This window comes from Streptomyces sp. NPDC059695, assembly GCF_042733785.1.
GTDB lineage: Bacteria > Actinomycetota > Actinomycetes > Streptomycetales > Streptomycetaceae > Streptomyces.
The window spans coordinates 1-43,789 of record NZ_JBHWFF010000013.1; the positions used below are offsets into that span (position 1 = coordinate 1).

General features: G+C 72.5%; 43 protein-coding genes. 21 read left to right on the forward strand and 22 right to left on the reverse strand.

Annotation, left to right across the window (positions count from 1 at the left end):
- Positions 1-125: 125 nt before the first annotated feature.
- The 4 genes from ACFV2S_RS17785 to ACFV2S_RS17800 form a co-directional block, all read right to left on the reverse strand.
- A complete protein-coding gene (locus tag ACFV2S_RS17785; protein ID WP_385559505.1) occupies positions 126-1,427 on the reverse strand; it encodes a hypothetical protein in 1,302 nt (433 codons plus the stop codon).
- Positions 1,417-1,986, reverse strand: a complete 570-nt coding sequence (locus ACFV2S_RS17790; protein ID WP_385559508.1) for a DUF6114 domain-containing protein — start codon at positions 1,984-1,986, stop codon at positions 1,417-1,419. The genes ACFV2S_RS17785 and ACFV2S_RS17790 overlap by 11 nt, the downstream gene beginning before the upstream one ends.
- 117 nt (positions 1,987-2,103) lie before the next feature.
- Positions 2,104-2,787, reverse strand: a complete 684-nt coding sequence (locus ACFV2S_RS17795; protein ID WP_385559511.1) for a DUF6230 family protein — start codon at positions 2,785-2,787, stop codon at positions 2,104-2,106.
- A 594-nt stretch (positions 2,788-3,381) separates the two neighbouring features.
- Positions 3,382-4,347 carry a tetratricopeptide repeat protein gene (locus ACFV2S_RS17800; protein ID WP_385559514.1) on the reverse strand — a complete coding sequence of 322 codons (966 nt, stop codon included), beginning with the start codon at positions 4,345-4,347 and terminating at the stop codon, positions 3,382-3,384.
- Between the two features lie 338 nt (positions 4,348-4,685).
- Here ACFV2S_RS17800 and ACFV2S_RS17805 point away from each other — a divergent pair, with 338 nt between their 5' ends.
- On the forward strand, positions 4,686-5,321 hold the full coding sequence (locus ACFV2S_RS17805; RefSeq protein ID WP_385559956.1) for a TetR/AcrR family transcriptional regulator: 636 nt from the start codon (positions 4,686-4,688) through the stop codon (positions 5,319-5,321).
- A gap of 57 nt (positions 5,322-5,378) precedes the next feature.
- Here the strand turns inward: ACFV2S_RS17805 and ACFV2S_RS17810 are convergent, their stop codons facing one another.
- The 4 genes from ACFV2S_RS17810 to ACFV2S_RS17825 form a co-directional block, all read right to left on the reverse strand.
- Positions 5,379-7,079 carry a methylmalonyl-CoA mutase gene (locus ACFV2S_RS17810; protein ID WP_385559517.1) on the reverse strand — a complete coding sequence of 567 codons (1,701 nt, stop codon included), beginning with the start codon at positions 7,077-7,079 and terminating at the stop codon, positions 5,379-5,381.
- A 72-nt stretch (positions 7,080-7,151) separates the two neighbouring features.
- Entirely contained in the window at positions 7,152-7,484 is a 333-nt protein-coding gene (locus tag ACFV2S_RS17815) for a DUF3817 domain-containing protein (protein WP_385559520.1), read from the reverse strand.
- Positions 7,485-7,539: 55 nt separating this feature from the next.
- Positions 7,540-8,049: a MarR family winged helix-turn-helix transcriptional regulator gene (locus ACFV2S_RS17820; RefSeq protein ID WP_383801548.1), complete on the reverse strand. Its 510-nt coding sequence runs from the start codon at positions 8,047-8,049 to the stop codon at positions 7,540-7,542.
- Between the two features lie 31 nt (positions 8,050-8,080).
- Positions 8,081-9,553 (reverse strand): MFS transporter, encoded by a 1,473-nt coding sequence (locus tag ACFV2S_RS17825; protein ID WP_385559523.1) that lies wholly within the window; start codon positions 9,551-9,553, stop codon positions 8,081-8,083.
- An 81-nt stretch (positions 9,554-9,634) separates the two neighbouring features.
- Between ACFV2S_RS17825 and ACFV2S_RS17830 the strand changes: the two genes are divergently transcribed.
- Positions 9,635-10,627, forward strand: coding sequence for a DUF5937 family protein (locus ACFV2S_RS17830; protein WP_385559526.1), 993 nt, complete (start codon positions 9,635-9,637; stop codon positions 10,625-10,627).
- A 3-nt stretch (positions 10,628-10,630) separates the two neighbouring features.
- Here the strand turns inward: ACFV2S_RS17830 and ACFV2S_RS17835 are convergent, their stop codons facing one another.
- The 5 genes from ACFV2S_RS17835 to ACFV2S_RS17855 all read right to left on the reverse strand — a co-directional run bounded on the left by ACFV2S_RS17835 (position 10,631) and on the right by ACFV2S_RS17855 (position 13,505).
- A complete protein-coding gene (locus ACFV2S_RS17835; protein WP_385559529.1) occupies positions 10,631-11,305 on the reverse strand; it encodes a TetR/AcrR family transcriptional regulator in 675 nt (224 codons plus the stop codon).
- Positions 11,302-11,985: a DUF4166 domain-containing protein gene (locus tag ACFV2S_RS17840; protein ID WP_385559532.1), complete on the reverse strand. Its 684-nt coding sequence runs from the start codon at positions 11,983-11,985 to the stop codon at positions 11,302-11,304. The genes ACFV2S_RS17835 and ACFV2S_RS17840 overlap by 4 nt, the downstream gene beginning before the upstream one ends.
- Positions 11,982-12,704 (reverse strand): hypothetical protein, encoded by a 723-nt coding sequence (locus tag ACFV2S_RS17845; protein ID WP_385559535.1) that lies wholly within the window; start codon positions 12,702-12,704, stop codon positions 11,982-11,984. The genes ACFV2S_RS17840 and ACFV2S_RS17845 overlap by 4 nt, the downstream gene beginning before the upstream one ends.
- A 157-nt stretch (positions 12,705-12,861) precedes the next feature.
- Positions 12,862-13,155, reverse strand: a complete 294-nt coding sequence (locus ACFV2S_RS17850; RefSeq protein WP_073808485.1) for an MTH1187 family thiamine-binding protein — start codon at positions 13,153-13,155, stop codon at positions 12,862-12,864.
- Complete coding sequence (locus tag ACFV2S_RS17855) at positions 13,152-13,505, reverse strand: DUF3817 domain-containing protein (RefSeq protein ID WP_383800392.1); 354 nt, start codon at positions 13,503-13,505, stop codon at positions 13,152-13,154. Before ACFV2S_RS17855 ends, ACFV2S_RS17850 begins: the two co-directional genes overlap by 4 nt.
- Positions 13,506-13,612: 107 nt before the next feature.
- Between ACFV2S_RS17855 and ACFV2S_RS17860 the strand changes: the two genes are divergently transcribed.
- The 4 genes from ACFV2S_RS17860 (at position 13,613) to ACFV2S_RS17875 (ending at position 16,288) form a co-directional block, all read left to right on the forward strand.
- Positions 13,613-14,251, forward strand: coding sequence for an AIM24 family protein (locus ACFV2S_RS17860; protein ID WP_041662875.1), 639 nt, complete (start codon positions 13,613-13,615; stop codon positions 14,249-14,251).
- Entirely contained in the window at positions 14,251-14,901 is a 651-nt protein-coding gene (locus ACFV2S_RS17865) for an AIM24 family protein (RefSeq protein ID WP_385559540.1), read from the forward strand. Before ACFV2S_RS17860 ends, ACFV2S_RS17865 begins: the two co-directional genes overlap by 1 nt.
- Positions 14,898-15,683, forward strand: a complete 786-nt coding sequence (locus ACFV2S_RS17870) for an AIM24 family protein (protein WP_385559543.1) — start codon at positions 14,898-14,900, stop codon at positions 15,681-15,683. The genes ACFV2S_RS17865 and ACFV2S_RS17870 overlap by 4 nt, the downstream gene beginning before the upstream one ends.
- A 128-nt stretch (positions 15,684-15,811) precedes the next feature.
- On the forward strand, positions 15,812-16,288 hold the full coding sequence (locus ACFV2S_RS17875) for a MarR family winged helix-turn-helix transcriptional regulator (protein ID WP_385559546.1): 477 nt from the start codon (positions 15,812-15,814) through the stop codon (positions 16,286-16,288).
- A 62-nt stretch (positions 16,289-16,350) separates the two neighbouring features.
- Here ACFV2S_RS17875 and meaB read toward each other — a convergent pair whose 3' ends face one another.
- Together meaB and ACFV2S_RS17885 are read right to left on the reverse strand one after the other, a co-directional pair.
- On the reverse strand, positions 16,351-17,307 hold the full coding sequence (gene meaB / locus ACFV2S_RS17880) for a methylmalonyl Co-A mutase-associated GTPase MeaB (RefSeq protein WP_385559549.1): 957 nt from the start codon (positions 17,305-17,307) through the stop codon (positions 16,351-16,353).
- 29 nt (positions 17,308-17,336) lie between these two features.
- Positions 17,337-18,545, reverse strand: a complete 1,209-nt coding sequence (locus ACFV2S_RS17885) for an acetyl-CoA C-acetyltransferase (RefSeq protein ID WP_385559552.1) — start codon at positions 18,543-18,545, stop codon at positions 17,337-17,339.
- Positions 18,546-18,682: 137 nt separating this feature from the next.
- Between ACFV2S_RS17885 and mce the strand changes: the two genes are divergently transcribed.
- From mce to ACFV2S_RS17920, 7 genes are all read left to right on the forward strand, one after another.
- Positions 18,683-19,135: a methylmalonyl-CoA epimerase gene (gene mce, locus ACFV2S_RS17890; protein ID WP_383796470.1), complete on the forward strand. Its 453-nt coding sequence runs from the start codon at positions 18,683-18,685 to the stop codon at positions 19,133-19,135.
- 212 nt (positions 19,136-19,347) lie between these two features.
- Positions 19,348-23,745, forward strand: coding sequence for a polarized growth protein Scy (scy, locus tag ACFV2S_RS17895; protein WP_385559555.1), 4,398 nt, complete (start codon positions 19,348-19,350; stop codon positions 23,743-23,745).
- A 114-nt stretch (positions 23,746-23,859) separates the two neighbouring features.
- A complete protein-coding gene (locus ACFV2S_RS17900; protein ID WP_383796465.1) occupies positions 23,860-24,795 on the forward strand; it encodes a cellulose-binding protein in 936 nt (311 codons plus the stop codon).
- Between the two features lie 95 nt (positions 24,796-24,890).
- Positions 24,891-25,919 carry an ABC transporter ATP-binding protein gene (locus ACFV2S_RS17905; protein ID WP_385559559.1) on the forward strand — a complete coding sequence of 343 codons (1,029 nt, stop codon included), beginning with the start codon at positions 24,891-24,893 and terminating at the stop codon, positions 25,917-25,919.
- A gap of 3 nt (positions 25,920-25,922) precedes the next feature.
- Positions 25,923-26,702, forward strand: coding sequence for an ABC transporter permease (locus ACFV2S_RS17910; protein WP_385559562.1), 780 nt, complete (start codon positions 25,923-25,925; stop codon positions 26,700-26,702).
- 144 nt (positions 26,703-26,846) lie between these two features.
- The gene (locus ACFV2S_RS17915; protein ID WP_385559565.1) at positions 26,847-28,034 is read left to right on the forward strand and encodes an ABC transporter ATP-binding protein; all 1,188 of its coding nucleotides are present in this window, start codon (positions 26,847-26,849) and stop codon (positions 28,032-28,034) included.
- Complete coding sequence (locus ACFV2S_RS17920; RefSeq protein WP_383796453.1) at positions 28,031-28,870, forward strand: ABC transporter permease; 840 nt, start codon at positions 28,031-28,033, stop codon at positions 28,868-28,870. Before ACFV2S_RS17915 ends, ACFV2S_RS17920 begins: the two co-directional genes overlap by 4 nt.
- 3 nt (positions 28,871-28,873) lie before the next feature.
- On the opposite strand, the gene ACFV2S_RS17925 is transcribed toward ACFV2S_RS17920, so the two are convergent.
- The gene (locus tag ACFV2S_RS17925) at positions 28,874-29,200 is read right to left on the reverse strand and encodes an ATP/GTP-binding protein (protein WP_385559569.1); all 327 of its coding nucleotides are present in this window, start codon (positions 29,198-29,200) and stop codon (positions 28,874-28,876) included.
- 198 nt (positions 29,201-29,398) lie between these two features.
- Here ACFV2S_RS17925 and ACFV2S_RS17930 point away from each other — a divergent pair, with 198 nt between their 5' ends.
- Positions 29,399-30,433 carry an LLM class flavin-dependent oxidoreductase gene (locus ACFV2S_RS17930; RefSeq protein ID WP_385559572.1) on the forward strand — a complete coding sequence of 345 codons (1,035 nt, stop codon included), beginning with the start codon at positions 29,399-29,401 and terminating at the stop codon, positions 30,431-30,433.
- 109 nt (positions 30,434-30,542) lie between these two features.
- On the opposite strand, the gene ACFV2S_RS17935 is transcribed toward ACFV2S_RS17930, so the two are convergent.
- A complete protein-coding gene (locus ACFV2S_RS17935) occupies positions 30,543-30,935 on the reverse strand; it encodes an SCO5389 family protein (protein WP_015036224.1) in 393 nt (130 codons plus the stop codon).
- A 249-nt stretch (positions 30,936-31,184) separates the two neighbouring features.
- Here ACFV2S_RS17935 and nucS point away from each other — a divergent pair, with 249 nt between their 5' ends.
- On the forward strand, positions 31,185-31,856 hold the full coding sequence (gene nucS, locus ACFV2S_RS17940; protein ID WP_385559576.1) for an endonuclease NucS: 672 nt from the start codon (positions 31,185-31,187) through the stop codon (positions 31,854-31,856).
- A gap of 225 nt (positions 31,857-32,081) precedes the next feature.
- On the opposite strand, the gene ACFV2S_RS17945 is transcribed toward nucS, so the two are convergent.
- The 4 genes from ACFV2S_RS17945 to ACFV2S_RS17960 form a co-directional block, all read right to left on the reverse strand.
- A complete protein-coding gene (locus ACFV2S_RS17945; protein ID WP_385559579.1) occupies positions 32,082-34,658 on the reverse strand; it encodes an ATP-binding protein in 2,577 nt (858 codons plus the stop codon).
- Between the two features lie 227 nt (positions 34,659-34,885).
- Positions 34,886-35,209 carry an STAS domain-containing protein gene (locus ACFV2S_RS17950; RefSeq protein WP_030210572.1) on the reverse strand — a complete coding sequence of 108 codons (324 nt, stop codon included), beginning with the start codon at positions 35,207-35,209 and terminating at the stop codon, positions 34,886-34,888.
- Positions 35,210-35,336: 127 nt separating this feature from the next.
- On the reverse strand, positions 35,337-36,185 hold the full coding sequence (locus ACFV2S_RS17955) for a 3-hydroxyacyl-CoA dehydrogenase family protein (RefSeq protein WP_383796320.1): 849 nt from the start codon (positions 36,183-36,185) through the stop codon (positions 35,337-35,339).
- 129 nt (positions 36,186-36,314) lie between these two features.
- The gene (locus ACFV2S_RS17960; protein ID WP_385559584.1) at positions 36,315-36,953 is read right to left on the reverse strand and encodes a TetR/AcrR family transcriptional regulator; all 639 of its coding nucleotides are present in this window, start codon (positions 36,951-36,953) and stop codon (positions 36,315-36,317) included.
- A gap of 98 nt (positions 36,954-37,051) precedes the next feature.
- On the opposite strand from ACFV2S_RS17960, the gene ACFV2S_RS17965 reads away from it, so the two are divergent.
- The 3 genes from ACFV2S_RS17965 to ACFV2S_RS17975 are packed head-to-tail and all read left to right on the forward strand — an operon-like array spanning position 37,052 to position 39,172.
- The gene (locus ACFV2S_RS17965) at positions 37,052-37,825 is read left to right on the forward strand and encodes an ABC transporter ATP-binding protein (RefSeq protein ID WP_385559587.1); all 774 of its coding nucleotides are present in this window, start codon (positions 37,052-37,054) and stop codon (positions 37,823-37,825) included.
- An 11-nt stretch (positions 37,826-37,836) separates the two neighbouring features.
- Complete coding sequence (locus ACFV2S_RS17970) at positions 37,837-38,586, forward strand: ABC transporter permease (RefSeq protein ID WP_385559590.1); 750 nt, start codon at positions 37,837-37,839, stop codon at positions 38,584-38,586.
- Between the two features lie 13 nt (positions 38,587-38,599).
- Entirely contained in the window at positions 38,600-39,172 is a 573-nt protein-coding gene (locus ACFV2S_RS17975) for a cob(I)yrinic acid a,c-diamide adenosyltransferase (protein ID WP_385559593.1), read from the forward strand.
- On the opposite strand, the gene ACFV2S_RS17980 is transcribed toward ACFV2S_RS17975, so the two are convergent.
- The gene (locus tag ACFV2S_RS17980; protein ID WP_385559596.1) at positions 39,089-39,712 is read right to left on the reverse strand and encodes a hypothetical protein; all 624 of its coding nucleotides are present in this window, start codon (positions 39,710-39,712) and stop codon (positions 39,089-39,091) included. The two genes, ACFV2S_RS17975 and ACFV2S_RS17980, sit on opposite strands and share 84 nt — an antisense overlap.
- Before the next feature lie 161 nt (positions 39,713-39,873).
- Here ACFV2S_RS17980 and ACFV2S_RS17985 point away from each other — a divergent pair, with 161 nt between their 5' ends.
- The 3 genes from ACFV2S_RS17985 to ACFV2S_RS17995 all read left to right on the forward strand — a co-directional run bounded on the left by ACFV2S_RS17985 (position 39,874) and on the right by ACFV2S_RS17995 (position 43,661).
- Positions 39,874-41,055: a sensor histidine kinase gene (locus tag ACFV2S_RS17985; RefSeq protein ID WP_385559599.1), complete on the forward strand. Its 1,182-nt coding sequence runs from the start codon at positions 39,874-39,876 to the stop codon at positions 41,053-41,055.
- On the forward strand, positions 41,052-41,690 hold the full coding sequence (locus tag ACFV2S_RS17990; RefSeq protein WP_385559603.1) for a response regulator: 639 nt from the start codon (positions 41,052-41,054) through the stop codon (positions 41,688-41,690). The genes ACFV2S_RS17985 and ACFV2S_RS17990 overlap by 4 nt, the downstream gene beginning before the upstream one ends.
- Before the next feature lie 123 nt (positions 41,691-41,813).
- A complete protein-coding gene (locus tag ACFV2S_RS17995) occupies positions 41,814-43,661 on the forward strand; it encodes a glycosyl hydrolase family 18 protein (protein WP_385559606.1) in 1,848 nt (615 codons plus the stop codon).
- Positions 43,662-43,789: the final 128 nt, after the last annotated feature.

The window sequence follows — 43,789 nt, forward strand, 5'->3', positions numbered from 1 at the left end:
GCGCCGCCGCGCCGCCCCCCGGCTCCTCTCACGCCGCGCCTCCCGCCCCCTCCCGCGCGGCCCCGCCCCCCCCCCCCCGGGCGCCCCCCCCACGGCGGTGTGCGGCTCCCGGAGTGGTTCGGGGGTCAGCTGGGCTCGATCGTGTTGCGCAGGTCCTTGACCTTGAGGGTGCCGCCGAACTGGCCCGCCTGCTTCAGCTTCACGCTGGTGAAGAAGGCGAACGGGACGTCCAGGGGCGGCGGGGACTCGGGGGCGAAGGTGATCGGGATGAGGCCGAAGAGGTTGCCCTTCAGCTCCTCCGTGTACATCGTCACCGTGCCGTTGCGGATGGTCGAGGTCGAGCCCTTCGCCGAGCGGATGTGGGCGGTGCGCCCCTCGGAGTGGTCCGTCATCTGGTGCAGGTCCTTGATGTCCACCGAGGACGCGGTGAACTTCAGCACCTTCTTGGTCTTGCCGCTGCCGGTCCTCACCTCGACGATGCCGTGGTACTTCAGACCGCTCAGCGTGAGCAGCGAGCTCTCCAGGCGCCACGGCTCGTCCGGGAGCAGCGGGATGCCCGGCTCCAGCTGGGCGTCGGCGAGCGCCTTCTCGTCGAGTTCGGGGCACGGGAACCGGGGCTTGGCCCCGTCGGGTATGTCCGTGTCCTGCTTGGCGTCGAGGCCCTTGGCGCTCTCGGGGAGCTCATCGACCTTGGCGCCCGCCTCCGCGGCGGCCTTCTCGATCGCCTTCTTCGTCCGCTCCGCGTCCGGGTCCTCCGCCGGCTTCGCCTTCGGCTTGGAGGTCGCGGTGGCGGTCGGGGCCGGGGCCTCGGTCGCCGGCGCCTTGTCGGCGGGGGCCTGCGTCGGGGCGGCCGTCGTCGGCGCCGCCGTCGTCGGCGTGGCCGTCGGCGTCTTGTCCGGGCCGTCGAAGAGGTCCTTCAGCGCGTCGCCCAGGCCCAGCGGGTCCAGCGGGTTCTTGGACTGCGTCGGGGAGGGGGTGGACGTGGGGGTGGCCGCGGGCGCGGGTGCGGTCGTCGCCTGCCCCTGCGTCTGGGGCACCGCCGTCTGTCCGCCCGCCGTCGCGGTGGGCGTCGGGGTCGCGGACGGCGTCACGGTGGCGGACGGCGTCGCGGTCGCCGACGGGGTGTCCGTCGGGCTCGCCGTGGCGGTGGGCTTGGTGCTCTCCTCCGGCTTCGGCGTCTCCGAGGCCTCCGGTGTCGGCTCGTCCGAGCGCGTCACGCAGGGCCCGGGGGCGAAGGGGATGTCCTTGTCGTCCGCGAGGGCGAGTCTGGGCGTCAGGCCCATGCCCACGAACACCGCGGTCGGCATGGCGGCCAGCGCCATCGCCTTCCCGGCCGGGCCCTGGATCCTGTTCAGCAGCGACTTGCGCGGGGCCGCGTGCCGCGGGCCCTCCTTCGCGAGTGCCGACTGATTCTCGTCACCCCGCACTGTTCCTCCCGCCGTTGGCGTCGGTCGTCGTTTCGGTCGCCTGGTGCTCCGCCTCGCGCTGCTCCGGGACCAGGGCCGCCGGCACGACCTCCGTCTCGGGCTCCGCACCGGCCTCGTAGGAGGCCTCCGGCCGACCGTCGTGCTGTGCGTCCTCGGTCTCCTCGACCGGGGGCGCGGGCGCCCAGGAGGCGGACATGGCACCTCCGATGAGGGCGAAGAGGAATCCGATGACCAGGCCACCGAAGTTCGACACCGGGATGGAGACAAGTGCCAGGACGATCGCCGCGACGCCCGCGAAGACCCGGACGACGGGCTGGAACCACATCGTCAGTCCGAGCGTGATGAGCAGGACGCCGATGATCAGCGCTCCGGCTCCGGCGGTCGTCTGCATGGCGAGGGTCACGTTGCCGAGCCGCATGTCCCCGTAGGGGAGGTAGGCGATCGGTACGCCGCCGATCATGGTGAACAGGCCTGCCCAGAAGGGCCGGGACTGTCGCCAGACCTTGAACCGGTTCGCCTTCTTGGGGACTTCGCGGGAGGCGGGGTACTCGGCGCTCATGGAACAGCTCCCTGGAAGCGGTGTTGCTGAGAAAGAAGAAGAGAAGGAACCTGGTGGGTGGGACCGCACGCGACGGCCCCACCCTCAGGACGATCGGTCCTCAGGGACCGGCCGGTCCTAGTAGCACTCGTCCGCCGTGCCCCTGGACAGGGACAGGTGCAGGTCGGGGAGCTTGAAGGTGCCGGCCGTGGTCGCCCAGGCCTTCTGCTGCACGTTGTTCAGCGTGGCCTTCTGGGCGCGCTGACCGAAGCCGTACGGGTTGGCCTTGGTGTTGGGCTGGATGCCCGGCTTGCCCGGAACCGGCTTGCCGTCGGGGCCCACGTTGAGCTGGCCGGCCGCGACGCCGATGTCGATGTTGTCGAACACGGCGTCGGCCTTGAGCTCGGAGACATCGAGGTAGATGCCCTTCGCGTAGACCTTGTCCTCGTCCTTGCCGGACGTGGCGGCGTCGGTGCCGGCCGTCAGGCGGAGGGTGACGTCACCGACGAACGGCACCTTCGGCGTCACGACCGACTGGCACATCTTGGTGATCCAGGCCTCGGAGAAGCCGGACACGGCCACCGGGGCGGCGAAGTCCTTGCCCTCGAGGTCCTTGCCCGCGTCCACGCTGCCGTACTGGACGAAGTCAGTGCCCACGAGACTCTGGGCCGAGACCTTGAACTCCTGGCCGGAAATGCTGAAGGACGCGGCCAGCGCGCCCTGGGCCAGACCGACGCCGATCGCGGCCGTCGCGGCCACGCTCGGGACCATGACGACGGCGAACCGCTTCCATCTGGTCCCGCCACGAACCTGGGACTTCATGAGAATTCCTCCTTCTCGGACGTACATCTCCGAAGGGACCCCCGGGGGGCCACCCTGGGATGGGAGAAGAGCTACGTCCTCGGGAAGGAGAGCGCCGAGGCATCAGGCGGCGCGTTGCGCGTCCGAATCACCGGCGATCACCCCCGAGCGACAACCATGGGCCGCGCCATCGGACACGGCCTGATGTGGACAGGCCCCGTTCGATGAGAGCGGGAACCCCCCTGTCCGCGACCGGTGCCGGAACACCGGTCCACTCGGTGGGGACCCTCGCCGCGGACCCGGTTGGTTGCCGGGGTGGTGCGGTTCGGACCGAGCGTGGCCGATCGTGGTCCATTCCGGGCCCCCGCACAAGGGGGTTCGTTACTGGCTAGTAACGGGTGGATAACCACGTCATGGCGGGACGGGACCGAACGGGCACGCTGGGTGCGTTCGAGCGACAGGGAATGTCAGGAGATCATCTGATGAATCAGGACAGAACGACGGGTTCGATTTACTGCAAGTAACAGCGGCCGCGATTACCAAGTTTTGGTAAAGCGCGGCCGCGTTTTGTCACCCTGCTGCCAAATCGTCGGACGATCCGGCACACCCGGGGAGCTAGAACAGCACCCGGGCCAGGGCCTGCCGGGCCGCCGTCACGCGCGGGTCGTCGGAGCCGATCACCTCGAACAGCTCCAGGAGCCGCAGCCGCGCCGCGTTCCGGTCCTCGCCCGCCGTGCGGCGCACGGTCTCCACGAGACGGCCGAAGGCGTCCTGCACGTGGCCGCCCACGAGGTCGAGGTCGGCGGCCGCGATCTGCGCGGTGACATCGGCCGGGTTGTCCGCCGCGCTCCTGCGCACGGCGCCGGGGTCCAGATCCTGCACCCGGGTGAGCAGTTCGGCCTGGGCCAGGCCGAGCTTGGCCTCCGGGTGGGCCGGGTCGTCGGCGAGCACGTTCTTGTACGCCTGGACGGCGCCCGCAAGATCACCCGCGTCGAGCGCGGACATGGCCGCTTCGAGGAGGGCGTCGTACGGGCCGGCCGGCCGCTCGGCGGGAGCCGAGGCGTCGGCGTCCGCGTCCACGGCGATGCCGGTGAGACCGAAGCGCTCCTCGCCGACCTGGATGAGCTGGTCGAGGGTCTCCCGGATCTGCGCCTCGGGCACCGCGCCCTGGAAGAGCGGCAGGGCCTGACCGGCGACCACCGCGAAAACGGCCGGAATTCCCTGGATGCCGAACTGCTGCATCAGCATCTGGTTGGCGTCGACGTCGATCTTCGCGAGCAGGAAGCGGCCGTTGTACTCGACGGCGAGACGCTCCAGGAGGGGGCCGAGCTGCTTGCAGGGCTCGCACCACTCGGCCCAGAAGTCGAGGACGACCGGAACCTCGGCGGAGCGCTGGAGCACATCGCGCTCGAAGCCGGCCTCGTCGACGTCGATCACCAGGGCCGACGGGGGCACGGCGGCGGAACCACCCTGCCGCACGGCTTCGGCGCGCACCTGCTCCGCCTTCGCCTTGGCCTCTCCGGCCGCCTTCACCGCGGCTAGGTCGACGACGCCGCTCATGGACATGTTTCGGGGCTGCATGGCTACATCCTCCCCCTTCCGCGCGCGTAACCGGTAAGTCCATGGCTGAACCGTGCCGTCCGGGCGCCTCCCGCCGGTGTGCGAGGCGTGCGGACGACACGGTTCTTCGTCTGCGTCGGCACCGGGTCCCCACCCGATACCTTCTGTCGTGCCGGGTCCCCACCCGGCACTGCGGTTGTCGCTCAGGCCGCTCAATGCCTTTCGCTACGGGTCGTAGCGTAACTCCAGGTGAGGATCCGGCGGGAGGGCGCGAGCGCGATCGGGGCGGTGAACTGCCTCACATCACCGACCTCTGGCGGTGTACCTACCGGCGGGTATGGTCGCTTTCCATGTCGTCGATGTGCCGCCGTTCCACCCCCCGCAGCAGCCGTACCGGGCGCCCCCGCTCCACCGAGGCCGACACGGCCATCCTGGAGGCGACCCGCGCGGCCCTGGTCGAGCTGGGCTGGTCCAAGCTGACGATGGGGGACGTGGCCGGCCGCGCCGGGGTGGCGAAGACGACGCTGTACCGCCGCTGGGCCAACAAGAACGAGCTCGTCGTGGACGCGGTCGCCGTCCTCTTCGACGAACTCGAACTGCCCGACCTGGGTTCCCTGCAGGCCGACATCGAACACGTCGTGCTCCAGTTCGCGGCCCTCCTCGAACGGCCCGAGACGAAGACCGCCCTGATGGCGGTGGTGGCCGAGTCCACCCGGGACGAGCCGCTGCGCGAGCGCATCCGCGCCTCCATAGTCGACCGCCAGAAGCGGCTGGTCCTGGCGGGCCGTGAGCGCGCGCAGCTGCGCGGCGAACTCCCGCCGGGCCGTGACCCGTCGACCGCGGACGCCACCGACGACCTGATCTTCGACGTCATCGCGGGCGCGGTCGTGCACCGGGCGCTGGTCAGCGCCGAGCCGGTCGACGCGCCGTGGGTGGCCCGGCTCTCCGCGCTCCTGGTGGGCGGCCTGGGGGCGGTGGCGACGGCGGGGGCCTGAGACGAGGACGGGGGCGGTACGGGAAGTCCCGTACCGCCCCCGTCGTCGTACGGGTGCCTAGAAGCCCGGGGGCTCCGTGTAGACGCCCCACTCGTCGCGCAGGGCGTTGCAGATCTCGCCGAGCGTGGCCTCGGCCCGTACGGCCTCCAGCATCGGGGCGATCATGTTGGAGCCGTCGCGGGCGGCGGCCAGCATCGCGTCGATCGAGGCGCGGACCTTGGCGTCGTCACGGCGGCCCTTGCGCTCGCCGAGGACGCGGACCTGCTCCCACTCGACCTCGTGGCTGACCCGCAGGATCTCCAGGTCGCCGGTGACGGAGCCGTGGTGCACGTTGACGCCGACGACCCGCTTGTCGCCCTTCTCCAGGGAGCGCTGGTACTGGAAGGCGGACTCGGCGATCTCGCCGGTGAACCAGCCGTCCTCGATGCCGCGCAGGATGCCGGACGTGATCGGTCCGATCGGGTGCCGGCCGTCCGGGTGGGCGCGGCGGCCGCGCTCCTTGATCTGGTCGAAGATCTTCTCGGCGTCGGCCTCGATGCGGTCGGTGAGCTGCTCGACGTACCAGGAGCCGCCCAGCGGGTCGGCGACGTTGGCGACGCCGGTCTCCTCCATGAGGACCTGCTGGGTGCGGAGCGCGATCTCGGCGGCCTGCTCGCTGGGGAGCGCGAGGGTCTCGTCGAGGGCGTTGGTGTGGAGCGAGTTGGTGCCGCCGAGGACGGCGGAGAGGGCCTCGACCGCGGTCCGTACGACGTTGTTGTACGGCTGCTGGGCGGTGAGGGAGACGCCGGCGGTCTGGGTGTGGAAGCGGAGCCACTGCGCCTTGTCGGTCTTCGCGCCGTACACCTCCTTCATCCAGCGGGCCCAGATGCGGCGGGCGGCGCGGAACTTGGCGATCTCCTCGAAGAAGTCGAGGTGGGCGTCGAAGAAGAAGGAGAGGCCGGGGGCGAAGACGTCGACGTCGAGGCCGCGGGAGAGACCGAGCTCCACGTAGCCGAAGCCGTCGGCGAGGGTGTACGCGAGCTCCTGCGCGGCCGTCGCGCCGGCCTCGCGGATGTGGTAGCCGGAGACGGAGAGCGGCTTGTACGCGGGGATGTTCGCCGCGCAGTGCTCCATCAGGTCGCCGATGAGGCGCAGGTGGGGCTCGGGCTCGAAGAGCCACTCCTTCTGCGCGATGTACTCCTTGAAGATGTCGGTCTGGAGCGTGCCGTTGAGGACGCCCGGGTCGACGCCCTGGCGCTCGGCGGCGACCAGGTACATGCAGAAGGCCGGGACGGCGGGGCCGGAGATCGTCATGGACGTGGTGACGTCGCCGAGGGGGATGTCCTTGAAGAGGACCTCCATGTCGGCGGCGGAGTCGATGGCGACGCCGCAGTGGCCGACCTCGCCGAGGGCGCGGGGGTCGTCGGAGTCGCGGCCCATGAGGGTCGGCATGTCGAAGGCGACGGAGAGGCCGCCGCCGCCGGCGGCCAGGATCATCTTGTACCGCTCGTTGGTCTGCTCGGCGTTGCCGAAGCCGGCGAACTGGCGGATGGTCCAGGTCCGGCCGCGGTAGCCGGTCGGGTGCAGGCCCCGGGTGAAGGGGTACTCACCGGGCCAGCCGATGCGCTCGAACCCCTCGTAGGTGTCGCCGGGCCGGGGCCCGTAGACCGGCTCGACGGCGTCGCCGGAGAGCGTGGTGAAGTCGGCGTCCCGCTTGCGGGCCTTGTCGTAACGGGCCTGCCAGCGACGGCGGCCTTCCTCGATGGCGTCAGCGTCCATGCTTCGAATTTACTAGGACGTCCTAGTAAATGTCGATGGGAAACCCCCGCACATCAGTGCGGGGGTGAGTCCTCAGACCTTGACCGGCTCCGGGCGCACGCCGCTGACCAGCGGCAGCGTGTCGCGGACGACCTTGCGCTCGACGAAGAAGGCGGCGAAGGGGATGGTCCCGGAGAGCAGCACCCACAGGAGCCTGCCGAACGGCCACTTGGCCTTGGAGCCCAGGTCGAAGGCGAAGACCAGGTAGATGATGTAGAGGACGCCGTGGGCCTGGGAGACCGCGAAGGTCACGTCCTCGCCCATCTCGAACCCGTACTTGAAGACCATGCAGGTGCACAGCACGAGCAGCATGACGGCGGTCACGTACGCCATGACGCGGTAGCGGGTCAGCACGCTGGATTTCATGGCTCCGAGCGTAACGGCACGTTCCGGGCGATCTTCGCGGGGGTTCGGTTCCGGTTCAGCCCTCGTCGAAGTCGTGCGCGGAGACCCGCAGCGGGCGCAGCATCGCGAAGATCTCCCCGCACTCCTCGGCGTCGTACGCGCCGAGGCCGAAGTCCATCTCCATCAGGTCGCGGGTCGCGGCCTCGACCACCTCGCGGCCCTTGTCCGTGATCGAGGCGAGGGTGCCGCGCCCGTCGTTGGGGTTGGGGCGCTTGTCCACGAGACCCGACCTCACCAGGCGGTCCACCGTGTTCGTCACCGAGGTGGGGTGGACCATCAGCCGCTCGCCGATCTTGGACATCGGCAGCTCGCCCGCCTTCGAGAAGGTGAGCAGGACCAGGGCCTCGTACCGCGCGAAGGTCAGCCCGTACGGCTTGACGACCGCGTCGACCTCCGCGAGGAGGATCTGGTGGGCGCGCATGATCGAGGTGATCGCGGCCATCGAGGGGACCGGGCCCCAGCGCTTCTGCCAGAGTTCGTCGGCTCGGGCGATGGGGTCGAAGGGGAGACTGAGCGGCTTCGGCACCCGTCGACCATACCGACTGGTCATATGCCGGTCAGCCCCGTCTCGCCTTTCGGTCGCGGCGCCCGGCCGCCTGCGGCTCCGCCGCCCGCAGCTCGGCGGCGGCGGCGAGGAGGCAGAGGGTGCCGAGGACGCCGGTGCCCGCGACGACCGTGTGGACGGGGGCGAACTCGGCGGCGATCCCGGCCCCGGCCATGCCGGCGCCCTGGACGGTCATCATGCCCGCGGTCATCAGGGTCATGGCCCTCCCCCGCTGCTCCTCGGGGACGGCGGTGACGAACCAGGCGTCGAGACCGAGGGTGTACGCGCCGGTGGCGCCGGCCAGGAAGAGGGCCACGGCCGCGAGGGCGACGCCGGGCCGGGGGGCGTACAGGAGGTACGGCAGGACGCCGGTGACGGCGAGCGGCAGGACGATCCGGGAGCGGGTCGCGGCGGACAGGAACGACCCGGCGAAGAGCTCGCCCGCGATGGTGCCGACGGGCAGGGCGCACATGAGGAGGCCGAGGGCGGCGGTGGAGACGCCGATCTCGTCGGCGTAGGGGGCGGCGAGCGCCTCGGGGACGACGGCGAAGAGCGGCGGCACCCAGAACATCACCATCAGGGCCCGCACGCGGCGGTTCCGCAGCACGGCCCAGGTCCCGGAGAGCCCGCTCGCCCCGGCTCCCGCCCGGGCGGGACGGCGGGCGGTCCCGAGGCGCAGCAGCAGCGCCGAGACGAGGAAGGTGGTGGCCGTGACGACGAGGGCGCCGCGGGGCGGGACGACGGTGAGGAGGACGCCGCCGGCGGCGAAGCCGGTGAGCAGCGCGCTCTGCGACACGATCCGCAGCAGCGAGCGCCCGAGGACGAAGAGGTCGCCCTCGCCGAGGATGTCGGCGAGGGTCGCCATGCGGGTGCCGTTGAAGACGGGCGAGACGACGGCGATGGCGCAGCGCAGGACGAGCAGGACCGCGACGGGGGTGGCGGGCGCGGCCATGACGGCGACGCAGCCGGCGCAGACGAGGTCGCAGACGACGAGGATCCGCCGGGGCGGGAACCGGTCGGTGAGCCCGGCGAGGAGGGTGCCGCCGAGGAGGTAGGGGAGGAACCCGAGCGCGAAGGTGAGGGAGGAGAGGAGCGGGGACCGCGTCAGGTCGTAGACGAGAACGGTGAGCGCGAGCTCGCTGACGACGACCCCGAGCAGCGAGAACAGATGCGCCACGAAGACGATCCGGAACTCCCGCACGGCGAAGACGGCGCGGTAGCCGGGGGCGGGGGACGCGGGCGCGGGTGGCGGGGACGCGGACGGTGCGGGGGCGGCCGGGGCGGGGGCGGCCCCGGAAGCGGTGGTGGTGGCGGGCGGGGCGGGCGCGGCATCGGCGCCGACGGCGGGTGCGGCCCCAGGAGCGGAGGCAGCGGGCGCGGCCCCGCGAGCGGTGGTGGCGGGCGCGGACCCCGGCGGGGCGCCCGGCCCCTGGGCAGGGGTGGGCGCGGGCGCCGGGGACGGCGCCCGGGTGTCGTTCTCGGGCATGGCGGCAGCGTGCCCGGAGCGCACGCACCGCCCTAGACTTTCGGCTTCAGCCGAATGTTCCGTCGCAGCCCCGGAGGGCCCGTGCCGTACCACCTGCGCTTCGGCGAGGCCGACCCGCTGCGGATCCGGTTCGCGATCTCGCCGCTCTGGGAGACGCACTCCGCCGTGCGGGTCCTCGCGCGGCCCTCCAAGCAGGGCTACCACCTGCCGTGGATGCGGCGGATCGCGGACGCCGCGCGCGAGGTCGACCTCGCGCCGCTCCAGCTGCTGATGCCGCTGCGCGGGCACAACCCGGACTTCCTCTATCCGCCGCCGCTCGGCCCCGCCGCCTCCTTCGAGGAGGAGATCGCCGCCGTACGGGAGATCGATCCTGGGCTCGCCAGGGACGACTTCGAGCGGGCGCTCGCCGAGACGCCGGGGGCCGCGGACACGGCGGAGGGGCGCCGGATGCTCGCCGATCCCGCCGGGGCCGTGGAGCGCCTGTGCGATCTGCTCCACGCCGCCTGGGGGGCCCTGATCGCACCTGACTGGCCCCGGCTGCGCGCGCTCCTGGAGGCGGACGTGGCGTACCACTCGCGGCGGCTCGCGGAGGGCGGGCTCGAACGGGTCCTGGGCGAGCTGCATCCGGCCTTCGACTGGGCGGCGGAGACGGCCACGCTCCGGGTGGACTACCCCGGGGAGCACGACCGGCCGCTGGACGGGCAGGGCCTCGTGCTGATGCCGTCGGTGTTCACCTGGCCCGACGTGGTGAGCGGCTTCGATCCGCCCTGGCAGCCGACGGTGGTCTACCCGGTGCGCGGGATCGGCGGCCTGTGGTCGGAGGCCGGGGACCGCACCCCGGAGGCGCTGGCCCGGCTGCTCGGCCCGGTGCGGGCAGGCGTGCTGTGCGCCCTGGCCGAGCCCCTGGGGACCACGGCGCTCGCGCATCTCCTCGGCCGGGCCCCCTCGTCCGTCTCCTCGCACCTGTCGGTGCTGCGGGACGCGGGGCTCCTGACCTCGCGGCGCTACGGCCACCAGGTGCTGTACGAGCGGACGCCGCTGGGCATCGCGCTGTCGCAGCCGGACCCGGGATGACCCTCAGGCGTCCAGCCGGCGTCGCAGGGTGTACGTGACGGCCTTCCGCGCCACCGGGTTCAGCTCCTCGACCGCGGCCATCAGCGCGCCGAGCTGTTCGAGCGCGGTGAGCGCGGCCTCCGCGCCCGCCGGGTCGACCCCTTCGTAGAGTTCGAGCCCGACGAAGGAGGCGGCGACCGCGCGGGCGAGCCCGGCGGGGTCGGTGAAGCCGGCGAGCGGGGTCCCGGCGAGGACGCGGACGAGCACCCGCTCGATCTCGGCGATCCACAGGTCGAGCCCGGCGGCGGTGGCCGGGGCGAGCCCCGGGTGGGTCTGGGCACCGGCGAGCAGCTGCCCCAGGACGGCGACGTGCCCGGCGTCCCGCTCCTCGGCGTGCATCGCGCGCCCGAAGGCGAGGAGTTCGGAGAGGCTGGTGACGGAGCCCAGCCGCTCCCGGTGGCGGGCCACCCGCCGCTCGGCGCCGTGCCGGCAGGCGGCGGAGAGCAGTTCGTCGACGGAGCCGAAGTGGTAGAAGACGAGGGCCTGGTTGACCCCGGCGGTGGTCGCGATCGCGCGCGCGGAGGTCTTGGCGATGCCCTGTTCGGCGAGGGTGCGCAGCGCTCCGTCGAGGAGCTTCTCGCGGGTCTCCCGGCTCCTGGCGTCCCGCGCCTTCTCGTCCTCCGCGGCCCGCCCGCTCATGCCCGTACCTCCTCGCGCACGGGGCGCAGCCCGGCGCGCACCCCGTGGGAGCGTACGTCGGCGTAGGTGGCGGTGAAGGACCCCCGGTAGCCGAAGAGCGGCCCGACGTACCGGTTGACCACCCTGACGTCGATACGGAAGCGGCCGGCGCGCTCGTCGAAGGACTCGCGCACCTCGGCCCGGGCGCCGACGAGTTCGGGGACGCGCACGTCGAGGGGGCCCTCGCGGAAGCGGTGTTCCCCGGAGGTGATGAGGAGCGAGCCGTCGGGTTCGGCGGTCGGGTGCAGGTCGCTCGCGAGGTGCTGGTGGGTGCCCAGGTAGTCGAGGACGCAGGCGCGCTCGGGGCTGTGGACCATGGTGGCGTCGAAGCGCCGGGGGCCGCCGGGCAGGGCGAAGGTGCGGACGAAGGTGACGGTCTCCCGCCCGTACGAGTCGAGGTACGGGACGTTCTCGATGGTGAAGGGGACGTCGCGGCCGGTGCGGGGCAGCAGGACGTTCCGCAGGCCGCCGAGCGCGAGGAAGGGCTTCACGAAGGCCGGGCCGTGCCAGATGCGGTCCATGACGCCGCGTCCGACGGACAGCTCCCCGCTCGCGAGCCCGACCGAGAAGCGCCGCTGGAGCTCGGGGTGCAGCCGTTCGAACGCGGCGTCCCCCATCGCGGTGCGGAAGATCGAGGTCACGTCCGCTCCAGGGTGGCGAGGAGCCGGGGCTCGCGGTGGCGGGCGGGCGAGGTGCGCAGACAGCGCCGGGCCGCGGGGGCGCGGGAGGACGGCGGTACGAGGACGGCGGCGGCGAGCCCGAGGACCGTGAGCGGGAGGGCGGCGAACGACGCGGGTCCGAGCGGCAGGAGGGTGGCGAGCCAGGGCAGGGCCACGAGCAGGATCCGGGCGGCGGCTTCGAGGAGCCAGCGGTCGCGGGAGCGCTCGGGGGTGATGCCCCGCTCGCACCAGAGCCGGAGCCGGTCGAAGGACCAGGCGGTGGCCCAGCCCATGAGGGGACGGAGGAGGAGCCGGTCGGCGGTCCGGCCGGCGCGGCCCCAGCGGGGCCGGTAGTCGTAGCCGGTGAGGAAGCGGACGCCGTCGGGGGCCGGGACGTAGCGCCAGTAGCCGCTGCCCTCGGCGAGGAGCGAGAGCGGGTGCGGCGAGGCGAACCGGAGGGCGGAGACCCGGTCGCCGCCGGCCCGGTGGCGCTCCCCCGCGGAGACACCGGTGCCGGCGACGGTCAGGAAGGGCAGGACGCGGGTCGCGTAGCGGAAGTGCCGGGGGCCGCCCTCGGTGCGCGGAAGGTACGAGATCTCCGTGAACCGCAGGTCCCACCGCTGGTGGCGGTCGGGTTCCTGGGTGCGTTCCCAGAGGGTCTCCAGGTCCGCGCGTATCCGTGTCTCGATGTAGAGACCCATGGCCGCTCCCCCAGCTCATCCGGCTTTTTGAGCGACTGCTCAAAACTGCCTCGGGAGGGAACCTAGCCGATGTTGAGCAGTCGCTCAACCACCGGGCGCGAAGAAACCCCCGGTCCTGGATCCAGGACCGGGGGCTTCGTGGTGCGCGGGCGGGGCCTCAGGCCCCGAGGTGGCGCTCCACCGTCTCGACCTTCGAGGTCAGGCCGTCCGTCACACCCGGGCGGATGTCGGCCTTCATGACCACCGAGACGCGCGGCGCGCGGGCCTCGACGGCGGCGACGGCGCGCTTCACGACGTCCATGACCTCGTCCCACTCGCCCTCGACGGAGGTGAACATGGCGTCGGTGCGGTTCGGGAGCCCGGACTCGCGGACGACCCGGACGGCGTCGGCCACGTACTCGCCGACCTCCTCCCCCACGCCCAGGGGGGTCACGGAGAACGCGACGATCATGCCTTCACCGCGCCCTGGGCCTGCTCGGCGCGGAGGCGGGAGGCGGTCACCGCGTCCTGGGCCTCGCGCTTCAGCTTCCGCTCGGCGTAGAAGCCGCCGAAGGGCAGCACCGAGAGGACGAAGTAGAGGGCGGCGGTCGTGAAGCTCCACTTGGTGCGGTTCCAGGCGTCCAGCCAGAAGAGGACGTACAGGACGAAGAGGATGCCGTGGATCGCGCCCATCACCGGCACCGCGTTGAAGTCCGTCGTCCGCTTGAGCACCGAGCAGACCAGCAGGAGCAGGAACGAGACGGCCTCCGGCGCGGAGACGAGCCGGAGCCGATGGAGGGAGGAAGCGGTCTTGATGTCCACGGAGGGGGTCACCTTCGTTCGATCTTGTGAACGGATGCACAAGGGCCCGTCCATTGTGCACGGCGACTTTGCTGTCTCTTTAGCCGGGGGCCCAGTACCTTCCTCGGGTGGCAACGTTCCGACTCCAGGGCAGCAAGGTGCTCGCCGTCTCCATGACCGGCGACGCCGTCAAGGCGAAGAACGGCTCGATGGTCGCCTACGACGGCCAGATGGCGTTCAAGAAGATGAGCGGCGGCGGTGAGGGCCTGCGCGGCATGGTCACCCGCCGGCTCACGGGTGAGCAGATGGAGGTGATGGAGGTACGCGGCCAGGGGACCTGCTGGTTCGCCGACCGGGCCTCCGAGATCAACCTCGTGTCGCTGCACGGCGACAAGCTCTGGGTCGAGGCGAGCAATCTGCTCTGCACCGACGCGGGGCTGCGCACCGGCACGACCTTCACGGGGCTGCGCGGCGGCGCCACCGGCAACGGTCTCTTCACCACGACCGTCGAGGGCACGGGCCAGGCGGCGATCATGTCGGACGGCCCGGCGGTGGTGCTGCGGGTGACCCCGCAGTACCCGCTCCAGGTCGACCCGGGCGCGTACATCGCCCACCAGGGCAACCTCCAGCAGCACTTCCAGTCCGGGGTGACCTTCCGCACCCTCATGGGCGAGGGCGGCGGCGAGGCCTTCCAGATCCGCTTCGAGGGCGACGGCCTCGTGTACGTCCAGCCGAGCGAGCGGAACACGATCGGAGGCGATGTCTGATGCCGTTCCGCGAGGTCAACTCGAAGATGGTCGAGGCGACCGTCGTCCCCGGGCAGCGGATGTTCAGCCAGCGCGGCGCGATGCTCGCGTACCGCGGCGACGTCGCTTTCACGCCGAACGTGGCGGGCGGCCAGGGCGGCCTGATGTCGATGATCGGCCGCCGGGTGGCCGGCGAGGCGACGCCGCTGATGACCGTCGAGGGCAACGGCACGGTGATGTTCGGGCACGGCGGACACCACATCCAGGTGATCGCGCTGACGGGCGACACGCTCTACGTCGAGGCCGACCGGCTGCTCGCCTTCGACGGGACCCTGGAGCAGGGCACGATGTTCATGGGCTCGCAGGGCGGGGTCATGGGCATGGTCCGCGGCCAGGTGACCGGCCAGGGCCTCTTCACCACGACGCTGAAGGGCCACGGCTCGGTGGCCGTGATGGCGCACGGCGGTGTCATCGAGCTGCCGATCACCCCGGGGCGCCCGGTCCACGTCGACCCGCAGGCGTACGTGGCGCACCACGGCGACGTGCGGAACAAGCTCTCCACGGCGCTCGGCTGGCGCGACATGGTGGGGCGCGGCTCGGGCGAGGCCTTCCAGCTGGAGCTGAGCGGCAGCGGCGCGGTGTACGTCCAGGCCTCGGAGGAGAAGCTGTGAGCACCCCTGTCATCCACGACCCGCACTCCCTGCCGTCGGACGACAACGTCAATCCGTACACCTTCTGCGTGGAGCTCAAGGGCTCCCAGTGGTTCCTGCAGAAGGGGAAGATGATCGCCTACTACGGGCGGATCGAGTTCAACGGCATCGGGCACGGCCGGCTCGACCGGCTGGTGCGGACGTCCTTCCACTCGCCTCTGCACGCGAGCGACTGGGTGGTGGCCGAGGGCAGCGGAAAGATGCTGCTCGCGGACCGGGCCTTCGACGTGAACTCGTACGACCTGGACGAGGGCAACCTGACGATCCGCTCGGGGAACCTGCTGGCCTACCAGCCGACGCTGGCGCTGAAGCAGTCGATCGTGCCGGGCTTCGTGACGCTGATCGGCACGGGCAAGTTCGTGGCGGCGTCGAACGGCCCGGTGGTCTTCATGGAGCCGCCGATGCGGGTGGACCCGCAGGCGCTGGTCGGCTGGGCGGACTGCCCCTCGCCCTGCCACCACTACGACCACGGCTACATGACGGGCGTGATGGGCGGCGTCCGCGCGCTGACGGGCATCGGCGGCACCTCGGGCGAGGAGCACCAGTTCGAGTTCGTCGGCGCGGGTACGGTACTGCTGCAGTCGACGGAGCTGCTGATGGCGGAGCGGGCGGCCGGCGCGCCGCCCGCGCAGGCGGGTGTCCCGGGCGCGCACGGGGCGCCTGGTTCCGGCCAGGGGCCGCTGGGCGCGGTACCGCGCCTTCCCGGCCAGCTCGGTGACCTCCAGCGTCGCTTCGGCCTGTAGCCGGTAGTCTGCGGAGTGTGACGGCCTCGAACGTCTGAGCCGGTTGCGCACGGGGGCGCCCGGCGCGGTGCGCGGCGTCACACTCCCCTACTTCGTCAAGTATTCAACTTCTTAGGTAGAATCCATACATGGACACCGAGACGGCCACCCCCTGGCTCACCGACGGCGAGCAGTGCGCCTGGCGCACGTTCCTGGACGTCCAGAGAATGCTGACGTACCAGCTGGAGCGGGACCTCCAGCCCTTCGGCCTGACGATGAACGACTACGAGATCCTGGTGAACCTCTCGGAGTCGCCGGAACGGCGGCTGCGCATGAGCGACCTCGCCGCCGCCACCCTCCAGTCGAAGAGCCGGCTCTCCCACCAGATCACCCGCATGGAGAACGCCGGTCTCGTACGCCGCGAGAACTGCGAGTCCGACCGGCGCGGGCTGTACGCCGTGCTGACGGACGACGGCATGGAGACCATGCGCAAGGTCGCCCCGCACCACGTCGACTCGGTGCGCAGGCACTTCATCGACCAGCTCAGCGGCGAGGCCCTCGGCGACCTCCACGAGTCCCTGAAGCCGATCGCCGAGCAGCTCCGCGGCCGCCGCGGCAAGCCCTGACCTGACAGAGAACGCGAAGGGCCCCTCCGGTCACCGGAGGGGCCCTTCGTCCGTACCGGGGATCAGTTTCCGGTCAGGCTCGCGACCAACTCGTCCGCGGCCGCGTACGGGTCGAGGGCGCCCGCCGTGATCCGCTCGGCGAGCGCGTCGAGACGCCGGTCGCCGTGCAGGTCGCCGATGCGCTCGCGCAGGGCCGTCACCGCGATGGTCTCCACCTCGCGCGCGGCACGGGCCCGGCGGCGCTCCGCCAGGACCCCGTGCTCCTCCATCCACGCCCGGTGCTTCTCCAGGGCCTCCACGACCTCGTCGATGCCCTCGCCGCGCGCCGCGACCGTCTTGACGATCGGCGGCCGCCAGTCGCCGGGGCCCCGCGCCTCGCCCAGGCCCAGCATGTGGTTGAGCTCCCGGGCGGTGGCGTCCGCGCCGTCCCGGTCGGCCTTGTTCACCACGTACAGGTCGCCGATCTCCAGGATGCCCGCCTTGGCGGCCTGGATCCCGTCACCCATGCCCGGCGCGAGGAGCACCACCGAGGTGTCGGCCTGGGAGGCGATCTCGACCTCCGACTGCCCGACGCCCACGGTCTCCACCAGGATCACCTCGCAGCCGGCCGCGTCCAGGACGCGGATGGCCTGCGGGGCGGACCAGGCGAGCCCGCCCAGGTGGCCGCGGGTGGCCATGGAGCGGATGTAGACCCCCGGGTCGGAGGCGTGCTCCGACATCCGGACCCGGTCACCGAGGAGCGCTCCCCCGCTGAACGGCGAGGACGGGTCGACGGCCAGGACGCCGACCCGCCTGCCCGCCCTGCGGTACGCGGAGACCAGCGCGGACGTCGACGTGGACTTGCCCACGCCCGGCGAGCCCGTCAGGCCCACCACGTACGCGCCGCCGGTGAGCGGCGCGAGCGCCGCCATGACCTCGCGCAGCTGCGGGGACGCCCCCTCCACCAGCGAGATCAGCCGGGCCACGGCCCGCGGCCTGCCCTCCCGTGCCTGGGCGACGAGTTCGGGGACGTCCACCATCTGCGCTGCTCCTTGCCTGGGGCGGGTGCTTACTTGCCGTTGCCGGGGACGCGCACGATCAGCGCGTCGCCCTGGCCGCCGCCGCCGCACAGCGCGGCCGCGCCGATGCCGCCGCCGCGCCGCTTGAGCTCCAGGGCGAGGTGGAGCACGACACGGGCGCCGGACATGCCGATGGGGTGGCCGAGGGCGATCGCGCCGCCGTTGACGTTCACCTTCTCGGGGGTAACGCCGAGGTCCTTCATTGACTGGACGGCGACCGCGGCGAAGGCCTCGTTGATCTCGATCAGGTCGAGGTCGCCGACGCCCAGGCCCTCCTTCCCGAGGGCGTGCAGGATCGCGTTGGACGGCTGCGACTGGAGCGAGTTGTCCGGGCCCGCGACGTTGCCGTGGGCGCCGATCTCGGCGATCCACTCCAGGCCGAGCTCCTCCGCCTTGGCCTTGCTCATCACGACCACGGCGGCGGCGCCGTCGGAGATCTGCGAGGAGGTGCCGGCGGTGATGGTGCCGTCCTTGGCGAAGGCCGGGCGGAGCTTGCCGAGGGACTCGGCGGTGGTCTCCGCGCGGATGCCCTCGTCCTTCGAGAAGATCACCGGGTCGCCCTTGCGCTGCGGGATCTCGACCGGGGTGATCTCGGCCTCGAAGATGCCGTTCTTCTGGGCGGCGGCGGCGCGCTGGTGCGAGAGCGCGGCGATCTCGTCCTGCTCGGGGCGCCGGATGCCCAGGCGGGTGTTGTGCTTCTCCGTGGACTCGCCCATGGCGATGCCCTCGAAGGCGTCGGTGAGGCCGTCGTACGCCATCGCGTCGAGCATCTCGATGGCGCCGTACTTGAAGCCCTCGCGGGACTTCGGCAGCAGGTGCGGGGCGTTCGTCATGGACTCCTGGCCGCCGGCGACGACCACGTCGAACTCGCCGGCGCGGATCAGCTGGTCGGCGAGCGCGATGGCGTCGAGACCCGAGAGGCACACCTTGTTGATGGTGAGCGCGGGGACGTTCATCGGGATGCCGGCCTTGACGGCGGCCTGGCGGGCGGGGATCTGCCCGGCGCCCGCCTGGAGCACCTGGCCCATGATCACGTACTGCACCTGGTCGCCGCCGATGCCGGCCCGGTCCAGGGCGGCCTTGATGGCGAAGCCGCCGAGGTCGGCGCCCGAGAAGGACTTGAGCGAGCCGAGCAGGCGACCCATGGGCGTGCGGGCGCCCGCGACGATCACTGAGGTGGTACCGGTCGTTCCAGACATGAGGCACGGCCCCTTGGGATGAGGAGTGAACGAGGGTTTACCGCCAATGTACTGAGCGGCGCCGCGCGCGGTCACCGGCCCGATGGTGTGATCGCGCGCACGTTGCGTAACCACCCTTCCAGCGGTGCACTGGAGGCATGCTGACGCGTATCGACCACATCGGGATCGCCTGTTTCGACCTGGACAGGACCGTCGAGTTCTACCGTGCCACGTACGGCTTCGAGGTCTACCACTCCGAGGTCAACGAGGAGCAGGGCGTCCGCGAGGCCATGCTCAGGATCAACGCCACCGACGACGGCGGGGCCTCGTACCTCCAGCTCCTGGAGCCGACCCGGGAGGATTCGGCGGTGGGCAAGTGGCTCGCCAAGAACGGCGAGGGCGTGCACCACATCGCCTTCGGCACCGCGGACGTCGACGGGGACGCCGAGGCCATCCGCGGCAAGGGCGTCCGGGTCCTCTACGACGAGCCGCGGACCGGCTCCATGGGCTCCCGGATCACCTTCCTCCACCCCAAGGACTGCCACGGCGTCCTCACCGAACTGGTCACCTCGGCCGAGCCGTCCGCTGACCACTCCTCAGCGGAGCACTGACCTCCGGATTCCTGGCCCGGTAGAGTGGGCGACTCCGGGCCGGGGCCGGTCGGGGCCGCCCCGTGCGGCATCGAAGTCGGGATGTCGGGGTCGTCCGATCTGCCACGATTCCCCGGGGGCCGTCCTCGGCCTTGAGGGCGTGCTCGTTGGAGTTGCGACCAGGGTTGGGGTCTCCCCTGCTCGAAGAGCTCGGGGAAGGATGGGACCGCGCAGTGCGGGGCTACGAACGCCAGGAGAGCCACCGAGCTGAAGACGACCATCTCGCCAGGTTCGAAGCCGAGATGGACCGGCTGAAGACCGAACGCGAGAAGGCCGTCCAGCACGCCGAGGACCTCGGGTACCAGGTCGAGGTCTTGCGCGCCAAGCTCCACGAGGCGCGCCGCACCATCGCGTCCCGGCCCGCGTACGACAGCGCGGACATCGGCTACCAGGCCGAGCAGATGCTGCGGAACGCGCAGGCGCAGGCCGAGCAGCTCCGCCAGGACGCCGAGCGCGAGCTGCGCGAGGCCCGCGCCCAGACCCAGCGCATCCTCCAGGAGCACGCCGAGCACCAGGCCAGGCTCCAGGCCGAACTGCACAACGAGGCCGTCCAGCGCCGCCAGCAGCTCGACCAGGAGCTCAACGAGCGCCGCCAGACCGTCGAGGCGCACGTCAACGAGAACGTGGCCTGGGCCGAACAGCTGCGCGCGCGCACGGAGTCCCAGGCCCGCCGCCTGATGGAGGAGTCCCGCGCGGAGACCGAGCAGTCGCTCGCCGCCGCCCGCGCCGAGGCCACCCGGCTCGCCGAGGAGACCAGCCGCCGGGCCGGCGCCGAGGCGGAGTCCGCCCGGGCCGAGGCCGAAGCGATTCTGCTGCGCGCCCGCAAGGACGCCGAGCGGCTCATCGGCACCGCCTCCAGCCAGGCGCAGGAGGCCGCCACCCACGCCGAGCAGCTCCGCTCCAGCACCGCCGCCGAGACCGACCAGGCCCGCCGCCAGGCCACCGAGCTCTCCCGCGCCGCCGAACAGCGCCTGCAGGAGGCCGAGGAGAAGCTCCGGGTCGCCCGCGCCGAGGCCGAGAAGACCCTCGGCGAGGCCAAGGAGACCGCGGCCAGGCAGCTCGCCAACGCCGAGTCGGTCAACGAGCAGCGCACCCGCACCGCCAAGGCGGAGATCGCCCGCCTCGTCGGCGAGGCCACCAAGGAGGCCGAGGCGCTCAAGGCCGAGGCCGAGGAGAAGCTCCGCGAGGCCACCGCCGAGGCCGAGAAGCTCGTCACCGAGGCCTCCGAGAAGGCCGTCACGGCCGCAGCCGAGGACTCCGCCGCCGCGCTCGCCAAGGCCGCCCGCAACGCCGAGGAGATCCTCACCAAGGCGTCCGAGGACGCCCGGGAGACCACCCGCAAGGCCTCCGAGGAGGCCGAGCGGGTCCGCCGCGAGGCCGAGACCGAGGCCGACCGGCTGCGCGCCGAGGCCGGCGAGCAGGCCGACGAACTGCTCGGCTCCGCGAAGGACGACACCAAGGAGTACCGCGCCAAGACGGTCGAGCTCCAGGAGGAGGCCCGCCGGCTCCGCGGCGAGGCCGAGGCGCTGCGCGCCGAGGCCGTCGACGAGGGCGAGCGGATCCGCGGCGAGGCCCGCCGCGAGGCCCTCCAGCAGATCGAGGAGGCGGCCAGGACCGCCGAGGAGCTCCTCACCAAGGCCCGTACCGACGCCGAGGAGCAGCGCACCAAGGCCGGTGCCGAGAGCGAGCGGGTCAAGTCGGAGGCGATGGAGCGCGCCCAGACGCTCCGGACCCAGGCCGAGGAGACCCTGGAGCGTACCCGCGCCGAGGCCGAGCGGCTGCGCGCCGAGGCCGAGGAGCAGGCCGAGTCGGTGAAGCGCGCGGCCGAGGAGGCCGCCGCCGGGCTGCGCGCGGACGCCGAGCGGGCCGCCGAGGCCCGCCGCGAGGAGGCCGCCGGGGAGCTGACCCGGCTGCACACCGACGCCGAGGCGAAGGTCGCCGCGGCCGGCGAGGAGCTCAGCGACGCCCGCGCCGAGGGCGAGCGGATCCGGCGCGAGGCCGCCGACGAGGCGGAGCGGCAGCGGACCGATGCCGCCGAGCGGATCCGTACGCTCCGGGAACAGGCCGAGCAGGAGGCCGAGCGGCTGCGCGCCGAGGCCGCTTCGGACGCGTCCAGCACGCGCACCGAGGCCGAGTCCGCGGCCGTACGGCTGCGCACCGAGGCCTCCGAGGAGGCCGAGCGCCTGAGGTCGGAGGCCCAGGAGACCGCCGACCGGGTGCGGGCCGAGGCCGCGGCGGCCGCCGAGCGGGTGGCCGCCGAGGCCGCCGAGGCGCTGGCCGCCGCGCAAGAGGAGGCCGTCCGGCGCCGCCGGGAGGCCGAGGAGACCCTCGACGCGGCCCGCTCCCAGGCGGGCCGGGAGCGCGAGCACGCCCGCGAGCAGTCCGAGGAGCTCCTCGCCGCGGCGCGCAAGCGCGTCGAGGAGGCGCAGGCCGAGGCGCAGCGCCTGGTCGAGGAGGCGGACACGCGGGCGACCGAGATGGTCACCGCGGCCTCGCGAGCCGCCCAGGAGCTGCGGGACTCGGTGGCCGGGCTGCGCGAGCAGGCCGAGGAGGAGATCGCCGGGCTGCGCAGTGCCGCCGAGCACGCGGCCGAGCGGACGCGGACCGAGGCGCAGGAGGAGGCGGACCGGGTCCGCGCCGACGCGTACGAGGAGCGGGAGCGGGCGTCCGAGGACGCCGTACGCACGCGGGAGCGTGCCCAGGAGGAGTCGGAGGCCGCGAAGGCGCTGGCGGAGCGGACGGTCACGGACGCGCTCGCCGAGGCCGAGAAGCTGCGGTCGGACACCGCCGAGTACGCGCAGCGGGTACGGACCGAGGTGACGGACTCGCTCGCCTCGGCGGAGCAGGACGCGTCCCGCACGCGTGCCGACGCCCGGGACGACGCCAACCGGATCCGTTCGGAGGCCGCCGAGCGCGCCGAGTCGACGGTCGGCGAGGCGCGTGCCGAGGCCGACCGGATCGGCGCCGAGGCGGAGCAGGTCCTGGACGAGGCCCGCAAGGCCGCGGACAAGCGCCGCTCCGACGCCGCCGAACAGGCCGACACCCTCGTCGGCGAGGCGACGGCGGAGGCCGAGCGGCTCACCGCCGAGGCCACCGCGCTGCGCGCCGAGGCCGAGCAGGTCAGGGCCGACGGCGAGGCGCAGGCGGAGGCGCTGCGCGCGGAGGCCCGCGCCGAGGGCGAGCAGATCCTCGACGAGGCCCGCAAGGCCGCCGACAAGCGCCGCACCGACGCCGCCGAACAGGCCGACACCCTCATCGGCGAGGCCACCTCCGAAGCCGAGCGGCTCACCGCCGAGGCGGTCGAGCTCATGGAGACGACCGAGCAGGACGCCCAGCGCCTGCGCGCCGAGGCCGAACAGGTCAAGGCCGACGGCGAGGCGCACGCGCAGGCCCTGCGCAACGCCGCGCTGGCCGATGCCGACCAGATCCTGGACGAGGCGCGCAAGGCCGCCGACAAGCGCCGCACGGACGCGGCCGAACAGGCCGACGCCCTCGTCGGCGAGGCGAACGCCGAGGCCGAGCGGATCGTGAACGAGGCGGCCGAGCTGGCCGATTCGGTCGGCGCGGACGCCCGTGCCGAGGCGGGCCGGACCGTCGGCGCGGCCTCGGAGGAGGCCGAGCGGCTGCGTGCCGAGGGCGCCGAGGCGATCGCCGAGGCCCTGCGGGACGCCGAGCGGATCCGTACCGAGTCGGAGCGGGTCAAGGCCGACGCCGCGGCCGCGGCCGAGCAGATGCGCGCGGAGGCCCGCCAGGAGGCCGACCGGACCCTCGACGACGCCCGGGAGGCCGGGGCGCGGAAGCGTTCCGACGCGGCCGAGCAGGCCGACCAGCTGGTCGCCAAGGCCCAGGAGGAGGCGCTGCGCGCCACCACGGAGGCCGAGTCGCAGGCGGACACGATGGTCGGCGCGGCCCGCAAGGAGGCCGAGCGGATCGTCGCCGAGGCGACCGTCGAGGGCAACTCGCTGGTGGAGAAGGCCCGCACGGACGCGGACGAGCTCCTGGTGGGGGCGCGCAGCGACGCGACCGCCATAAGGGAGCGGGCCGAGGAGCTGCGGGGCCGGATCGAGGGCGAGATCGAGGAGCTGCACGAGCGGGCGCGGCGCGAGACGTCGGAGCAGATGAAGACGGCCGGCGAGCGCGTCGACAAGCTGGTGAAGGCCGCGACCGAGCAGCGCGCCGAAGCGGAGGAGAAGGCGAAGGAGCTGGTCTCCGAAGCGAGTTCGGAGGCGAGCAAGGTCCGGATCGCCGCGGTCCGCAAGGCGGACGGGCTCCTGAAGGAAGCCGGGCTGAAGAAGGCCTCGCTGATCGCCGAGGCCGAGGCCATCAAGGCCGAGGCCGAGCGGATCCGCGCGGAGGCCGCCGCCGAGGCCGAGAAGACGGTCGCGGAAGGACAGCGCGAGCTGGAGACGCTGACGCGGCGTCGCAAGGACATCAATGCGGAGATCTCCCGTGTCCAGGACGTCCTGGAGGCGTTGGAGTCTTTCGAGACGCCGTCCTCCGGAAAGGACGGGGTCAAGGCGGGTGCGTCGGCGGGGTCCACTCGTACGGGTGGCAAGGCTCAGGACGGCTAGCCACTCAAAAGGCTGGACATTCTCCAGATCAAACGGGCATACGCTCGATGACACGCCGCTTCGGCCCCTAGGATTCCCTCTAACACCTCACCGGTCTCATTCGACAGGAACCCCATGAGCGACACTTCCTCCCCCTTCGGCTTCGAGCTCGTGCGGCGCGGTTACGACCGCGGTCAGGTGGACGACCGCATTACCAAGCTCGTGGCCGACCGCGACAGCGCCCTGTCCCGCATCACCTCCCTGGAGAAGCGGATCGAGGAGCTCCACCTCGAGACGCAGAACGCCCAGGCACAGGTCTCCGACGCCGAGCCGTCGTACGCGGGGCTCGGCGCCCGGGTCGAGAAGATCCTCCGGCTCGCCGAGGAGGAGGCCAAGGACCTGCGTGAGGAGGCCCGTCGCGCCGCCGAGCAGCACCGCGAGCTGGCCGAGTCGGCCGCCCAGCAGGTGCGCAACGACGCGGAGTCGTTCGCGGCCGAGCGCAAGTCGAAGGCCGAGGACGAGGGCGTCCGCATCGTCGAGAAGGCGCAGGGCGAGGCCAACTCGCTGCGCGCCGAGGCGCAGAAGGACGCGCAGTCGAAGCGCGAGGAGGCGGACGCCCTCTTCGAGGAGACCCGCGCCAAGGCCGCCCAGGCCGCCGCCGACTTCGAGACGAACCTGGCGAAGCGCCGCGAGCAGTCGGAGCGCGACCTGGCCTCGCGTCAGGCCAAGGCCGAGAAGCGCCTCGCGGAGATCGAGCACCGCGCCGAGCAGCTCCGCCTGGAGGCCGAGAAGCTGCGGACGGACGCGGAGCGCCGGGCCCGCCAGACGGTGGAGACCGCGCAGCGCCAGGCCGAGGACATCGTGGCCGACGCGAACGCCAAGGCCGACCGGATCCGTTCGGAATCGGAGCGCGAGCTCGCGGCGCTGACGAACCGCCGCGACTCGATCAACGCGCAGCTGACCAACGTCCGCGAGATGCTGGCGACGCTGACCGGTGCCGCGGTGGCGGCGGCCGGCTCCCCGATCGACGACGAGCGCACGGCCGGGGTCCCGGCGCAGCAGTCGCGATGACCCGCGCGGCCGTCGCGTAACGAACAGGCGGCATCTGCCAGAACCCTCCGTCATTCCGGTGGCGGAGGGTTTTGCGCGCCCGTAGGTTGGGACGCATGATCGAGCTTGAGGGCCTGACCAAGCGCTACGGAGCGAAGACCGCGGTCGACCACCTCTCCTTCCAGGTGCGCCCTGGCGTGGTCACCGGCTTCCTCGGGCCGAACGGGGCGGGCAAGTCGACGACGATGCGGATGATGCTCGACCTGGACAACCCGACGAGCGGAACGGTCCGGATCGACGGCAAGCACTACCGGGAGCTCGCCGAGCCCCTGAAGTACATCGGGGCGCTGCTCGACGCCAAGGCGATGCACGGCGGCCGCTCCGCGTACAACAACCTGCTGTGTCTGGCGCAGTCCAACCGCATCCCGGCGAGCCGGGTGGGCGAGGTGCTCGACCTGGTGGGTCTGACGCCGGTCGCGAAGAAGAAGTCGAAGGGGTTCTCCCTCGGCATGGGGCAGCGGCTGGGGATCGCGTCGGCGCTCCTCGGGGATCCCGAGATCCTGATGTTCGACGAGCCCGTCAATGGTCTGGACCCCGAGGGAATTCACTGGATCCGCAATCTGATGAAGGCGTTGGCGGCCGAGGGCCGGACGATCTTCGTTTCCAGTCATCTGATGAGTGAAATGGCGCTGACGGCCGATCACCTCATCGTGATCGGACAGGGAAGGCTCCTGGCCGACACCTCGATGGCGGATTTCATCCAGCAGAATTCCCGGAGTTATGTGCGGATGCGCTCCCCGCAGCAGGAAAGGCTGCGGGACGTGCTCCACGCCAACGGATTCATCGCGGTCGAGGCGGGCAACGGCACCCTCGAGGTGGACGGCGCGACGACCGAGAAGCTGGGCGAACTGGCGGCGGAGAACGGGCTCGTGCTGCACGAGCTGAGCGCGCAGCGCGCCTCCCTCGAAGAAGCGTTCATGCAGATGACGGCCGGCGCGGTGGAGTACCACGCGCACGGGACCGACGTGCACAGCGGCGCCGTGCCGCCCGGCCCCCGCTGGGGCGCGGACGCGGGCCGGGACCCGGATCCGGTCCATGACTCCGCCCCGCACCCCACCCACGACTCGTCCTCCGAGGGAGCCTGAACGATGGCAGCGGCAACCGCGGTCCTGCAGTCCGAGTGGACCAAGATCCGGACGGTGTCGTCGACCGTCTGGACGCTGGCGAGCGCCCTGCTCGTCACGGTGGCGATGAGCGCGGCGCTGTGCGCCCTGTTCAAGGGGACCTTCGACGACCTCAGCGAGACGGAGCGGGCCACCTTCGACCCCACGTTCGCCAGCTTCTCCGGGATGGTCCTCGGCCAGCTGGCGATGGTGGTCTTCGGCGTCCTGGTGGTCGGCACCGAGTACTCCTCGGGCATGATCCGCACCTCGCTCGCGGCGGTCCCGCAGCGCGCGAACTTCCTCTTCTCGAAGATCGCCGTGGCCGGCGGGCTCGCCCTGGTCGTGGGCCTGGTGACCAGCTTCCTCTCCTTCTTCCTCGGACAGGCGCTGCTCGGCGAGCACCGCACCACGCTCGGCGCGGACAACGTGCTGCGCGCGGTGGTCGGCGGCGGCCTCTACATGGGCCTCATCGCGATCTTCTCGATGGGCGTGGCGACGATGCTCCGCTCCTCGATGCTGTCGCTCGGCATCCTGGTGCCGTTCTTCTTCCTCATCTCGCAGATCCTCTCCGCGGTCCCGAAGGCCAAGGAGGTCGCCAAGTACTTCCCCGACCAGGCCGGCTCCAAGATCATGCAGGTGGTGCCGGACGCGATGGGCTCGGACCCCGCTCCGTACGGCCCCTGGGGCGGGCTCGGGATCATGCTGCTCTGGGTCGCGGCGGCGCTGCTCGGCGGCTATCTGGTGCTGAAGCACCGGGACGCGTAGCCCCCTGTTCACGGGAGGATCACGGTTCCGCTTCGGCGGAACCGTCAACGGCTGGATAAGCTCCTAGCTCATACGGGGGGCTCCGGCCTACGGCCGCCAACGCCCCGACAAGGATGCGACCGACCTGTCGATGGGGCTGGAGTAATGATCGAGGCAGTCGGCCTGACGAAGCGCTACGGCGCCAAGACGGCCGTGTACAACCTTTCCTTCCAGGTGAGGCCGGGTGTCGTCACCGGGTTCCTGGGGCCCAACGGATCCGGCAAGTCGACGACGATGCGCATGATCCTCGGGCTCGACCGGCCCTCCGCGGGCCACGTCACGATCGGCGGCCACCCCTTCCGGCAGCTGCCGAACGCGCCCCGGCAGGTCGGCGCGCTGCTCGACGCCAAGGCCGTGCACGGCGGCCGGAGCGCGCGCAGCCACCTGCTGTCGCTGGCGCAGCTGGCCGGCATCCCGGCGCAGCGCGTCGACGAGGTCCTCGGGGTCGTCGGCCTCCAGGACGTCGCCAAGCGCCGCTCGAAGGGCTTCTCGCTCGGCATGGGGCAGCGGCTCGGCATCGCCGCGGCCCTGCTCGGCGACCCGCAGGTGCTGCTCTTCGACGAGCCCGTGAACGGCCTGGACCCCGAGGGCATCCTCTGGGTCCGCAACCTGATGAAGAAGCTGGCCGCCGAGGGCCGCACGGTCTTCGTCTCCAGCCACCTCATGAGCGAGATGGCGCTGACGGCCGACCACCTGATCGTGATCGGCCGCGGGCAGCTGCTCGCGGACATGAGCGTCACGGACTTCATCTCGGCGAACTCCGCCGACTTCGCCCGGGTGCGGACCCCGGGGACCGAGCCGGCCCAGCGGGAGAAGCTGACGTCGGTGCTCACGGAGGCCGGCGGGCAGGTGCTGTCCGAGCCGGACGGCGCGCTGCGCGTCACGGGCCTGCCGCTGCCGCGGATCAGCGACCTGGCGCACGGCGCGGACGTACGGCTCTGGGAGCTGTCCCCGCACCAGGCCTCGCTGGAGGAGGCGTACATGCGGCTGACGCAGGGCGCCGTGGACTACCGCTCCACCGACGACCGCCTGGCCCACCTCCAGCCGCCCGTGCACCCGGGGCAGCCGGGATACGGGATGCCGCCGCAGCCGCCGGTCCACGAGGTGCCGCAGCAGGGCTGGTACGCCCCGCCGCCGCCCGGACAGAACCCGTACGGCGGTGCTCCGCAGGCCGCCCCGTACGGCGGCGCTCCGCAGGCCCCCTACGCCCCCGCGCCGGGTCCGTACGCCCCTCCGGCCGCTCCGCAGCCGGGCCCCCCGCAGCCGAGCGACACCCCGAAGGACGCCCGATGACCGCCCCCGCCCACCCGCAGCACGCCCCGGCGCCGCACGCCTACGTCTCCCCCATCCCGGTCCGCGCCGCGCACCTCGGTGACGCGCTCGCCTCCGAGTGGACGAAGATCCGCTCGGTGCGTTCGACGATGTGGACGCTCGGGGTCATGATCCTTCTGATGTTCGCCATCGGTCTGGGCGTCGCCGCGATCGCGTCGTCGTCGGAGGCCCCGATGGGCGAGGAGTCCGCGCTCGGCTTCGGCTTCTTCGGCATGCTGCCGGCGTCGATCTGCGTGATCACGCTCGGCGTCCTGACGATCGCCTCGGAGTACGGCACGGGGATGATCCGTACGACCCTGACGGCCTGCCCGAGCCGGTCCCGGGTGCTCCTGGCGAAGGCGATCGTCTTCTTCCTGCTCGTCTTCACGGTCACCACCGTGGTCGCGACGCTCGTGGCGCTGGCGCAGGTCGCCCTCGTGGACACCGCGGCGGAGCCGACGGGCGGCGAGTGGCTGCGGGCGACGGTCGGCGCGGGCGCCTACCTGGCCGTGCTCGGGCTGATGTCGCTCGGCCTGGGGACGCTGATCCGGCACTCGGCCGGCGCGATCACGGTGATGATCGGCCTGCTGCTGCTCCCGCTGGTGGCGGCGCTGTTCATGTTCTCCGCGGCGCTGAAGTCGGTGCAGGAGTTCCTGTTCACCTACGCGATCCCCTCGCAGATGATCGCGCTCTACAGCGAGCGGCCGCCGTTCGGCGACTCGGGCCCGGCGGGCTGGGAGCCGCTCCTGATCATGGCGGCGATCGCGGCCGCGGTCCTGGGCGGCGCCTTCGCCCTGGTCAACAGCCGGGACGTGTGAGTCTCAGTACCTCGGCGCGTTACGGGACCGCTGCACCCTGCTGGTGCGGCGGTCCTTCGCGTTCCAGCAGGCCTTGTGCCAGTGGCGGCGGTCGTCGACCCCGCCCCACTCCGGCCAGGCGACCACGTGCGGGGCGCCGGACGGGATCTCCTGGTCGCAGCCCGGGCAGCGGTAGCGCTTGCCCGGCGCGCTCGCCCCGGCGACGAGCCGGACGTACCACTCCTCGCCCTGCCAGCTCTCGGTGCGCTGGACACCGCCGTACCGGTCGCCGTGGTCGCCCTGCTGCTCGGGCTTGTCGCCGCCTTTGGAGCGGTTGTGACGCGGGGACACGGGCACACCTCACGGGGTCTGGGAACACGGACCGTTCCCTCCAGCCTACGGGCCGCCACCCGGTGCCCCGGGCCCCGTCCGGGACGGCTTAGCCGAAAATCGCAAGAACTTCATGAACGGCCGTTGCCTTTGGCACGTGTCAGACGTTGGTGCCAGTGCGAGGGGAGATACGCGTCGGCCGCAAGGAGGCAGAAGGCGATGCGCGTGGGTACGTTCGTTCTGGCAGCCCAGTTCCCGGGCCAGGGACAGGGGGAGGCACTGCACCGGGCGGTGCGGACCGCCGAGGTGGCCGAGAAGGCGGGGCTCGACTCCGTCTGGCTCGCCGAGCACCACTTCGTGCCGTACGGGGTCTGCCCCTCGGCCGTGACACTGGCCGCGCTGCTGCTCGGCCGCACCCGGCGGCTCCGGGTGGGCACGGCGGTGAGCGTGCTGCCCACCGTCCACCCGGTCGCCCTCGGCGAGCAGGCGGCGCTGCTGCACCTCACCTCGGGCGGCAGGTTCACCCTCGGGGTGGGCCGGGGCGGGCCCTGGGTCGACCTGGAGGTGTTCGGCGCGGGCCTCGACGCGTACGAGAAGGGGTTCCCCGACTCCCTCGACCTGCTGCTGCGCTGGCTGACCGAGCCGCGCGTGGGCGCCGAGGGGGAACGATTCGCTTTCCGTGAGGTGGCCGTGGTGCCCCGGCCCGACGAGCTCATCGGCGGGGAGTCCTCCCCCGAGGTGGTGGTGGCCTGCACCTCGCCGAGGAGCGTGGGGCTGGCGGCCGAGCGGGGGCTGCCGATGCTGCTCGGCATGCACTGCGGCGACGAGGAGAAGGCCGAGATGGTCGCGGCCTGGGCCCGGGCCGCGCGGGAGGCCGGGCGGGACCCGGACGAGATCGCGCGGATCGGCGCCGGCCATGTCTCGGCCGGGGTCGCCCAGCTCGCGGACCGGGGGGCCGACGCGGCCGAGGCCCTGGTGAAGGCGATGCCGGGCTGGCTGAAGCAGGGGCTCGACGCGCACGTGACGGTGGACGGCCGGCACCGGGCCATGCGGGACCCCGTCGCGTACACGGAGCTGCTGTGCGCACTGCACCCGGTGGGCACGCCCCGGAGCGCGGCGGACAGGCTCGCGGCGACCGCGGAGCGTACGGGCATCACGCGCTTCGCGCTGCTCGCCGAGGGCTCGGGCGACCTCGCGGCGACCGAGGAGAACGTCCGGCGGCTGGGCGCGGAGGTGCTGCCGCTGCTGGTGTGAGCGCGGTCCGCTCCGGGACCGCGCTGCCGCTCCGGCACCTGACGGCGGCGATGCGGGTCGGCTCGCATCGAGCACCTCCTCCCGCGGTGCGGAGCGGCAGCACCATGTCTCAGCAGTCGCGCAGTTCCGGCGACTGGTTCAGCAGCTGTCCCCGTACGGACGTGAAGCGGGCGAGCCGCTCGTCCACCGACGGGTCCAGCGGGAAGACCGCCACGCGGTGGCAGTTCTGGAAGGCGAGACGCACCCCGAAGTGCCGCTGCAGCGCACCACGAATGGCATCGCTCGCGAGCGCGCGCAGCAGCTGACCACGTGCCTGCTCATTCGGCGGCGGCGTCTGGTTGTCGGCGAACTCTCCGCCGTCGACCTTCAGCTGTGCCACCAGAGAACTGATCATCTCCCATGCGTAGGGCAGGGAGGTCCGGACGCAGTCGACGAAGTCGGCTTCGTCGACCTCGCCTCGCTCGGCCTGTTCCAACAGTGCCGGTGAGACGTCGAGCGACATGGGTTCTCCTCTCGCGACCCCGCGGACGGGGTCTTGCGGGCAGGGACGAAGGCCGGCCGTACGCCACGCAGCGTGCACGGACGACGACCTCCAGCTTCCACGGTAAGCGCGCAGTCCGGGCCGCACCAGAAGAATGGGCACACAACCGGCTGATAACCGACGGGTGTTCGGCTCACGAGGACCCCCACCCGGCGCGCGGCCGATGCCCGAATCGCGCGGAAGAGCGCCCGTCTTGTAGCGTTGCCGACCATGCGTCTCGTCATCGCCCGTTGCTCCGTGGACTACGCGGGCCGGCTCACGGCCCACCTGCCCTCCGCGCCCCGTCTGATCCTCGTCAAGGCAGACGGCAGCGTCTCCATCCACGCGGACGACCGGGCGTACAAACCGCTCAACTGGATGTCCCCGCCGTGCACGCTGAAGGAGGGTGCCGACGGTGAGGCGGGCGTCTGGACCGTGATCAACAAAGCGGGCGAGAAACTGATCATCACGATGGAGGAGATCCTCCACGACTCCTCGCACGAACTGGGCGTGGACCCGGGCCTCATCAAGGACGGCGTCGAGGCGCACCTCCAGGAGCTCCTCGCCGACCGGATCGAGACCCTCGGCGAGGGCTACACCCTGATCCGCCGCGAGTACCCGACCGCCATCGGTCCCGTGGACATCCTGTGCCGGGACGCCGACGGCGCGACCGTCGCCGTGGAGATCAAGCGGCGCGGCGAGATCGACGGCGTCGAGCAGCTGACCCGCTACCTGGAGCTGCTCAACCGCGACCCGCACCTGGCGCCGGTGAAGGGCGTCTTCGCGGCCCAGGAGATCAAGCCGCAGGCGCGGGTCCTCGCGACGGACCGCGGGATCGGCTGCGTGGTCCTCGACTACGACGCGATGCGCGGGATCGAGGACGACAAGCTGCGGCTGTTCTAGCCGCGGCGGGAGTACGAGTACGGGGAGGGGGCCCCCGGGGGGGGGGGGCGCCCCCGCGCGCGCCCCGGCGCCGGGGGGGGGGGGCGGGGGCCCCCCCACCCCCCGGTGCGGGGGGATCCCGCCCCACCCTGGGGGGGTGTTTCGGGGGGGGGGGGGCGGCGGGGGGGGGGGCGGGGGCGGGGGGGGGGGCGCGCCCGGGGGCCCCGTCCCCGTGTCCGTACGGGATCAGGCGGGCGGCTCCGAGCCGGCGGGGGTGCCGGAGGAGGCGCCGAGGGTGGTGGCCTCGCCGCCCTCCGAAGGGGCGGTCGTCGTCGGCGGGGGCGTGGTCGGGGGTTCCGTCGTCGGCGGGGGCGTGGTGGGCGGCTGGGTCGTCGTCGGCGGGGGCGTGGTCGGCTTCGGCGACGAGGTGGCCGTCGTCGGCGGCCGGGTCGTCGTGGGCCGGGTGGGCGGGGCCGTGGTCGTCGTCGGCGCTCCGGTCGTCTCCGGCGGGCTGTCCGAGGGCGACGGGGAGCCCGAGGTCGACGGGTCCGTCGAGGCGGACGGCGAGGCGCTGCCGGAGCCGGAGGGGCTCGGGGAGCCCGAGCGGGTCGCCTTCCCGGTCTCGCCCGGGTCGGCCTCGCCCTCGGCGGGCGGCTCCTCGCCGGCGGGGCCGTCGACGGTGCCGCTCTCGTCCGCGGTGCTGTCGGAGGTGACGCGGTCGGTGGCGGGGTTCTCGCCGTTGCCGGAGGTGGCGCCGAGGGTCACGACGGTGCCGAGGACGGCGACGAGGAGGGCTCCCGCGCCGACGGCGACGAGGTTGCGGCGGGCGCCGCCGAGGATGCCGCCCCTGAGGCCGGGACGGCGGGCGTCCTTCTCCGCGGTGTCGGGGCGGGCGACGAGCGTGGGTCCCTCGTCGGCGAAGCCCGGGAACGCGGGCACCGGGGCCGCGGCCCGGACGGGTCCGCCCGGCAGCGGTGCCGTGACGGGCTCCGGCCGCGGGAGGGCGGGTCGGGCGGCCGGGCCGCGCAGGGCGGGGGTGCCGCGCGGCGGGGAGACGGGCTCCTCGGCGCGCGGTGCGGCGTGGGCTCCGGAGAGGTCGGCGACGAGGGCGAGCGCCCGGCGGCCGGCGACGGTGCCGCGCTTGTCGGCGAGCACCCCCCGCAGGCCGATGGAGGCCTCCAGCTCGGCGCGGGCGCGCTCCAGGTTCCCGGCGCAGATCGCGAGGACGCCGAGCTCGTGGTGGAAGTAGGCCTCCTCGGCGACCTCGCCGGCGAGCCGGGCGGCTTCCTGTCCGGCGCGCAGGGCGCGCTCCCAGGCGCCCCAGTGCAGTCCGGCGGCGAAGGCGGGCGCGGCGGCGCGGGCGAGGAGGACGGCGGTGGCCCGGTGCTCGGCGGCGGTGTCACCGGTGCCGGGGATCAGCGCGGTGAGGGCGGCGAGGAGCGCGTCGGACTCGGCGGCGGCCCGTTCGGGGGTGACGGAGGGGTGGGCGGTCCACCAGGCGTAGTGCTGGGCGACGGTGTGGGCGCGGTCGGCGGCCTCGTGCTCGTACCCGTGGGCGAGGAGCTGGGTGAGGACTCCGGCGGCGAGCCGGTAGCGGGGGCCGACCGGGGAGAGCAGTCCGCAGGCCATGAGTTCGCCGAGGGCCGCGTCGGCGTGGGTGTCGCCGACGAGGGCCGGCAGGTGGGCCTGGTGCGGGAGCTCGCCGCCGAGGGCGACGGCGAAGCGCAGCGCGGCCTGGGCGGAGCGGCTGAGGCGGGAGGCGAGGAGCGCGGCGGGGGCGGCGCCTTCGCCGAGGCTGGGCAGCGGTATCTCGCGCAGCTCGACGTCGGGGTCCTCGATGCCGTCGAAGGCGGCGGCCGCCGCGGCCGCGGCGGCGGCGGGGTCGGTCGGTCCGAAGGCCTCTTCGAGGGCGCCGAAGGCGTCGAACTCGGCGGGGGTGACGCGCAGCCGGTCGCGCTGGCGGAGCAGGGCGCCGGCCTGGACGAAGCGGAGCGGGAGCCCTTCGGACTCGAACCAGAGGTCGCCGGCCCAGTTGGCCTCCTCGTCGGTGAGGGTGCGGCCGACGGCGCCCTCCAGGAGTTCGAGCGCGGCGCCGCGGCCGAGGCCGGCGAGGAGGACCTCCTCGACGGGGGCGTCGGCGGAGGGCGCGGGCGTCTCGGGGGCGGCGGCGAGAAGGAAGGCGCACTCGGGGGCGGCGGCGAGGAGTTCGTCGAGGGCGGCGCCGCCGAATTCGAGGTCGTCGACGACGACCACGGCGCCGATGTCGCGGAGCCGGTCGAGGAGGCCGGTGCGGTCGGGGCGCTGGTCGGGGGCGTACCGGACGGCGGTGAACAGCTCGTGGAGCAGTTCGGTGGGGGTGCGGTGGTGCCCTGAGAGGCGGACGACGCCGTCGGGGGCGAGGTCGGCGCAGTCGGCGGCGACGGCGTCGAGGAGGGCGGTGCGGCCGGAGCCGGGGGAGCCGATGAGACGGGCGCAGCGGCCCCTGCCGAGGATGCCGCCCAGCCGCTCGCGCTCCTCCTGGCGTTCGAGGAGGGGCAGTGCGGGTGAGGCGGGGCCCGGCGGGACGGGCGGTGCGGTGGCGCGGGCCGCCTCGGCGCGCTCCTCGGGGGTGCGCGGGCGGGGGGCGGCCGGTTCCTGCCCGGGCGGGCAGGGTTCGATCTCGCTGCCGTCGACGGGGTTGACGGTGAGGAGCAGTTCGCCGGAGACGAGCCGGACGACGCGGGCGCGCGCGGGCGTCTGCGCGGGCACGCCGCGGGCCTGGCGGGCCTCCTCGCCCTCGGTGTCGTGACCGTACTCCTCCGACCCAGGGTTGATCGGGTCCATGGTGCAAGCCCCCAAGAAGCGGTGTCCGGTGCCCGCCGGTGGTTCCGTCCCCGGGCGGGCGGTCCGTCAAGGTGCGGGCGACCGAACCCTAGACCGTGGTCAGACGCTCGGGAACAGCCGGGGTGCTCCCGAGACCAAGACGTCACGGTCTTGTGAGGATTGAGCGTGACGCCTGGTTCACACAGCGGCTTCACACGCGGCGGGGGTGCCGGGGGCGCCCCCGGGGGTCACACGCGGGGCAGGGACTCCAGGGCGAGGCCGCCCTCGATGGCGAGGATGCGGTGCAGCCGGGTGGCGACGAGGAGCCGCTGCATCTGGGGCGGCACCCCGCGCAGGACGAGGCGCCTGCCGCAGCGGCCGGCCCTCCGGTGGGCGCCCATGATGACGCCGAGTCCGGTCGCGTCCCAGGAGTCGAGGCCGGTCAGGTCGAGCACCAGGTCGCCGACTCCGTCGTCGACGGCCGAGTGCAGGACCGTACGGGCGTCCGCCGCGCTGCGGACGTCGAGGCGGCCCCCGACGACCAGCTCGACGTGGTCGCCCCTGATGTGCATATGCGCTCCCCGAGAGTGCTCCGTCTTCGCAACAACTGACTGCCGCACCGGCAGATACGTTGCGCCTTGTCAGCGAACCGATACCGAAATTCACCCCACGGAGTGAGGGTGGGGTGGCGGGTCCGGCTCAGTACTTGTAGAAGCCCTGCCCGCTCTTGCGGCCGATGTCACCCGCGTCCACCATCCGGCGCATCAGCTCCGGCGGCGCGAACTTCTCGTCCTGGGACTCGGTGTAGATGTTGTTGGCGGCGTTCACCAGGATGTCGATGCCGGTGAGGTCGGCGGTGGCGAGCGGGCCCATGGCGTGGCCGAAGCCCAGCTTGCAGGCGATGTCGATGTCCTCGGCGGTGGCGACGCCCGACTCGTGGAGCTTGGCGGCCTCGACGACGAGGGCCGAGATGAGGCGGGTGGTGACGAAGCCGGCGACGTCGCGGTTGACGACGATGCAGGTCTTGCCGACGGACTCGGCGAACGCGCGGGCGGTGGCGAGGGTCTCGTCGCTGGTCTTGTAGCCGCGGACCAGCTCGACGAGCTGCATCATCGGGACCGGCGAGAAGAAGTGGACGCCGACAACGGCCTCGGGGCGCCCGGTCACCGCGGCGATCTTGGTGATCGGGATCGCGGAGGTGTTGGACGCGAGGACGGCGCCGTCCTTGGCGATCTTGTCGAGCGAGCGGAAGATCTCGTGCTTGACGTCGAGGTTCTCGAAGACGGCCTCGACGACGACGTCCGCGTCGGCGACGGCGTCCAGCTCGGTGGTGGCGGTGATCCGGCCGAGGGCGGCCCCGGCGTCCTCCGCGGTGAGCCTGCCCTTGGCGACGAACCGGTCGTACGACGCCTTGATGCCGTCGGTGCCGCGGGTCAGGGCGGCGTCGGTGACGTCACGCAGGACGACGTCCCAGCCCGCCTGTGCCGAGACCTGCGCGATGCCGGATCCCATGAGTCCGGCCCCGATGACGGCGAGCTTCCTGGCCACGATCTTCCACCCCTCAACGCCTGTTCACTTCTGGCTCTCCGGCGGAGATTAGCGGTCACGGGGCGCCATGTGACCGTGAAGTAATGCGCGTCACGCCCTCTTTGACGGACGTCACACTCGCGACACCCCTCAGCTCTCGCGGACCGCGTACGTCAGGACCTTCTCGCCGAGCAGTTCCTCGATCTCGTCGAGGAGGACGAGGGCCTCGCGGGAGACGGTGGTCGCCTTGCGGCCGGCCGTCATCTCACCCGTGATGTAGCCGACGACGGCGGCCTCGATCCAGGCGAGCTGGCCGCCGACGAGCAGCGGCAGCGGGTCGTCGGCCGCCGCCCCGGTCTCCTCGCGCAGGGTGGCCACGATGGCCTCCTGGACCTGTTCCCGCAGATGGAAGAGGCGGGCCTTCAGGGTGGGCGCGTGCTCGATGACGTTCATGAAGGCGTCGAAGCCGTCCATGAGTCCGTACGCCGGGGAGACGGCCCCGATGTCCTGGCGCAGCGCCCGCAGGACGGCCTGGGCGGCGGACTCCCCGCGGTCGCGGCCCCGGATCATGCGGGCGAGGCGGTGGGTGACGCCGTCGAGCCGGTCGAGGAAGAGGTCCTCCTTGGCGGGGAAGTAGTTGTACACGGTGTTGACGGAGACGTCCGCCGCCTCGGCGACGTCCGCGACGGTCACGCTCACGAAGCCGCGCTCCAGGAAGAGCCCGGTCGCGATGTCCGAGATCCGCTGCTTCGTCTCGCGCTTCTTGCGTTCCCTGAGTCCCTCGGCCATGGCCCCATCGTAGGCAATCCTAGGCTCGATGAAACTTCGGAGCCACTGAAAACTTGGAGACGTTGCAAAATTGCAGTGACTCTGTTTTCGTGGTCGCCATGCCCATCATCAGCACGGCCGGGCTCGCCCGGACCTTCTCGACCAGGAACGGCCGCGTGGAGGCCGTACGCGGGATCGACCTCACCGTCCGACCCGGCGAGATCCTCGGACTCCTCGGCCCCAACGGCGCCGGAAAGACCACCACCCTCCGGATGCTCACGACGCTCCTCCCGCCCACCGGCGGCGCCGCCACCGTCGCCGGACACGACCTGCTGCGGGACCCCGCGGCCGTCCGCCGGCGCATCGGGTACGTCGCCCAGTCCGGCGGCCTCGACCCCCAGGAGACCGTCCGCTCCGAGCTCGTCCACCAGGGCAGGCTCTACGGCCTGGACCGCGCGACGGCGACGGCCCGTGCCGAGGAGCTCGCGGCCGACCTCGGCCTCACCGGGCTCCTCGACCGGAAGACCCCCGAGCTCTCCGGCGGCCAGCGCCGCCGGCTCGACCTCGCGATGGGGCTCACCCACCGCCCGGAGGTCCTCTTCCTCGACGAGCCCACGACCGGGCTCGACCCCGGCAGCCGCGCCGACCTGTGGGCCCTGGTGCGGCGGCTGCGCGACGAGCACGGCACCACCGTCGTCCTCACCACGCACTACCTCGACGAGGCCGACGCGCTCGCCGACCGGCTCGTGATCGTGGACGGGGGCACGGTCGTAGCCGAGGACAGCCCCGCCGGCCTCAAGGCGGCGCACGGCGCGGCCACCCTCCAGGAGGCCTTCCTCGCCGTCACCGGCCGCGGCCCCGCCCCCGCCGACACCACCCCCGTAGCCGTCTAGGAGACCCCGTGATGCTGCTCCGCGACACCGCGCTCGTCTTCGGGCGCTACGCCCGACAGACCCTGCGCTCCCCGTTCCAGATCTTCTTCGGCGCCCTCATGCCGCTGCTCTACCTGCTCTTCTTCGGGCCGCTGCTCACCGGCCTCCCGCTGGGCCGCGAGGGCGACTCCTGGCAGATCCTCGTCCCCGGACTGCTGCTCCAGCTGGGCCTCTTCGGCGCGTCGTTCGCCGGCTTCTCGATCATCATGGAGAAGGGCTGGGGCGTGTTCGACCGGATGCGCGTCACCCCGGTGAGCCGGCTGGCGCTGCTGCTCGGCCGGGTCCTGCGGGACGCCGCCCTCTTCGTCTTCCAGGCGGTGCTGCTCGTCCTCGCGGCGATCCCCATGGGCCTGCGGGCACCGGTCCCCGGGGTCCTCGCCGGCTTCGGCTTCGTCGCCCTGCTCTCCGCCGCCCTCGCCTCCCTCTCGTACGCGCTGGCCCTGAAGCTGCGCACCCCGCAGGAGTTCGGCCCCGCGATCAACACGCTCGCGATGCCGGCGATGCTGCTCTCCGGGCTGATGCTGCCGATGGCCCTCGCCCCCGGCTGGCTGGACGTGGTCTCGCACCTGATGCCGTTCCGCTATCTCGTGGACGCGGTCCGGGAGGCGTACATCGGCCACTACACGACGCCGACCATGCTGTACGGGGTGCTCGTCGCCCTCGGACTGGTGGCGCTCTCCGTGACGGTCGGCACACGCGCCTTCCGGAGCACCGGCGCGTAACTAGGCTGGACCCATGGTCAATCTGACGCGCATCTACACCCGTACCGGCGACAAGGGCACCACGGCGCTCGGCGACATGAGCCGGACCGCCAAGACGGATCTGCGGATCTCGGCCTACGCCGACGCCAACGAGGCCAACGCCGCCCTCGGGACGGCGATCGCCCTCGGGCAGCTCGACGAGGAGCTCGTGCAGGTCCTCACCCGCATCCAGAACGACCTCTTCGACGTGGGCGCGGACCTGTGCACCCCGGTGGTGGAGAACCCCGAGTACCCGCCGCTGCGCGTCGAGCAGGCCTACGTCGACAAGCTGGAGGCCGACTGCGACCGCTTCCTGGAGCAGCTCGACAAGCTGCGCTCCTTCATCCTGCCGGGCGGCACGCCCGGGGCGGCCCTGCTGCACCAGGCGTGCACGGTGGTCCGGCGGGCGGAGCGCTCCACCTGGGCGGCCCTGGAGGTGCACGGCGAGACGATGAACGCCCTGACCGCCACGTACCTCAACCGCCTATCGGACCTGCTCTTCATCCTCGCGCGGACGGCGAACAAGGAGGTCGGGGACGTGCTCTGGGTCCCGGGCGGCGACCGCTGAGCCGGAGCCCGGATCCTTCTTCTGCCACACGAGGTAGCTGAGCGCGATCAGACCGTGGATGCCGGCGGCCCGCCACGCGGCGTACATCCAGCTCCGCAGGCTGTCGGTGTTCCCGCCGTCGCCGACGTACCAGACGGCCAGGAGCAGCAGGACGGTGGCGACGGCGGCGCCGGTCAGCGTGCCCAGCCAGATCGCGCCCTCGTGGCGGGCCCGGGCCATGCCGTACTTCGGGGCCTTCGGGGGCGGCGGGCCGCCGCCGAGGCGGTGGGCGGCATGGCCGTCGAGCCACTTCACCGTGCGGTGGCCGTGCCCGACGGTGTAGCCGATGTACAGCGCGGCGAGGCCGTGCTTCCAGCTGGGGTCGGCGCCGTTCCTGAGGTCGATCGCGGTCACGACGAGCAGCACGACCTCCAGGAGCGGCTCGCAGAGCAGCAGCGCCATACCCGCCCGGGGCATCTTCAGGAGATAGCGGGTGGCGAGGCCGGCGGCGAGCAGGACCCAGAAGCCGACCTCGCAGAGCACGATCAGCGTGACGATCACGGCGGTTCTCCCTTCCTTCCCCCTCAGCGTCCCGTGGGGGCGGGCCCGGTTCGTCGTCGCCGGTGACGAAACGCGTCTACATCCTTCGGCGGAGTCCGGCGGGCGCCGGGATCGGCCCGGACGAGGACGTCCGCGCGCACGGGGGCGTGTTGGATGAGTACGTGACGCTCCCCCGCCCGCACCCCCACGACCTGCTCCTCGCCGTCGCCGGATTCGCCATCGGGCTGCTCCTGTGGTCCTTCGGGCTCTACACGACCGGCGACCGCGTGTTCGACCAGCGGTGGGCCGCGCTCGTGCCGCTGACCGCGATGGCCGCCGTGGAGGCCCTGCGCCGCACCCGGCCGAGGACGGCCCTGACCGTGGGCACGCTCGCGATCGTGGCGGACCAGTTCACCAACGGGAACCTCGTCACCGTCCTCATGTTCACGGACATCGTCTACGCGGCCGTGGTGTACGGCTCCCCCGCCTCCGCCCGGCGCGTCCCCTACACCACCGGCCTCGTGACCGTCGCCGTCACGGTCGGGTTCCTCGTCTGGTGGCAGAACGCCGTCGCGCTGCTCGTCGGCGTGATCACCGGCATGGTCTCGTTCCTGCCCGCCCTCACCGGCGCCGTCGTCCGCAACCACCGCGAGGCCGCGGACGCCGCCCGGCTGCGGGCCGAACAGACCGCGCTGCTGGCGGAGATGGACCGGTCGCAGGCGGTGGTGGCCGAGCGCGCCCGGATGGCGCGGGAACTGCACGACATGGTGGCCAACCACCTGTCGGCGATCGCGATCCACTCCACGGCCGCGCTCTCCCTCGACGAACCGGCCACCACCCGGCAGGCCCTGACGGTGATCCGGGAGAACAGCGTGGCGGGGCTCACCGAGATGCGCCGGCTCATCGGCCTGCTCCGGGACAGCAGCGGCGACGCGGAACCGGGAGCGGTGCCGAGCCTCGACGCGCTGGACGGCCTGCTCGCCCGGGCGCGCGCGAACGGCTCGCCCGGCGGCCTGGAGTTCGTCCTGGAGGACACCCGTCCCCCGGACGGAGCCGCCCTGCCGGCCCCGGTGGAGCTGGCCGCGTACCGGATCGTGCAGGAGTCGCTGACCAACGCGGTCAAGCACGCCTCCCCCGGTACGGTCACCGTGCGGGTCGGCCGCGGCGACGGGGTCCTGACCGTGGCCGTCGACTCGCCGTGCGGCAAGCGTCCGGGGCCGTCGGCACCCGGGTCGGGTGCGGGTCTGGTGGGGATGCGGGAGCGCGCGGAGCTGCTCGGCGGGGAGTTCCGGGCGGCGGCCGCGGGAGCGGTCTGGCAGGTGCGGGCCGTGCTGCCCGCCGACGAGAGGGCGGGGAACGCATGACGATCCGGGTGGTGGTGGCCGAGGACCAGGCGGCGGTGCGGGCGGGGCTCGTGCTGATCCTGGGCAGCGCGCCGGACATCGAGGTGGTCGGCGAGGCCGGGGACGGCGAGCGGGCGGTGGAACTGGCCCGCGCGCTGCGCCCGGACCTGGTCCTGATGGATGTGCAGATGCCCCGGATGGACGGGGTGACGGCGACCCGGCTGGTGGTGGCGGAGGGTCTCGCCGACGTGCTCGTCCTGACGACGTTCGACCTGGACGAGTACGTCTTCGGGGCGCTGCGGGCCGGGGCCTCGGGCTTCCTGCTGAAGGACACGGAGGCGAAGGACCTGATCACGGCGGTGCGGACGGTGGGGCGCGGGGAGGGGCTGATCGCCCCGGCGGTGACGCGGCGGCTGATCGCCGAGTTCGCCGCGCCGAGCCGTCCGGTGGTGGACTCCCGCGTACTGGACGTGCTGACGCCCCGGGAGCGGGAGGTGCTGTCGGCACTCGGTCTGGGCCTGTCGAACGCGGAGATCGCGGTCCGCCTGGACATGGCGGAGGCGACGGCGAAGACCCACGTCAGCAAGGTGCTGGGCAAGCTGGAGCTGCGGAGCAGGGTCCAAGCAGCCGTGCTGGCACAGGAGTTGGGGGTTTAGAAGAACTTTGCCGACGATGGTCTGGACCTCTTGACGATTGGTCCAGACCTTCCTACGCTCGCGGGGCGCGCGCATCTTCACGGACCACCCCCACCTTGTCCGTCCGCAACTTGAGGAGCACCGTTGAGCACTCAAGCACCGACGCGCAGAACAGGGTTCAGACACCGGACAGCCGCCGGACTGACCGCCCTGATCCTGCCGCTGGCCGCCATGGTCGGCCTCGCCTCCCCCGCCGAAGCCGCCACCTCGGCGACCGCGACCTACACCAAGACCCAGGACTGGGGCACCGGATTCGGCGCCAACTGGACCATCAAGAACACCGGCACCACCACCATCAGCTCCTGGACCGTCGAGTGGGACTACCCCTCCGGCACCGCCGTCACCTCCGCCTGGGACGCCACCGTCACCAGCTCCGGCACCCACTGGACCGCCAAGAACGTCGGCTGGAACGGCACCCTCGCCCCCGGCGCCTCCGTCTCCTTCGGCTACAACGGCTCCGGATCCGGCGCGCCCACCGGATGTAAGATCAACGGCGCTTCCTGCGACGGGACCACCGTGCCGGGCGACAACCCGCCCTCGGCCCCCGGCACCCCGGTCGCCTCGGCCGTCACCGACACCTCGGCGAAGCTCACCTGGAGCGCGGCCACCGACGACAAGGGCGTCAAGAACTACGACGTCCTGCGCGACGGCACGAAGGTGACCACCACCACCGCCCTCACCTTCACGGACAGCGGCCTCACCGCCGGCACCGACTACTCGTACACGGTCGTCGCCCGCGACACGATCGACCAGACCGGCCCCGCCGCCGGACCGGTCGCGGTCCGCACCACCGGCGGAGGCGGCGGCCAGCCCCTCCCGAACGCCGTGAAGATGGGCTACTTCACCAACTGGGGCGTCTACGGGCGCAACTACCACGTGAAGAACATCGTGACCTCGGGCTCCGCGTCCAAGATCACTCACATCAACTACGCCTTCGGCAACGTCACCGGCGGCAAGTGCACCATCGGCGACGCCTACGCCGACTACGACAAGGCCTACACGGCCGACCAGTCCGTCGACGGCGTCGCCGACACCTGGGACCAGCCGCTGCGCGGCAACTTCAACCAGCTCCGCAAGCTGAAGAAGGCCTACCCGAACATCAAGATCCTCTGGTCCTTCGGCGGCTGGACCTGGTCCGGCGGCTTCGGCCAGGCCGTGCAGAACCCGACCGCCTTCGCCCAGTCCTGCTACGACCTGGTCGAGGACCCGCGCTGGGCCGACGTCTTCGACGGCATCGACCTGGACTGGGAGTACCCCAACGCCTGCGGCCTGTCCTGCGACACCAGCGGCGCGGCCTCCTTCAAGAACATGATGCAGGCCATGCGCGCCAAGTTCGGCGCCAACAACCTGGTCACCGCGGCCGTCACGGCCGACGCCGCCGAGGGCGGCAAGATCGACGCCGCGGACTACGCGGGCGCCGCTCAGTACATGAACTGGTTCAACGTCATGACGTACGACTTCTTCGGCGCCTGGGCGGCGAAGGGTCCGACGGCCCCGCACTCCCCGCTCACCTCGTACGCCGGCATCCCGCAGGCGGGCTTCAACTCCGCCGAGGCGATCGCCAAGTTCAAGGCGAAGGGCGTCCCCGCCAACAAGCTGCTGCTCGGCATCGGCTTCTACGGCCGCGGCTGGACCGGCGTCACCCAGTCCGCCCCCGGCGGCACGGCGACCGGGCCCGCCCAGGGCACGTACGAGCAGGGCATCGAGGACTACAAGGTCCTCAAGAACTCCTGCCCGGCCAACGGCACCGTCGCCGGCACCGCCTACGCCCACTGCGGCACCAACTGGTGGAGCTACGACACCCCCGCCACCGTGAACTCGAAGATGAGCTGGGCCAAGAACCAGGGCCTCGGCGGAGCGTTCTTCTGGGAGTTCAGCGGTGACACCACCAACGGCGAGCTGGTCGGCGCCATCAACACCGGCCTGAACTAGGCACGAGAAGAAGAAGCGGGGGGGGGGGGGGGGCCCCCCCCCCCCCCCACAATTTAGAAACGCCACAAAACCACCCCCCCCACCAGGTGGTATAAAAAAAAGAAACGGCCCCCCGCAAAAATAGTGTT

Bases quoted from the DNA above. Each gene is read 5' to 3' on its own strand.
- ACFV2S_RS17790 (WP_385559508.1), bottom strand. From the start codon at position 1,986: ATGAGCGCCGAGTACCCCGCCTCCCGCGAAGTCCCCAAGAAGGCGAAC.
- ACFV2S_RS17795 (WP_385559511.1), bottom strand. From the start codon at position 2,787: ATGAAGTCCCAGGTTCGTGGCGGGACCAGATGGAAGCGGTTCGCCGTC.
- ACFV2S_RS17800 (WP_385559514.1), bottom strand. From the start codon at position 4,347: ATGCAGCCCCGAAACATGTCCATGAGCGGCGTCGTCGACCTAGCCGCG.
- ACFV2S_RS17805 (WP_385559956.1), top strand. From the start codon at position 4,686: ATGTGCCGCCGTTCCACCCCCCGCAGCAGCCGTACCGGGCGCCCCCGC.
- ACFV2S_RS17810 (WP_385559517.1), bottom strand. From the start codon at position 7,079: ATGGACGCTGACGCCATCGAGGAAGGCCGCCGTCGCTGGCAGGCCCGT.
- ACFV2S_RS17815 (WP_385559520.1), bottom strand. From the start codon at position 7,484: ATGAAATCCAGCGTGCTGACCCGCTACCGCGTCATGGCGTACGTGACC.
- ACFV2S_RS17825 (WP_385559523.1), bottom strand. From the start codon at position 9,553: ATGCCCGAGAACGACACCCGGGCGCCGTCCCCGGCGCCCGCGCCCACC.
- ACFV2S_RS17835 (WP_385559529.1), bottom strand. From the start codon at position 11,305: ATGAGCGGGCGGGCCGCGGAGGACGAGAAGGCGCGGGACGCCAGGAGC.
- ACFV2S_RS17845 (WP_385559535.1), bottom strand. From the start codon at position 12,704: ATGGGTCTCTACATCGAGACACGGATACGCGCGGACCTGGAGACCCTC.
- ACFV2S_RS17850 (WP_073808485.1), bottom strand. From the start codon at position 13,155: ATGATCGTCGCGTTCTCCGTGACCCCCCTGGGCGTGGGGGAGGAGGTC.
- ACFV2S_RS17865 (WP_385559540.1), top strand. From the start codon at position 14,251: ATGCCGTTCCGCGAGGTCAACTCGAAGATGGTCGAGGCGACCGTCGTC.
- ACFV2S_RS17875 (WP_385559546.1), top strand. From the start codon at position 15,812: ATGGACACCGAGACGGCCACCCCCTGGCTCACCGACGGCGAGCAGTGC.
- meaB (WP_385559549.1), bottom strand. From the start codon at position 17,307: ATGGTGGACGTCCCCGAACTCGTCGCCCAGGCACGGGAGGGCAGGCCG.
- ACFV2S_RS17885 (WP_385559552.1), bottom strand. From the start codon at position 18,545: ATGTCTGGAACGACCGGTACCACCTCAGTGATCGTCGCGGGCGCCCGC.
- mce (WP_383796470.1), top strand. From the start codon at position 18,683: ATGCTGACGCGTATCGACCACATCGGGATCGCCTGTTTCGACCTGGAC.
- ACFV2S_RS17900 (WP_383796465.1), top strand. From the start codon at position 23,860: ATGAGCGACACTTCCTCCCCCTTCGGCTTCGAGCTCGTGCGGCGCGGT.
- ACFV2S_RS17905 (WP_385559559.1), top strand. From the start codon at position 24,891: ATGATCGAGCTTGAGGGCCTGACCAAGCGCTACGGAGCGAAGACCGCG.
- ACFV2S_RS17910 (WP_385559562.1), top strand. From the start codon at position 25,923: ATGGCAGCGGCAACCGCGGTCCTGCAGTCCGAGTGGACCAAGATCCGG.
- ACFV2S_RS17915 (WP_385559565.1), top strand. From the start codon at position 26,847: ATGATCGAGGCAGTCGGCCTGACGAAGCGCTACGGCGCCAAGACGGCC.
- ACFV2S_RS17920 (WP_383796453.1), top strand. From the start codon at position 28,031: ATGACCGCCCCCGCCCACCCGCAGCACGCCCCGGCGCCGCACGCCTAC.
- ACFV2S_RS17930 (WP_385559572.1), top strand. From the start codon at position 29,399: ATGCGCGTGGGTACGTTCGTTCTGGCAGCCCAGTTCCCGGGCCAGGGA.
- ACFV2S_RS17935 (WP_015036224.1), bottom strand. From the start codon at position 30,935: ATGTCGCTCGACGTCTCACCGGCACTGTTGGAACAGGCCGAGCGAGGC.
- nucS (WP_385559576.1), top strand. From the start codon at position 31,185: ATGCGTCTCGTCATCGCCCGTTGCTCCGTGGACTACGCGGGCCGGCTC.
- ACFV2S_RS17945 (WP_385559579.1), bottom strand. From the start codon at position 34,658: ATGGACCCGATCAACCCTGGGTCGGAGGAGTACGGTCACGACACCGAG.
- ACFV2S_RS17950 (WP_030210572.1), bottom strand. From the start codon at position 35,209: ATGCACATCAGGGGCGACCACGTCGAGCTGGTCGTCGGGGGCCGCCTC.
- ACFV2S_RS17960 (WP_385559584.1), bottom strand. From the start codon at position 36,953: ATGGCCGAGGGACTCAGGGAACGCAAGAAGCGCGAGACGAAGCAGCGG.
- ACFV2S_RS17965 (WP_385559587.1), top strand. From the start codon at position 37,052: ATGCCCATCATCAGCACGGCCGGGCTCGCCCGGACCTTCTCGACCAGG.
- ACFV2S_RS17970 (WP_385559590.1), top strand. From the start codon at position 37,837: ATGCTGCTCCGCGACACCGCGCTCGTCTTCGGGCGCTACGCCCGACAG.
- ACFV2S_RS17975 (WP_385559593.1), top strand. From the start codon at position 38,600: ATGGTCAATCTGACGCGCATCTACACCCGTACCGGCGACAAGGGCACC.
- ACFV2S_RS17990 (WP_385559603.1), top strand. From the start codon at position 41,052: ATGACGATCCGGGTGGTGGTGGCCGAGGACCAGGCGGCGGTGCGGGCG.